Origin of the sequence: Pseudomonas sp. FW300-N2A2 (genome assembly GCF_017351735.1) — a bacterium.
Classification (GTDB): Bacteria; Pseudomonadota; Gammaproteobacteria; order Pseudomonadales; family Pseudomonadaceae; genus Aquipseudomonas; species Aquipseudomonas migulae.
In genome coordinates this window covers 170,102-227,772 of record NZ_JACNDU010000006.1, presented here as the reverse complement: position 1 = coordinate 227,772, position 57,671 = coordinate 170,102, and the positions used below count along the sequence as shown (strand labels likewise).

Genomic DNA, 57,671 nt, shown 5'->3' with positions numbered 1-57,671 from the left:
TTGGCGGTAAGTTGGGGTTTGTGTGTTTCTGCGATGTTTGCATTTGGGTTGTTGGGGCGCCCTGGGATCTTGCGGGTATATGTTCCACTTGTCGGCTTGCTGTTAATTGCTCCGTTTTTTACTGTAATGGCTTCGGGGTGGCGCAAGAAGTTGAGTGTCGCTATTCCGCTTGTAGCTGCGTTGATCACGGTGGCAAATTTATATCCGGAAGTTGAAGGCTCAAAAAATAGAATAGTAGCAGCCAGTGAGTCTTTTCACGACTTCCCTGATTATCCGATAGTTGTATGGGGGGTTGGTGTGCCCTTTGAAGCTATTTATCCTGTAATGGGCGCAGCAACGACGGCGATGCAGTATCAGTTTTACGGTCTTGGCGTTTCTACGCTTGCGCCTTTTTCAGTCGCTTTTTCAGAGACTGCAGGAGGCCGGGGGATGGTTGATAAACTCCTGGATAAGGCTGGAGTGCCCGTGATATCCAGTGAAAAGATGCTTGAGTATCTTGATATTTATTGCGGTGAGCATCATGGAGGTGTCTTGAAATATTTAAGCACACAACAGTTCGGTCCTTATGTACTGAATAGGGTCCGATGCGAAATCCTGAAGTAGTCGTGGGTCATGTACTCATCAAATCGTTTGCTATGGCGCACCGCGTATGGAGGTGTGGCGTTTTAGGTGGTTGGCCGAATTGAATGGAGAGCCCCCAGGTAAAAAAGCCGTAAAAATTCAATTTTCCGAGGATTTGCGGCTTTCTTTATTTTCAGCGACAACGCGTGATCAAGGCGTTGCTATAGCCACCCCTTGTGACTGATGGCGATGTGGGGGGTAGATGTTGCAACGAATGCGCGATCCTGAAGAGACGCTGCTCCTTTCGTCAGGCTGCCTGGCGACTGATCAACGAGCGAAGCCCAACCATGCGGACACAAAAAAGGCACTTGCGATAATCGCCAAGTGCCTTTTTTGTCTAGCTTGTTTGGTGGAGCCGGGGGGATTTGAACCCCCGTCCGCCAGTACTCCGCTGTCGGTACTACATGCGTAGCCGTGTCTATTAAGTTAACCCTCAGCGACCCGACGGGCAGGGTGCTTTGGGCGAGTTGTGTAAGTTTTAGCCGCTTCGTCCACAACGTACTGCACGGCGATTCTGTTCTATATGACAATCACTTTGGGTTTACAGACATCCCCTGATGATTGCTGGACCCGAAGGTACCAGAAGGGAAGGGCTAAGGCTGCTTACGCAGCGAGAGCGTATTCCCCGTAGGTTTCGTCATTGGCAACTATAAGAAGTTGCAACAGTGGATTTACGAGTTCTGTTACCAACTCGGCATGCACCTAAAGTTTCGCGACCGGCGTCGAATCCTAAACGGCCCCGTGCCTGTTGCTCTGTGAATCAAAGTGAGCAGCAAGCCTGCGCAGTGTACGCCAACGTGGCTCAGAAGGCCACCCGATGCTTGGCGCGAGTGATCATGGGTCGGGATCTTTGCTCAGTTTGCCAGCGACAATCCTTGGGTGGCCTCGGTGACGCATTTTTTGTCGTCCCCGGCAGCTTTTGAAGCTTCGGCGCTGGCCAGCAGTCTTTTGATCTCCATTGTGGTGTTGTCAGGGCTCGCCGGCAGTGCATTCACTTTGGCTTTGAGCTGTTGCAGCTTGCTCGTACACAGGTCGTTGTCCGCTGCAAATACGGGAGAAGCCAACAGTGCAGCAGACATGAGCAAACCAGCGATCGCGGTACGTTTCATGGGTATTTCCTTGTACGGGTAGTCTTGGTGCTGCCATAGGGGCGGGGGCTCGGCCGAGGTCGAAAAACAAGCCACGATTGATCGGCCCTAACTAAAAGACTACGACGCTGCGCAAGAATTCGCTTTTCACCCAAGGGCTATGGAAAAAAGGTCCATGCATGCCCAAACCCCAGAAGCAACAAAACCCGCATTTGGCGGGTTTTGGTTTGTTTCGCATTGGGTGGAGCCATCCTGAGCGCTCCCTGGCCTGTTGCTCTGTGAATCTTGATGAGCAACAAGCCTGCGAGTTGAACGCCAGGAAAGCCCACCCGAAGGTCTGCATTGTGCCGGGTTACTTCCCGCCTTTGTTCGCGTCCTTGATTTGCTTGATCGTTTGTTCTGTCTCGGCGATGCAATCGTCAGTCCCTTCCTTGGTGCCTTTTGCCTGATCGGCTTTGGCTTGCTTGACGCTGTCCATTACCTGATCAGACATTTCTGGAGGAGTCTGTGCCCTGGCATTTTCGATGGTTTTAATGTTGACCGCACAGAGGTCTTCAGCGGCAAACGAGGGGGATGCCATCAGCGAGACAGTAACGAACAGACCTAACAGTACAGAACGTTTCATGAGTATCTCCTTGAACTGAGGGCTCAGGTGTTTACCGGCCATCAGAACGGGCTGCCGAGGTTGGGTAAGGCCCGGCAATGTCCGGGCTTAACCAGTGGACTACGACGTTTCGTCAGGGTTCTATTTTTCTTCAGATGCCCCTCGGCTGTGTGACCCGATCCACCAGATAGACCAGCCCGTGGTAGTCAATTCCACCATGTTGCGTCAGACCGATCTCGCAGGTGCGGCTGGTCGAAATCCCCTCACTGCACTGTTGCACCGCGTCCTTAAGCGTACGCAGCGAATGGGCGTTCAGCTCCGGCGTGGTGAAGCCCTTGTCGCCGGCAAATCCACAGCAGTGAATGCCTTCGGGAATGACCACGTTTTTGCTGCACTTGCGCGCCAGATCAATCAGCGCCTGGCTTTCCCCGAGGTGCTGAGTGCTGCACGTGACATGCACGGCGATGGGCGCTTCCTGCGGTGTGAAGTCGAGTCGATCCATCAAATGCGTACGGATGAAACGCACCGGGTCGTACAGGTCCAGTCGAACATCTCCCAAGTCCTGAACCAGTCGCAAGGTGCAGGGGCTGGTGTCGCAGTAGATCGGATCGAGCCCGCCACGGCTGGCGTGCAGTAGCGCGCCAATCAGTTCCTGGCGCTTGTGTTCGGCCTGTTCGGCGTAGCCCTTGGAGGCAAACGGCTGGCCGCAGCAGAGGCTGTCCTGATTGTCCGGAAAGACTACCTGGTAACCGGCTTTTTCCAGCAGGCCACGGGTTTTGTCGTACAGCGACATTTGCTCTTTATCACCAGCCGCCGGGCCCATGACCCGCGAGACACAAGCCGCCAGGTACACCACGCGAGGGCGCTCGTCCGACACGATCGGGCTGAAGCGAATGGCTTTTTCTGGCTGCGGCATGGCGTTGGTCCATTGTGGGACCTGGCCTTTGGACAACTTCGTCAGCGTTGCCGAAAGCTTCGCCAGACGTGGCGCCCCCAGCAGCATCCGCGCGCCATTGGCCACATGCAGGGTGAAACGGGCGCCTTGCAGCGCGGTGGCGAAATTGCCTTCCAGCCAATTGGCAGTTTTCGTATGCGTCGCCTTACGGCCGCGAAGCTTTTTCACCAGCTCGCCAGTATTGATTCCTACAGGGCAACGCTGTGCGCACAATCCGGTGGCGGCGCAGGTATCGATGCCCTGGTATTCGTAAGCGGCTTCGAGTTCCGTGGTGTCCACGCCGGCGCGTTTTTTTGCCTGAATGTCTCGCCAGATCACGATGCGCTGGCGCGGGCTCAGGGTCAGGCCTTTCGACGGGCAGACCGGCTCACAAAAACCGCACTCGATGCACTTATCCACAATCTCGTCGGCGGCCGGCAACGGCTTCAGGTGTTTGAGGTGAATCTGCGGATCGTCGCTGAGCACCACATCCGGATTGAGAATGCCGTTGGGGTCGAGCAGGCGTTTGAGCTGCCACATCAACTGGTAGGCATCGCTGCCCCATTCCAGCTCCACGAACGGCGCCATGTTGCGACCGGTGCCGTGCTCGGCCTTCAGCGAACCGCCGAATTCCACCGCGACCAACTGCGCCACGTCGTCCATGAACGCCTGATAGCGTGCGACTTCTTCCGGGTTGTTGAAGCCTTGGGTGAAGACGAAGTGCAGATTACCTTCCAGCGCGTGTCCGAAAAGGATCGCTTCGTCGTAGTGATACTTGTCGAACAACTCGATCAGACGATTCACGCCGATGGCCAGTTGCTCTACCGGGAAGGTCACGTCTTCGATGATCACCGTGGTGCCGGTTTTGCGCACCGCGCCGACGGCGGGGAAGGTGTCCTTGCGAATGGCCCAGAGGCGGGCGTTCTCGATTGGGTCTTCGGTGAAGTCGACCTGTTTTTCCACTGGGAACGAAGTCAGCGACGCCATGATTTGCGCCAGTTGCTCGTGCAGCAAAGTCGACGACGCGGCGCGGGATTCGATCAGCAGCGCGCAGGCATTGTTCGACAGGTGCTGTACGAAATCCGGCATGCCGGGTTTGTTCTGCACTGAACGCAGACTGCGACGGTCGAGCAGTTCCACGGCCGACACCGGTTGGCTTTTCAGCACGGTGACGGCGTTGCAGCAGGTCTCCACATCCGGGAATACGATCAGTGCCGAGGCCTTGTTCGGGTGGTCGATCACCGTGTCGTAGGTCACGGCACTGATGAACCCCAGCGTGCCTTCGGAACCCACCAGCAAGTGGCTCAAGATATCCACAGGCTCGTCGTAATCCACCAGGGCGTTAAGTGACAGGCCAGTGGTATTTTTCAGACGGTATTTGTGGCGTATTTTTGCAGCCAGTTCGGAATTGGCGCGGGTCTCGCGGCCCAGTGTCGCTAAACGTTCAAGCAACGCTGCGTGGCTCTCACGAAACGCCGCTACACTCGCCGCATCTTCGGTGTCGAGGCGGCTGCCGTCGGCGAGCACCAGGCGAATACCGGCCAGCGTGTGATAGGTATTTTGCGCCGTGCCGCAGCACATGCCGCTGGCGTTATTGGCGACGATACCGCCGATTTTGCAGGCGTTGATCGAGGCCGGGTCGGGACCGATCTTACGTCCGAACGGCGCCAGCCACGCGTTGGCCTGCGCGCCGATGACGCCCGGCTGCAGACGGATTTGCGTGCCGTGGCCGCGGATCTCGCGTCCGTTCCAGTTATCCCCAAGCACGATCAGCACCGAATCGCTGATGGCCTGGCCGGACAGGCTGGTGCCGGCGGCGCGGAAGGTCACCGGAACCTGATCCCGTTGCGCCAGTTTCAGCAGCGCCACCACTTCATCTTCAGACTCGACGCGGATCACCAATTGCGGAATCAACCGGTAGAAACTGGCATCGGTGCCGAACGCCAATGTCGACAGCGGGTCGTCGAACCGTCGTTCTTGAGGTATCAGTTGCTGCGCATCTCGCAGGAAAGTCGCCGGTAGAGTCATTGGTCCTCCAGGATCAAAACCACCAGGTCTTTCGGGCCGTGGGCACCGTAAGCCAGGACTTGTTCGATGTCGGCCGTTTTCGACGGGCCGGACACCAGCAGCGCGTTGGTCGGCATGCCGTGAGCCCAGTTGAACTCCTGCTGCACCTGATAGAAGTTGTCACGGATTTCACTGGCCTTGAGCAGGGCGAAATGTACGGGGGGCACCAGGCTCATCAAGCGCGGTTCTTCCCGCGTCGGCCAGAGAATCAGACTACCTGTGGCGGCGATTGCGCCGAGGGTGGTGGTCAGGCTGGCCGGTGTGTCGTTGAACAGCTCGGCTTTCCATTCTTCCACCGGGCGGTCGTAGGCTTGTAGCGTCGGCAAGCCAGGATTTTTCGCCCAGTGCTGAGTGACACGTTGACCGTGCGGCGTCGTCGGCGCGATCAACAGGCTCGGCAACTGACGATCCCGCAGCAACTGAGCAAGCAACGAAGGCCAGGCTTCGCCGGACGTCAGATGGATTTCCGTGTGCACCGCTTCCATCAGTTTGCGCAGCTGCGGAATGCGTTGTTCGGGTGCGTAGGTGTACGGCGCTGTCACCAGTTCGACGTCGAACTCGTCAGGCACGGGCGTGGTGCCGGTCAGACTTTTCCGTAACTTGGCGAGGATGTTTTGCTTGGCGCTCATCAGCGGTCTCCCTGTTTGGCCAGATGCTCGCGGGCCATATCGTGCAGTGAGCGGGCAGCCGGTTTTGGGGCGCTGTGGTTTTGCGTCCAGGGGCCGACGTTGCTCGGTGCGAGGGCACGCAGACGCGTGGCGACAAAGCCGAACAGTCGATACAGCGTCGGTGAGCTGTTGAGTTTCGCCCAGGCATTCCAGATAAAACGCTCCTTGCGCGAATACTTGCTGCCCTGGCCGCGCATCACTTGATGCGGGCTATCCGGGGCTTTGACGTTCTCTTCCCGCAGGCGTCGCAGTAGGGAAGGGATAGGAATTTTTACCGGACAGGCTTCGCCGCAAGCACCACACAGCGATGACGCACTCGGATGATCCGGGACATTCGCCAGGCCGACCATGTGCGGCGTGATGATTTTTCCGATAGGCCCAGGGTAAACCTCCCCATAGGCGTGGCCGCCGATTCGAGTGTAGACCGGGCAATGATTCATACAGGCGCCGCAGCGAATGCAGTTCAGGGTCTGGCGTAATTCACTGTCGGCAAAGGCCTGGCTGCGACCGTTGTCCAGCAGCACAAGGTGCACTTCCTGCGGGCCATCGAGTTCATCGGCCTTGCGTGGGCCGGAGATCATATTGACGTAGCTAGTGATCGGCTGGCCGAGGGCCGAGCGGGTCAGCAGTGACACCAGCGGCACCACGTCACGCAGGTTTTCCACGACTTTTTCGATGCCGGTAACGGCGATGTGTACCGGCGGCACCGTAGTGGTCATGCGCCCGTTGCCTTCGTTTTCCACCAGCAGCAGGGTGCCGGTTTCAGCCACGGCGAAGTTGACGCCTGAGACGCCGATGTCCGCTTCGAAGAATTTCTGCCGCAAGACTTTGCGACCGATCTGAATGAGTTGGTCAACGTCCTTGGTGTATTCCACGCCAAGTTTGTCATGGAACAAGGACGCGACCTGACCGGCATTCTTGTGGATCGCCGGCATAATAATGTGTGAAGGCTTCTCGTGGTCGAGCTGGACGATGTACTCGCCCATGTCCGATTCCAGGCATTCAATGCCCCGTTCAGCGAGGAAATGGTTCATCTCCATTTCTTCGCTGACCATCGATTTGCCCTTGATCACTTGCCGCCCCTCGTGAGCGCGGATGATCGAGAGGACGATGCCATTGGCTTCATCCACCGTTTCCGCCCAGTGCACTGTCACACCGTTGCGGGTCAGGTTCTGTTCAAGTTGCTCGAGCAGGTCGGGCAGCTTCGATAACGCACGGGCGCGGACAGCATTGCCCAGCGCTCGCAAATGTTCTCTTTCATGGGCATCGCTGAAGGACGCTGCCCGTTTTGTCATCAGTGAATCCATCGCAGTGCGAAAGTTGTTTCGCAGTTGCTTGTCACCCAACGCCTTGTGCGCACGGGTGCGGAAATCTTCTTCTACGGCAACCGTAGGAATAATCGCGGAAGCGTTCATTGAACACCTCCGGTGCGCTGCCAAAGGAAACTGGCCAGGTGTTGGCCGCGCAACGCTTCCTTCTGTTTCTCCAGCGAGCCGTTGATGTTCATCAGGCAACCGCAATCGGCACTGAGTACCTTGTGCGCGCCAGATTCCTTCAACGCCCGGGTCTTGTCAGCCACCATCGCGCCGGAAATGTCTGGCATACGGACGCTGAAAGTCCCACCGAAGCCACAGCATTCACTTTCATGGCTGTGCTCGACTCGCTCCACATTCCCCAACTGCGCCAACAACTCGCGGCCGTGCAAGTGGGTGTTCATCTCACGACGTGCCGAACACGATGTGTGCAACGCCACTTTGACCGGTTCGCCGCTGTCCTTGAGCTGCACTTTGCAGACAAACAACAGAAACTCGGCCAGCTCATACGTCCGGGCCGCCAGGGCCTGAACCTGTTTCAACGTTTGCGGCTCGTCCTTGAACAAGTCGGCATAGTGCTCGCGCAGCATGCCGGCGCACGATCCCGACGGCACCACCACCGGATAATCTCCAGCGAACAGCGCCAGTTGCGCGCGCGCCACGGTCCGGGCCTGGTCGGTGTAACCGGAGGTGTAGGCCGGTTGCCCGCAGCAGCTTTGCCCTTGCGGGTACTCGACACGAATGCCTTCGCGTTCCAGCAGGTGAATCGCATCCATCCCGGCTTCCGGGTAGAACAGATCAACCACGCAGGTCCCGAACAGGTAGACCCGTGCCGGTTTTTCGCTGGGATATTGCCGAGGCTTGGGCAGTAGCGGGGCGACGCGGGTCGCGTTCGGCACGGCGTTGTAAAAAAGCTCGCTCATCAGGCGTGTCTCCGGGTGGTCCCGGTTATCCGTCCGCTGAGGCTGCTGAATATAGAGAGAGATTCTTTCAGCAGCCTTACAGACCGGGTTGTGAATAGCTGACGCCGGAATCGTGGTCCGGCGTCGGTTTTTGCGTTTTTTCGTGTAGTACTTAGTGCACCAGCATGCCGGTGAACCAGTAGGCCTGAGCCAAGGTGATCAGGCCGACGATGGTTGCGAAGAACAGGCTGTGCTTGAGGGTGAAACGGAACAGGTCCGATTCCTTGCCGACCAGACCGGTCGCGGCGCAGGCCACGGCGATCGATTGTGGCGAGATCATCTTGCCGGTCACACCGCCGCTGGTGTTTGCCGCCACCAACAAGGTGTCGTTGACGCCGATCTGGTGCGCGGTGGTCGCTTGCAACGAGCTGAACAGTGCGTTGGACGAGGTGTCGGAACCGGTCAGGAACACACCCAGCCAGCCGAGGAACGGCGAGAAGAACGGGAATGCCGCGCCGGTGCCTGCCAATACCAGTGCCATGGTCGACGACATGCCCGAGTAGTTGGTGACGAAGGCGAACGCCAACACCATGCCGATGGACAGAATCGGCCAACGCAGCTCGTAGAACGTCTCTCTAAAAGTGGTCAGACCAGTTTTGATGTTGATCTTCAACACCAGCATCGAGATCAGTGCGGAGAAGAAAATCGCCGTGCCGGTCGCGGAAATCGGATCGAGTTTGAACACAGCCGGGATGGCGGTCGGAGCGGTCACGATCGGAGCGACCTTGATCACCATTTGGTCCAGGTGCGGAATGGCGAAGTTGAACACCCAGCCGTACATCGAGCCGCCGGCGGCGAACATCGCCTTGAACGGCTTCAGGGTCCAGATGGTGACCAGCACGGTGAGGATCAGGAACGGCGACCAGGCTTTGAAAATTTCACCGAGGCTGTAAGGCGAGGCCACGGTTGTGCGCGGCTGGCCGAAACCGCCGGCGCTGGCAGTCACAACAGAGGCCGAAACGGCGCCGACGATGTGTTGGCCTGCGGCGCGTTTCGGCTGCCAGACTTTCAGGAACAGCGTCAGGGAAATCAGGCTGGCCAGGGCCGAGGTGATGTCCGGCAGTTCCGGGCCGATGAAGTTCGACGTGAAGTATTGGGTGATGGCGAAGCTCAAACCGGCCACCAGTGCTGCTGGCCAGGTTTCCCGCACGCCGCGCAGGCCGTCCATCATGAACACCAGCCAGAACGGCACGAACAGCGACAGCAGCGGCAGTTGGCGACCGGTCATGGCGCCGATCTTGAACGCGTCGATACCGGTCACTTGCCCGGCCACGATGATCGGGATCCCCAAAGCGCCGAAGGCCACTGGCGCGGTGTTGGCGATCAGGCACAGGCCTGCGGCGTACAGCGGGTTGAAGCCGAGTCCTACAAGGAGGGCGGCGGTAATCGCTACCGGTGCGCCGAAACCGGCTGCACCTTCAAGGAATGCACCGAAGCAGAAACCGATCAGCAGCACCTGCAAACGCTGGTCGTCGGTGATCGACAGGACGGAGCTGCGAATCACCTCGAACTGACCACTCTTGACCGTCAGTTTGTAGAGGAACACGGCTGCGACGATGATCCACGCAATCGGCCACAGGCCGTAGGCGAAGCCATACCCGGCGGCGGCGAATGCCATATCGATCGGCATCTGGAACGCGAAGATGGCCACCGCAATGGACAAGGCCAGCGTGATGCTGCCGGCCACGTGCCCTTTGAGTCGGAACACGGCCAACGCCAGGAAGAAAAACACGATGGGGAGAACGGCTGCGAGCGCGGAAAAGCCGAGGCTGCCGAGCGGGGTATAGAGCTGTTGCCAGGTTTGCATATGGGGTGGCCCCTAATTGTTGTTGGTCAGGCACTGATCAGCGTTCTTGGATAATTGGTAATACCAATTTACAATCGCTGTTCGCTAGGGTAAAAGCCTTGTAGGCGGCGTGTCAATTTGCCGCCCTAAAACTTTTGTCGAACAAACGCTGTGGCGCCTGTTTGAGCCGGTCGTATAAATGCCGTCTGGTAGGTGCTGGCAAAGCGCCGATAGGCCAGAATAGAGAGCCCGGCGAGCCGTCGGGATCGTGGAGAATTGAGTTATGGGGTTTGATCAAATTCGTCAGCGCCGTTTGTCTGACGATATTGTCGAGCAGCTCGAGGGGATGATCCTCGAGGGCACGCTGAAGGCTGGTGAGCGCTTGCCGGCCGAGCGCGCATTGGCCGAGCAGTTCGGCGTGTCACGCCCTTCGTTGCGCGAAGCGATTCAGAAGCTGGCGGCCAAGGGCTTGCTGGTCAGTCGCCAGGGTGGCGGCAACTATGTGGTGGAGTCACTGGGCACGACCTTCAGTGATCCGCTGCTTCATCTGCTTGAAAGCAACCCCGAGGCCCAGCGCGATCTGCTTGAATTTCGCCATACCCTGGAAGCGTCCTGCGCCTATTACGCAGCAATGCGGGCGACAGATGTCGATCGCGAGCGGCTGACCGCGGCCTTCAATGAATTGCAGGACTGCTACACCCGTCACGATGAAGTGAGTCGGGCGGAAGAGGGGGCGGCGGACGCGAAGTTTCACCTGGCAATCGCCGAAGCCAGTCACAACGCGGTGTTGCTGCACACCATTCGCGGGCTGTTCGATCTGCTCAAACGCAACGTGGTGACCAACATTGGCGGCATGTACAAACAGCGCACGGAAACCCGCGACATGCTGATCACGCAGCATCGGGAGTTGTACATGGCGATTATTGAGGGACGGGCGGAGCAGGCGCGGGAAGTTTCCAGTCGACACATTCTGTATGTACAGGAAGTGCTGGAAGAGGTGCGTCAGGAAGTGCAGCGCATGGCCCGGGCGGAGCGGCGCAAGGGGATGTAGTTAGTAAGGTTTTTGGTGTTTGTTTGATCGCAATCGCCGGCAAGCCGGCTCCTACAGCGCAAATCCTGTAGGAGCCGGCTTGCCGGCGATTACGGTCTCAAGGAAAGGAATTACTCTTCCTTGCCCTTGTTGCGCACCGCTCGCTGCAACTCGCGACCGGCGTCGCGTTCGCGTTCGGTATCACGCTTGTCGTATTCCTTCTTGCCCTTGCCCAGAGCGATCTCGCACTTGACCATGTGCTTGCTCCAGTACCAGGACAGGCACACGCAGGCGTAACCCTTTTGCTGCACGGCGGCGGCCAGCTTTTCCAGCTCGCGGCGGTTGAGCAGCAATTTGCGGGTGCGCGTCGGATCGGCGATGACGTGCGTGCTGGCGGTCGTCAGGGGCGTAATGTGGCTGCCGAGCAGCCAGGCTTCGCCATCCTTGAGCAGCACGTAACTGTCGACCAGTTGCAGCTTGCTTGCCCGCAGACTTTTTACTTCCCAGCCGGCCAGGACCAGACCAGCCTCGAACCGATGTTCGATGAAGTAATCGTGTCGCGCCTTTTTATTCTGCGCGATGGTCCCTGTTGGGTGTTTCTTCTGTTTAGCCATAGGGGCGGCATTATAGGGAGTTGCACGCGAGTCGGCTACGGTGATGCTGCGTGCTTGAGCAGGTTGATTGAATCCCGGACAATGCGCCCTCTTTTTTCAATGCTTGGACGTGGTAACGATGTCGACAGACAAGGTTTCTGTCCACGGCAGTTGGGCTAGCCGCTGGGTCTTCATACTCGCCGCGACCGGTTCGGCCGTGGGCCTGGGTAGCATCTGGAAGTTCCCGTACATGGTCGGGGTCTACGGCGGCGGTGCCTTTGTATTGATGTTCCTGGCCTGTATCGCACTGATCGGCGTACCGGTCATGCTGGCTGAAACCCTGATCGGTCGCCGCGCCCGGCAAAGTCCGGCCAATGCCTTGAAGGTGCTGGCGCTGGAGGCCGGGCATTCGGGCAAGTGGTCCTGGGGCGCATTCGCCGGGATGATCACGGCGTTGCTGATCCTGTCTTTCTATAGTGTCGTCGGTGGTTGGTCGCTGGATTACATCATCGACATGGGGCGCGGCGACTTTCAGGGGGTAACGCCGGATCAGGTCGGTGCGTACTTTGGCAAGGTGATCGCCGATCCATGGCGCCTGACACTTTGGCATACGATTTTTATGCTGTTGTCCGCCGTCGTCATCGCCAGGGGCGTAGTCGCCGGCCTTGAGCGCAGCCTGCGCATCATGATGCCGCTGCTCTTCGTGATGGTTCTGGTGCTGCTGGGTTACAGCATGACCACCGGCCATTTCATGGAGGGCGTGCATTTCATGTTCGACTTCCATCCGGAAAAAGTCCTCGACGGCTTGTTGCCGGCCATGGGGCACGCGTTCTTTTCCCTGAGCGTGGGCGTTGGTTCGATCATGATTTATGGCGCCTACATGCCGAAACACTCGTCGATCTCCGGCACCGTGGTCGGTGTCGCGCTGCTCGATACCTTTGTTTCGCTGGTCGCGGGTCTGGCATTGTTTCCGATTGTGTTCGCCGCCGGCCTGAACCCGAGCGAAGGCCCTGGCCTGATGTTCGTCAGCCTGCCATTTGCCTTTGGCAACGTAGCGTTTGGCCAGTTGATGGGGGTAGTGTTCTTCGTCCTGGTCGCGATTGCAGCCTGGAGTTCGGCGATTTCATTGCTCGAACCGATGGTGGCTTACCTGGTTGAACGCACTAAAGTCAGCCGCGCGTGGGTGACTTTCTGGCTGGCGTTCACCTGCTGGTTCGTCGGTCTGGGCACGGTGTTTTCCTTCAATATCTGGAAGGAAGCCAAATTTTTCGTGAACGAAGGCGGGATGTTCCATCTCTATCAATGGGGTGCGGCCGGCGGTCTGGATTTCTTTGGCGTGATCGATTTCTTTACCTCGCGGATCATGTTGCCACTCGGTGGTTTGTGTTTCGTGGTGTTTGCAGGATGGGTGATGGGGCGTGAAGCGGTGCGCGACGAGTTGTCGATCCGCAACCCCATGCTGTTCAATCTGTCCCTGTTTTTGATGCGCTATGTGGCGCCCATCGGCATTCTTGTAGTGTTTGCCGCCCAGCTGTGGAAGTGACGCTGACATGACGACACACATTCAACGTTCGGCTCTGCTGCCGTACCCGGCACAAGCGCTGTATGACCTGGTCAATGACGTGGCACGTTACCCGGAGTTTTTGCCGTGGTGCTCGTCGGCCGAAGTCCTGGAAAACTCTCCCGAGTACATGCGCGCGAGCGTTGGCGTGGCCAAGGGTGGCCTCAGTCAGCATTTCGTGACGCGTAACACTCTGGTCCCCGGGCAATCGATCGAGATGAATCTCGAGGAAGGCCCATTCACCCAGTTGCATGGCATTTGGGTGTTCAAGGCGTTGACCGACAAGGCCTGCAAGATCAGCCTGGACCTGTCGTTCGATTACGCCGGGCCGATTGTTCGCGCGACCCTGGGGCCATTGTTCAATCAGGCGGCCAATACGCTGGTCGATGCGTTCTGCCAGCGCGCCAAACAGATACATGGTTAAGCCCGTGATCGAAATCGAGGTGGTGTATGCCGCCGTTGATCGTCAGGTGCTCCGCTGTGTGACGGTGCCCGCAGGCACAACAGTGCGCGCAGCGCTGCTTGATTCGGGAATAGGCGAAGCGTTTCCAGAGCTGGATCTGGGCGAATGCCCTGTCGGGATTTTCGGCAAGGTGATCGCCGATCCGGACACACACCAGGTTCGGGCGGGGGATCGTCTCGAGATCTATCGGCCTTTGCTGGCCGATCCGAAAGAGGTTCGCCGGTTGCGCGCGGCCAAGGCCGCCGAGGCAAAAGCCCGAAATCAGTGACCTGATTAAATGCCAGACAATAAAAAACCCGGACATTCCGGGTTTTTTATTGCGTCGCAAATTATTGCGGCGAAGTTTCCAGCGGTTCTGGCGTCGGGACTGGAACGGTTTCTACGCCGTCCACGTCCTTCTGGATCTGATCCAGCAACGAACCTGGCTTGACTGGTTTTTCCGGTTTCGGCTTCTCGGCGTTTTCAACAGGCGCGGTCACGTTAGTGCCACTGTCCTTGCCGAGAATGGCTTCGTCCCGGCTCACGCCTGGCATGAAATCACCAGAGAGGCTGACAAGTTGGTCATTTGGGTTGAAGATAACGCTAATGCGTTCCTGTTGGCGTTCACCGCCACCGGGTTGCAGGCTGTACAGATAATCCCAGCGATCGGCATGGAACGTGTCGGTCAACAGGGGGTTGCCCATGATAAACCGTACTTGCTTACGGGTCATTCCCGGGCGTAACTGGTTTATCATGTCCTGCGTGACGACATTGCCCTGCTGGATGTCGATTTTGTAAACCCCGGGGAATGAACAACCGGCGAGTGCGAGCAGTCCCACAAAGGTGAAACTGGTTAGCAAGAGCTTGGTGTTTTGCATCGGTGGGCGACTTCCACTATCTTGGCTGGGACAACGTAAACGCCGATCATACCCGCATTAAGAGAAGCTGCGAAGCAGCATCGCGAGAAAGCTGACCATGGTTGAAAATAGCGAACTACGCAAAGCCGGTCTCAAAGTGACCCTTCCACGGGTCAAAATTCTGCAAATGCTCGATTCCGCCGAGCAACGCCACATGAGTGCCGAGGATGTTTACAAGGCGCTGATGGAGGCTGGTGAGGACGTCGGTCTGGCCACGGTTTACCGTGTACTGACTCAGTTCGAGGCAGCTGGCCTTGTGGTGCGGCACAACTTCGACGGAGGCCATGCGGTCTTCGAGCTGGATGACGGCAAGCATCACGACCATATGGTCAACGTCGAAACCAGCGAAGTGATCGAATTCTTCGACGAAGAAATCGAGCGCCTGCAGAAAGCCATCGTCGACAAGTATGGTTTCGAGATGGTCGATCACAATCTGGTGCTGTACGTGCGCAAGAAAAAGTAAGCATGTCGCGCGAATTTCACATTCGCGAAACGAACGAAGGCGACCCCAGGGTCGCCTTCGTGCTGTCTGCCGTTCTTAAATCTTTGCGGTAACGACCATTTTTTTCGCGTGCGCCAGGGATTCCTTGGTGAGGTCGATGCCGCCCAGCATCCGCGCGACTTCTTCAACGCGATCATTCTTGCTCAGTTTGGAGACGGCCGTGTGGGTCGCCTCTTCGCCACGCACCTTGTGCACAAATAGATGCTGATGCCCTTGCGCCGCCACTTGCGGCAAGTGAGTCACTGTCAGCACCTGTCCGCGCTCGCCGAGGCGACGCAGTAGCTGGCCGACAATCTCGGCCGTCGGGCCGCCGATGCCTACGTCCACTTCGTCGAATACCAGGGTGGGTACGCGTGAAGTCTGTGCGGTAATCACCTGAATCGCCAGGCTGATCCGCGACAGCTCACCACCCGAGGCTACTTTGGCCAAAGCTTTCAAGGGCTGGCCGGGGTTGGCGCTGACCAGCAGTTCTACCTGTTCGAGCCCGTTAGGCAGCAGCTCATCGCTGCTGTTGGGGCGCAACTCGATGGTGAAGCGGCCGCCGGGCATGCCCAGTCGCTGGATTTCCTGCTCCACGGCGCTGGCCAGGCTGCTGGAGGCCTGGTGGCGCAGATCGCTCAGTTCGCGAGCCTTCTCCTGATAATGGCGGGCATAAGAGGCCAGTTCATCGCTCAGGCGCTCGATGGATTCATCATTGGCATTCAGGGTTTCAATTTCATCCAGCAAGCGCTGCTGCATCTCGGCGACCTCGGTCGGCTGGATGCGGTGCTTGCGCGCCATGGTGTAGATCGCATCGAGGCGTTCTTCCAGGTACTGCAGGCGCGCCGGGTCGGCATCGAAGTTATCGAGGAAGCGATTCAGTTCGCCCACGGCCTCTTCAACCTGGATCTGCGCACTGGTCAGCAAGCTGCTGGCTTCGCCCAGCGCGCCGATCGAGTTGTTCACGCTCGACAGGCGGTTGAGGCTGGCGGTCAGGGCGTTCAGGACATTGCCGGAATCACTTTCGCTGCATTGTTCGACCACTTGCCGGCAGATGCCCAGCAGGGTTTCGGCGTTGGTCAGGTTCTTGTGTTCCTGCTCCAATTGCTCCAGTTCGTTGTCACCGAGGCCGAGGTTTTCCAGCTCTTCGAGTTGATAGCTGAGCAGTTGATGGCGGGCGCGTTGTTCATCGCCGGAGTTGGAGAGGCGCTCCAGTTCCTGGCGAGTCTGGCGCCAGCGTTGGGCGGCCAATTGCACCTGGCGGGCAAGGTCGGTGGCGCCGGCGTATTCGTCGAGCAGGCGGCGGTGGGTGTCGGTCTTGAGCAGGGATTGGTGCTCGTGCTGGCTGTGGATATCGATCAGCAACTCGCCCAGGGCCTTGAGATCACCAAGCGGGCAGGGCGTGCCATTGATATAGCCGCGGGAGCGCCCCTCAGCGGTGATCACCCGGCGCAAGATGCACGGGCCATCGCTTTCAAGGTCGCGCTCGGCCAGCCAGGCACTGGCTTCGGGAATATCGACCAGGTCGAAGGTGGCCAGGATGTCGGCCTTGTCGGCGCCTGGGCGGACCACGCCACTGTCAGCGCGATCGCCCAGGGTCAGGCCGAGGGCGTCGAGCATGATCGACTTGCCGGCGCCGGTTTCCCCTGTGATCACACTCATCCCGCGATCGAGTTCGAGATCGAGATGTTCAACGATGGCGTAATTGTGTACGGACAGGTGCACCAGCATAAAGGCCGCTCCCAGGCTTTAGGTCTGGTTATTTATACAGTGTTTTATTTGCGGCTGACAATGCCCTCTCTTAGCTCGATTTGATTGATCCGACGAAATCGTTAGCGCATCGGGAAATGACAATGCAGCTGTTTTTTGTAGGGTTAATCACAACAAACCCCTTGAAGCTGATTTTTGCGGCCCCATATAGCTGGGCAGAAGCGCGAGTTGAGCTCGCGGACGATATTGAAAGGAGAAATCTATGGCTGACGAACAGACAGTGGATACGCAAAATCAAGAAGCCAACCAGGGCTCCGCGGCTTCGGGTGAAGACCTCGCGGCTCGTGTACAAGTGCTCGAAGAGCAACTGGCAGGCGCGCAGGATCAGGCTTTGCGTGTTGCCGCCGATCTGCAGAACGTCCGCCGTCGCGCTGAGCAGGATGTCGAAAAGGCTCACAAATTCGCTCTGGAAAAATTTGCCGGTGATCTGCTGCCGATCATCGACAGCCTTGAGCGTGGTCTGGAGTTGTCCAACCCGGACGATGAAAGCATCCGCCCAATGCGCGAAGGCATCGAGCTGACCCTGAAAATGTTCCAGGACACCCTGAAGCGTTATCAGCTGGAAGCGATCGACCCGCATGGCGAACCGTTCAACGCCGTTCTTCATCAGGCAATGGCCATGCAGGAAAGCGCTGACGTCGAGCCGAACAGCGTGCTCAAGGTGTTCCAGAAGGGCTATCAGCTCAATGGTCGTCTGCTGCGCCCGGCCATGGTCGTGGTCAGCAAGGCACCGGCACCGGTTTCGCCTTCGATTGACGAGCAGGCTTGAAATTAGCCGCAAGGCCCCCATTTAGAAGTCAAGCGTTTAAGTGCTACCGCAGTTAGCCACCACTGCTGCGGCAACCAAATCCAAAGTTTCGGGAGAGTGAACATGGGCAAAATTATCGGTATCGACCTGGGGACTACCAACTCCTGCGTCTCCGTGCTTGAAAACGGCGTAGCCAAAGTTATTGAAAACGCTGAAGGCGCGCGTACCACGCCGTCGATCATCGCTTACGCCAACGACGGCGAAATCCTCGTTGGTCAATCGGCCAAGCGTCAGGCTGTGACCAATCCGCACAACACCCTGTATGCGGTGAAGCGTCTGATCGGTCGTAAGTTCGACGAAGAAGTCGTACAGAAAGACATCAAGATGGTCCCTTACAAAATCGCCAAGGCTGACAACGGCGACGCTTGGGTTGAAGTGAACGGCCAGAAAATGTCGCCGCCACAGATCTCGGCTGAAATTCTGAAGAAAATGAAGAAGACCGCCGAAGACTACCTCGGCGAGCCAGTGACCGAAGCGGTGATCACCGTTCCGGCCTACTTCAACGACAGCCAGCGCCAGGCGACCAAAGACGCCGGCCGCATCGCGGGCCTGGACGTTAAACGTATCATCAACGAACCAACCGCAGCCGCTCTGGCTTACGGTATGGACAAGGCGAAAGGCGATCACACCGTGATCGTTTACGACCTGGGCGGCGGTACTTTCGACGTTTCCGTGATCGAAATCGCTGAAGTCGATGGCGAGCACCAGTTCGAAGTATTGGCCACCAACGGTGACACGTTCCTGGGCGGTGAAGACTTTGACATTCGTCTGATCGACTACCTCGTCGACGAATTCAAGAAAGAAAGCGGCATGAACCTCAAAGGTGATCCGCTGGCCATGCAGCGCCTGAAAGAAGCCGCTGAGAAAGCCAAGATCGAACTGTCTTCGAGCATGTCGACCGACGTGAACCTGCCGTACATCACTGCAGACGCCACCGGTCCTAAGCACTTGAACGTGAAAATTTCCCGCGCCAAGCTGGAAGCGCTGGTTGAAGACCTGGTTCAACGCACCATCGAACCTTGCCGCATCGCTCTGAAAGACTCCGGCATCGAAGTTGGCTCGATCAACGACGTGATCCTGGTAGGCGGTCAGACCCGTATGCCACTGGTTCAGAAGCTGGTGACCGAGTTCTTCGGCAAAGAAGCACGTAAAGACGTGAACCCGGACGAAGCTGTTGCCATGGGTGCTGCTATCCAGGGTGCCGTATTGGCCGGTGACGTGAAAGACGTTCTGCTGCTGGACGTCAGCCCGCTGACCCTGGGTATCGAAACCATGGGTGGCGTGATGACCGCGCTGATCGAGAAAAACACCACGATTCCTACCAAGAAATCGCAAGTGTTCTCGACTGCCGACGACAACCAGGGCGCCGTGACCATCCACGTGCTGCAAGGCGAGCGTAAGCAAGCCGCCCAGAACAAGTCCCTGGGCAAGTTCGACCTGGCCGAGATTCCACCAGCACCACGTGGCGTGCCACAAATCGAAGTGACCTTCGACATCGACGCCAACGGCATCCTGCACGTAGGCGCCAAAGACAAGGCCACCGGCAAGGCTCAATCGATCGTGATCAAGGCAAACTCCGGTTTGTCCGATGAAGAGATCGAGAAAATGATTCGCGATGCTGAAGCGAACTCCGAGGAAGACCGCAAGTTCGAAGAGCTGGCCACTGCCCGCAACCAGGGCGATGCACTGGTTCACTCGACTCGCAAAATGGTCACTGAAGCAGGCGACAAAGTGACTGCTGAAGAGAAGACTGCAATCGAAGCTGCTGTTGTTGCTCTGGAAGCCGCTGTTAAAGGCGACGACAAAGCTGCAATCGAAGCCAAGGTTGAAGAGCTGTCGAAAGTCTCCGCTCCAGTGGCGCAGAAGATGTACGCCGAACAGGCTCAGCCTGCTGAAGGCGCAGCACCGCACGACGAAAAAGCTGAAAAAGCCGACGACGTTGTCGATGCCGAGTTCGAAGAAGTCAAAGACCACAAGTAAGTTGTTGGTCGCCCGGTTGACTGCCTTTAGGCGGTGACTGGTAGGATGTCGCCGCGCGGGAGCCTGCTCCCGCGTTGGCGTGTCTGGAGTACACGAATTTTTACAGCATGCGACAAGTTCGTGTGCTGGTGGTATGGCCGGGAATGCTCCTGCTTTTCGAGCCGAAAGTGCCGCAATGAATCAAAGACCAGGATCGTTGAATTGACGTGAGTTGGGTCCGGGCCTGTATTGGGGCTCAACGAGTTCGGCAGGGCTCAGGAGAGGTTTGCCGAACGTCCTTAAGAGTGCAAAGACTTATGGCAAAGCGTGACTATTACGAAGTATTGGGTGTTGAGCGTGGCACAAGCGAAGCGGACCTGAAAAAGGCCTACCGTCGCCTGGCGATGAAGCACCACCCGGACCGTAATCCCGATGACAAAGCGTCGGAAGAGATGTTCAAGGAGGCCAACGAGGCCTACGAAGTGCTGTCCGATTCCAGCAAGCGCGCGGCGTACGACCAATACGGTCATGCCGGTGTCGACCCAAGCATGGGCGGCGGCGGTGCCGGGTTTGGCGGTCAGAACTTCTCCGACATCTTTGGCGATGTCTTCAGTGACTTCTTCGGTGGCGGTCGCGGCGGTGCTCGTGGCGGCGCTCAGCGCGGCAGCGACCTGCGTTACACCCTGGAACTGAATCTGGAAGAAGCGGTACGCGGTACCACTGTGAATATCCGCGTTCCGACACTGGTCAACTGCAAGCCGTGCGATGGCTCGGGTGCCAAGAAAGGCTCTTCGCCAGTCACTTGCCCGACGTGCGGCGGTATCGGTCAGGTCCGCATGCAGCAAGGTTTCTTCTCGGTGCAGCAGACCTGCCCGCGCTGCCATGGCCAGGGCAAGATCATTTCCGACCCGTGCAACTCCTGCAACGGCGACGGTCGCGTTGAAGAGTACAAAACCCTTTCCGTGAAAGTGCCGGCCGGTGTCGACACCGGTGACCGCATTCGTCTGTCCGGCGAAGGCGAGGCGGGCGCTCAGGGTGGTCCGACGGGCGATCTGTACGTGGTGATCAATGTGCGCGAGCACGCGATCTTCCAGCGTGACGGCAAGCACTTGTTCTGCGAAGTGCCGATCAGTTTCGTCGATGCAGCGCTGGGTGGCGAGCTGGAGATTCCGACCCTTGATGGTCGGGTCAAACTGAAAATCCCTGAGGGGACTCAGACCGGCAAGCAGTTCCGCGTTCGCGGCAAAGGCGTTGCGCCTGTGCGTGGCGGCGGTGCCGGTGACCTGATGTGTCGTGTGGCGGTGGAAACCCCGGTCAATCTGGGTCGTCGTCAGCGCGAATTGCTGGAAGAGTTCCGCAGCTCCCTGGCAGACGACAACAGCCATTCGCCGAAAACCACCGGTTGGTTCGAAGGCGTGAAGCGCTTCTTCGGCGATCTGTAAGGAGTGAGCATGCGACGTATAGCTGTGATGGGCGCCGCTGGCCGCATGGGCAAGATCCTGGTTGAAGCGGTGCAGCAACGTGCGCCGCTGACCGGTCTGACAGCCGCCATCGTGCGCCCCGGCAGCACGCTGATTGGCGTGGATGCTGGCGAGCTGGCTTCGCTGGGGCGTATCGGCGTGCCGTTGTCCGGTAATCTGGATGCGGTCGCGGATGAATTCGATGTGTTGATCGATTTCACGCTGCCGGAAGTCATGCTGAAAAACCTGGCGTTCTGCCGCAAGGCGGGCAAAGCCATGGTCATCGGTACGACGGGGCTCGATGCTGCGCAGAAGCAGTTGCTGGCCGAGGCGGGCAAGGACATTCCTATCGTGTTCGCGGCCAACTTCAGTGTTGGCGTGAACCTGTCGCTGAAGCTGCTCGACATGGCTGCGCGCGTGCTGGGTGATGATGCGGACATCGAAATCATCGAAGCTCATCATCGGCACAAGATCGATGCGCCTTCCGGCACCGCCCTGCGTATGGGTGAGGTAATTGCCAGTGCGCTGGATCGTGACCTGCAGAAGGTCGCGGTCTACGGGCGTGAAGGTCACACCGGTGTGCGCGAGCGTGAAACGATCGGTTTTGCCACTGTGCGCGGCGGTGATGTGGTCGGTGATCACACCGTGCTGTTCGCCTGTGAGGGCGAGCGCCTGGAAATCACGCATAAGGCGTCCAGCCGCATGACCTTCGCCAAAGGCGCTGTGCGTGCGGCGTTGTGGCTGGACAGTCGTGAGCCTGGCCTCTACGACATGCAAGACGTGCTCGACCTGCGTTAAGATGCAGCCGAAACCGGGTTCCAACATTGCGTTTGGGCCCGGTTTTATTACGCCAAGCGACGTCCTGTCGCATTCTCCGGCCTTTAGGGCTCATTGGCGGTAGACCAAAAAAGCCTTTTTCTGTAAGCTACAGCTTTAGTGTGTCCACTAAAAGCGCGCAGAATAATTCAGTGAAGAAGCGGGGTGACGTGTCCATACGTCACTCCGCTTTTTTACAACCTGCGATCGCCCTTTCAGGCTTTATTTACGGGAGGTCTTCTTGACTAAGCCAGCCATACTCGCCCTTGCTGATGGCAGCATTTTTCGCGGCGAAGCCATTGGAGCCGACGGTCAAACCGTTGGTGAGGTGGTGTTTAACACCGCAATGACCGGCTATCAGGAAATCCTTACCGATCCTTCCTACGCCCAACAGATCGTTACCCTGACTTACCCGCACATCGGCAACACCGGCACCACGCCGGAAGACGCCGAGTCCGACCGCGTCTGGTCCGCTGGCCTGGTCATCCGTGACCTGCCGCTGGTTGCGAGCAACTGGCGTAACACGATGTCCCTGTCCGACTACCTGAAAGCCAACAACGTTGTGGCAATCGCCGGTATCGACACCCGCCGCCTGACGCGCATCCTGCGTGAGAAAGGCGCGCAGAACGGCTGCATCATGGCCGGTGACAACATTTCCGAAGAAGCGGCCATCGCCGCGGCTCAAGGCTTCCCGGGCCTCAAAGGCATGGACCTGGCGAAAGTCGTCAGCACCAAGGAAACCTACGAGTGGCGCTCGACTGTCTGGGAGTTGAAAACCGACAGCCACGCGACCATCGACGCTTCCGAGCTGCCGTACCACGTGGTTGCCTACGACTACGGCGTCAAGCTCAACATCCTGCGCATGCTGGTCGAGCGCGGTTGCCGTGTGACCGTGGTGCCGGCGCAAACGCCTGCCGCTGACGTGCTGGCGATGAAGCCGGACGGCGTGTTCCTGTCCAACGGCCCTGGCGACCCGGAGCCTTGCGACTACGCGATCCAGGCGATCAAGGACGTGCTGGAAACCGAGATTCCGGTATTCGGCATCTGCCTCGGTCACCAACTGCTGGCCCTGGCTTCCGGCGCCAAGACCCTGAAAATGGGTCACGGTCACCACGGTGCCAACCACCCGGTCCAGGATCTGGACAGCGGTGTGGTGATGATCACCAGCCAGAACCACGGTTTTGCCGTAGACGAAGCGACCCTGCCAGCCAACGTTCGTGCGATTCACAAATCGCTGTTCGACGGCACCCTGCAAGGCATCGAGCGTACCGACAAGAGCGCCTTCAGCTTCCAGGGTCACCCGGAAGCCAGCCCTGGCCCGAACGACGTAGCGCCATTGTTCGATCGCTTCATCAACGAAATGGCCAAGCGACGCTGATCGCTCGCCTTGATGCAGCAAAGCTTGAGGGCGGTCCCGACATCGGCGGCCCCCTCAAGGCTTCAAAGATTGAACAAGACGGCTTGCCGACTGACCTGCGGATTTGAGTGACAAACCCATGCCAAAACGTACAGACATTAAAAGCATCCTGATTCTCGGCGCTGGCCCGATCGTTATCGGCCAGGCCTGCGAATTCGACTACTCCGGCGCCCAGGCCTGCAAAGCCCTGCGCGAAGAGGGTTACCGCGTCATCCTGGTGAACTCCAACCCAGCGACCATCATGACCGACCCGGACATGGCCGACGCCACCTACATCGAACCGATCAAATGGCAGACCGTTGCCAAGATCATCGAGAAAGAGCGTCCGGACGCGCTGCTGCCAACCATGGGCGGCCAGACCGCTCTGAACTGCGCACTGGACCTGGAGCGCGAAGGCGTTCTGGAGAAGTTCGGCGTAGAGATGATCGGCGCCAACGCTGACACCATCGACAAGGCTGAAGACCGTTCGCGTTTCGACAAGGCGATGAAATCCATCGGCCTGGACTGCCCGCGTTCGGGTATCGCTCACAGCATGGAAGAGGCCAACGCCGTTCTTGAGCGCCTGGGCTTCCCGTGCATCATCCGTCCGTCCTTCACCATGGGCGGCACCGGCGGCGGTATCGCTTACAACCGTGAAGAGTTCGAAGAAATCTGCGCCCGTGGTCTGGACCTGTCGCCGACCAAAGAGCTGCTGATCGACGAATCCCTGATCGGCTGGAAAGAATACGAGATGGAGGTTGTCCGCGATAAGAAGGACAACTGCATCATCGTCTGCTCCATTGAAAACTTTGACCCAATGGGCGTGCACACCGGTGACTCGATCACTGTTGCGCCGGCACAGACCCTGACGGACAAGGAATACCAGATCATGCGTAACGCCTCCCTGGCGGTACTGCGCGAGATCGGCGTGGAAACCGGTGGTTCCAACGTCCAGTTCGGCATTTGCCCGGACACTGGCCGCATGGTCGTCATCGAGATGAACCCGCGGGTATCCCGTTCCTCGGCCCTGGCCTCGAAAGCCACCGGTTTCCCGATTGCGCGTATCGCTGCAAAGCTGGCGATCGGCTATACCCTGGACGAGCTGCAGAACGAAATCACCGGGGGCGCTACTCCGGCGTCGTTCGAGCCGTCGATCGACTACGTCGTCACCAAGCTGCCACGTTTCGCTTTCGAGAAATTCCCGAAAGCCGACGCACGCCTGACCACTCAAATGAAGTCGGTCGGTGAAGTCATGGCCATCGGCCGGACCTTCCAGGAATCCCTGCAGAAAGCCCTGCGCGGCCTGGAAGTGGGTGTTTGCGGCCTGGACGAGAAGCTCGACCTGGGCAACCCGGAAAGCATGAGCATCCTCAAGCGCGAACTGACCGTGCCGGGCGCCGAGCGCATCTGGTACGTGGCTGACGCCTTCCGCGCCGGCCTGTCGGTCGAAGACATCTTCGGCATGAACATGATCGACCCGTGGTTCCTGGTACAGATCGAAGATCTGATCAAGGAAGAAGAGAAGGTCAAGACCCTGGGTCTGGCCAGCATCGACCGCGACCTGATGTTCAAGCTCAAGCGCAAAGGCTTCTCGGACATGCGTCTGGCCAAGCTGCTGGGCGTGACCGAAAAAGCTTTGCGTCGCCACCGTCACAAGCTGGAGATCTTCCCGGTCTACAAGCGCGTTGATACCTGCGCTGCCGAGTTCGCCACCGACACCGCCTACATGTACTCGACTTACGAGGAAGAGTGCGAAGCCGCGCCGTCGGGTCGCGACAAGATCATGATCCTCGGCGGCGGTCCAAACCGTATCGGCCAGGGCATCGAGTTCGACTACTGCTGCGTACACGCGGCACTGGCCCTGCGCGAAGACGGTTACGAGACCATCATGGTCAACTGCAACCCGGAAACCGTTTCCACCGACTACGACACCTCCGATCGCCTGTACTTCGAACCAGTAACCCTGGAAGACGTGCTGGAAATCTGCCGGGTCGAGAAGCCGAAAGGCGTAATCGTCCAGTACGGCGGCCAGACTCCACTGAAACTGGCTCGCGCCCTGGAAGAAGCCGGCGTGCCGATCATCGGCACCAGCCCTGACGCCATCGACCGTGCCGAAGACCGTGAGCGCTTCCAGCAAATGGTTGAGCGCCTGAACCTGCGTCAGCCGCCAAACGCCACCGTGCGCAGCGAAGACGAAGCGATTCGTGCCGCGGCCAAGATCGGTTACCCGCTGGTGGTTCGTCCGTCCTACGTACTGGGCGGCCGTGCGATGGAAATCGTCTACGAAGAAGAAGAACTCAAGCGCTACCTGCGTGACGCAGTGAAAGTGTCCAACGACAGCCCGGTGCTGCTTGACCACTTCCTGAACTGCGCCATCGAGATGGACGTTGATGCAGTTTGCGACGGCACCGACGTGGTGATCGGCGCGATCATGCAGCACATCGAGCAGGCCGGTGTTCACTCCGGTGACTCCGCATGCTCCCTGCCGCCGTACTCGCTGCCTGCGCACATCCAGGACGAGATGCGCGAACAGGTCAAGAAAATGGCCCTGGAACTGGGCGTTGTCGGCCTGATGAACGTTCAGTTGGCGCTGCAAGGCGAAGACATCTACGTCATCGAAGTCAACCCGCGCGCTTCCCGTACCGTACCGTTCGTGTCCAAGTGCATCGGTGTTTCCCTGGCGATGATCGCGGCACGCGTCATGGCCGGTAAAACCCTGAAAGAAATCGGCTTCACCAAAGAAATCATCCCGAACTTCTACAGTGTGAAAGAGGCGGTCTTCCCGTTCGCCAAATTCCCTGGCGTGGACCCGATCCTGGGCCCAGAGATGAAGTCCACCGGTGAAGTGATGGGCGTGGGCGACACCTTCGGCGAAGCGTTCGCCAAGGCTCAGATGGGCGCCAGCGAAGTGCTGCCGACCGGCGGTACCGCGTTCATCAGCGTGCGTGACGACGACAAGCCACTGGTTGCAGGCGTGGCCCGTGATCTGATCAACTTGGGCTTCGAAGTGGTTGCCACTGCCGGTACTGCCAAGCTGATCGAAGCTGCAGGCCTGAAAGTGCGCCGTGTGAACAAGGTGACTGAAGGTCGTCCGCACGTGGTCGACATGATCAAGAATGACGAAGTCACCCTGATCATCAACACCACCGAAGGTCGCCAGTCGATTGCTGACTCGTACTCCATTCGTCGTAATGCCTTGCAGCACAAAATCTACTGCACCACCACCATTGCTGCTGGCGAAGCCATCTGCGAAGCGCTGAAGTTCGGTCCCGAGAAGACCGTACGCCGCTTGCAGGATCTACACGCAGGATTGAAGGCATGATCAAGTACCCAATGACCGTCCAGGGCGCGAAAGCCCTGGAAGAAGAACACGCTCACCTGACCAAGGTCGTCCGCCCGAAGCTCAGCCAGGACATCGGTACGGCCCGGGAATTGGGTGACTTGAAGGAAAACGCCGAATACCACGCTGCTCGCGAGCAGCAAGGTATGGTCGAGGCGCGGATTCGTGACATCGAAGGCCGGATTCAGAATCAGGTCATCATCGACGTCACGAGCATTCCTCACACCGGTAAAGTGATTTTCGGCACCACCGTTGAAATCGCCAACGTCGAGACCGATGAGCGCGTCACTTACCACATCGTGGGTGAGGACGAGGCTGACTTCAAACTCGGCAAGATTTCGGTAGGTTCGCCATTGGCCCGCGCCTTGATTGCCAAGGAAGAGGGTGATGTGGTTGCCGTGAAAACGCCGGGTGGCGTTATCGAGTACGAGATTGTCGAAGTCCGTCACATCTAAAAGAAGGCGCCCGCTGCGTGCGGGCGCCATGCTTTGGCAGCTGACTCAGATGTTGTGGGTCGGCGGCTTGTGGCTGTTACACATCGGCCTGCTGCCGGTGCTGGGCCAAATTGGCCTGGCGCCGCTGCTGATCGAAGAAATTGCAGGCATGCTGAATGCGCTGATGGTGGGTTTCGCCTCGGCGTGTGTAATTTTTCAGGCTTTGGTGCTGGTTCAGGCCGAGGGCCTTGCCAGTCTATGGCGCGATATTCGCGGGCAACTGCTGATGATGGCGCTGTATGCGTGTGCGATGTTTTTCGCGGTGCGTATCGGCTGGCCGGATGCAGTGCGTTGGCAAGTGTTCAGCTATCTTGTTCTGGGCTTTTCCGGGCTGGTGCTGGTCTTGCAGCCGGTACCGGGATGGAGCGGCAGGGTGCGCGAAGCACACCCTTGACCCTTGCCATCACTTGAAGCGATGGACGTTCGACAGCTGCTTGTTGACGCTGAAGTTCTTGCGGTAAATCAGTGCCATCTTGCCGATGACTTGAACCAGATCCGCTTTGCCGACCTTGCAGAGTTCTGCAATGGACGCCAGGCGCGATTCGCGATCGAGGATGTTGAGCTTGATTTTGATCAGCTCGTGATCCGCCAAAGCGCGTTCAAGTTCGGCTAGCACACCTTCAGTCAGACCGTTGTCAGCCACAATCAAAACTGGTTTCAGGTGGTGGCCAATGGATTTGTACTGTTTCTTCTGCTCTTGAGTGAGCGGCATAATCTGACCCTTTCGTCTGGATTCTGTAAAATGGCGGCCATTTTACCCGAGGGTTCGTGGATCCGCCCAACTAATCACGACCCTTATCATCGAGGTGCCCAATGGCGCGTTCCAAGACAAGCCTTGGTTGGCTGAAAAGACATGTCAACGATCCCTATGTGAAGCAGGCGCAGAAGGATGGTTACCGCTCGCGTGCGAGTTACAAGCTTCTGGAGGTCCAGGAGAAATACAAGCTGATCCGTCCGGGTATGAGCGTTGTCGACCTGGGGGCGGCGCCCGGCGGCTGGTCGCAGGTCACCAGTCGGCTGATCGGTGGTCAGGGGCGCCTGATCGCCTCGGACATCCTGGAAATGGACGGCATTCCGGACGTGACTTTCATCCAGGGTGACTTCACCGAGGACAAAGTGCTCGCTCAGATCCTTGAAGCCGTCGGTAATTCGCAGGTGGACCTTGTGATTTCCGATATGGCCCCCAATATGAGTGGTACGCCTGAAGTGGACATGCCAAAAGCCATGTTTCTATGTGAGCTGGCTCTTGATCTGGCTGCCCGGATACTCAAGCCGGGTGGTAATTTCGTGATCAAGGTGTTTCAGGGCGAAGGGTTTGATGCTTACGTGAAGGACGCTCGTCAGAAATTCGACAAGGTCCAGATGATCAAGCCGGACTCTTCCCGTGGCAGTTCCCGCGAGCAATACATGCTGGCTTGGGGCTACCGCGGCCGTAGTGAGTAAATCGAGGTTTTTTTGCGGGGCGATAGGTTTTTCGTATTTCGCCTTGTGGGAATTAGCGAATATTGTGTAGGAAGTGTTTCACAAAGGGTTACAGACGGCGCCTGCCAGTGTTGTAGGTAATGTAGTAAGTTAGGCCGGTGAATATCATGCGAAGCGCGCGCCATTAGCGGCGCTTGCTTCAGAGGGTAGTTAATTGAACGATATGGCAAAGAATCTGATCCTGTGGTTGATCATCGCGGCTGTCCTGGTGACAGTGATGAACAACTTCTCCAGCCCTAACGAGCCGCAGACCCTCAACTATTCCGACTTCATCCAGCAGGTCAAGGATGGCAAGGTCGAGCGCGTAGCCGTTGATGGCTATGTGATTACCGGTAAGCGCAACGATGGCGACAGCTTCAAGACCATTCGTCCTGCGATCCAGGACAACGGTCTGATCGGCGATCTCGTGGACAACCACGTGGTAGTCGAAGGCAAGCAGCCTGAGCAGCAAAGCATCTGGACTCAACTGCTGGTCGCGAGCTTCCCGATCCTGGTGATCATCGCCGTGTTCATGTTCTTCATGCGGCAGATGCAGGGCGGTGCCGGAGGCAAGGGCGGGCCGATGAGCTTCGGCAAGAGCAAGGCGCGCCTGCTCTCCGAAGACCAGGTGAAAACTACCCTGGCTGACGTTGCCGGTTGCGACGAAGCCAAGGAAGAAGTCGGCGAGCTGGTCGAATTCCTCCGCGATCCGGGCAAGTTCCAGCGTCTGGGCGGCCGCATTCCTCGCGGCGTGCTGATGGTCGGTCCTCCGGGTACTGGTAAAACCTTGCTGGCCAAGGCAATTGCCGGTGAAGCCAAGGTGCCGTTCTTCACCATTTCCGGTTCCGACTTTGTCGAAATGTTCGTCGGTGTCGGTGCCAGCCGTGTTCGCGACATGTTCGAACAAGCCAAAAAACACGCGCCATGCATCATCTTCATCGATGAAATCGACGCCGTCGGTCGCCATCGTGGCGCGGGCATGGGCGGTGGTCACGATGAGCGTGAGCAGACTCTCAACCAGTTGCTGGTAGAGATGGACGGCTTCGAAATGAATGACGGCATCATCGTCATCGCTGCAACCAACCGTCCGGACGTACTGGACCCTGCGTTGCTGCGTCCGGGCCGTTTCGACCGTCAGGTTGTGGTCGGGCTGCCGGATATCCGCGGTCGCGAGCAAATTCTCAAGGTCCACATGCGCAAAGTGCCAATGGGTGACGACGTCGCTCCGGCCGTGATCGCTCGTGGTACGCCTGGTTTCTCCGGTGCCGACCTTGCCAACCTGGTAAACGAGGCGTCGCTGTTCGCTGCCCGTACCGGCAAGCGCATTGTCGAGATGAAAGAATTCGAACTGGCGAAAGACAAGATCATGATGGGCGCCGAGCGCAAATCCATGGTCATGTCCGAGAAAGAGAAGCAGAACACCGCTTATCACGAAGCAGGCCATGCCATTGTTGGTCGCGTCGTGCCTGAGCATGATCCGGTCTACAAAGTGTCGATCATCCCGCGCGGTCGTGCGCTGGGTGTGACCATGTTCCTGCCTGAAGAAGATCGCTACAGCCTGTCCAAGCGTGCGTTGATCAGCCAGATCTGCTCGCTGTACGGCGGCCGTATCGCTGAAGAGATGACTTTGGGCTTTGACGGTGTCACCACCGGTGCATCCAACGACATCATGCGTGCCAGTCAGATTGCACGGAACATGGTGACCAAGTGGGGGCTGTCGGAGAAACTCGGTCCGTTGATGTACGCCGAAGAAGAGGGCGAAGTGTTCCTCGGTCGCGGCGGCGGTGGTCAGAGTGCAAGCTTCTCCGGTGAGACAGCCAAGCTGATCGACTCCGAAGTGCGCAGCATCATTGACCAGTGCTATGGCACGGCCAAACAGATCCTCACGGATAACCGTGACAAGCTCGACGCCATGGCTGATGCCCTGATGAAGTACGAAACGATCGATGCCGATCAGATCGACGACATCATGGCGGGTCGTACGCCTCGCGAACCTCGCGACTGGTCGGGCGGCACCGGTACCTCCGGAACGCCTCCGGTGGTACAGGATGAGCGCCCGGAAACACCGATCGGCGGTCCGGCTGCTGACGTTTAAGGTTTGAAATGACTTCTGTTCAGTCCTCGACCCGGTTGCCTTGCGGCAACCGGGTTCTTGATTTGGCCCAGACGCATGTCATGGGCATTCTCAATGTCACCCCTGATTCCTTTTCCGATGGCGGCCAATACAGCCAGCTCGATGCGGCCTTGCGCCACGCCGAAGCCATGGTGCAGGCCGGCGCGACGCTGATTGATGTCGGTGGTGAGTCGACCCGGCCCGGTGCCAGGGCGGTTTCGCCGCTCGAAGAACTGGAGCGCGTGGCGCCGATCGTCGAGCGCATCAACCGCGAGCTGGATGTGATTATCTCGGTCGATACCTCCACGCCAGCTGTCATGCGTGAGGCGGCGCGGCTGGGTGCGGGTTTGATCAATGACGTCCGCTCGTTGCGACGAGAGGGTGCTCTGGATGCGGCGGCCGCCACTGGTCTGCCGGTCTGTCTGATGCATATGCTCGGTGAGCCGGGCGACATGCAGGACAATCCGCATTATCAGGATGTCACCCGAGAGGTTGGCGAGTTTCTTGTCGAGCGCATGGCGCAGTGTGCGTCAGTCGGAATTCCGGCTGAGCGGATCATCCTGGATCCGGGTTTCGGCTTCGCCAAAACCTTGCAGCACAACCTGAGCTTGTTCAAACATATGGAAGTCCTGCATGCCTTGGGGCGGCCCCTGTTGGTCGGGGTTTCGCGAAAGAGCATGATAGGTCAGGCCTTGAATCGCCCGGTCGGTGAGCGACTGCATGGCAGTTTGGCACTCGCGGCGCTGGCTTCATTCAAGGGGGCGCGTATATTGCGCGTCCATGATGTGGCCGAAACCGTCGATGTGGTGCGGATGATCGCCGCAGTGGAATCAGCCGAATAAGAATGATGGAGCACTTATGACTAAGAAATATTTTGGCACCGACGGTATTCGTGGTCGGGTCGGCGTGTACCCGATTACCCCTGAATTCATGCTCAAGCTCGGCTGGGCTGCGGGCATGGCGTTCCGCAAAATGGGCGCCTGCAAAGTGTTGGTAGGCAAGGACACCCGGATCTCGGGATACATGTTTGAATCGGCGCTCGAGGCCGGGCTGACTTCGGCGGGTGCCGACGTGATGCTCCTGGGCCCGATGCCGACGCCGGCCATCGCCTACCTGACGCGTACGTTCCATGCCGAAGCAGGCATCGTGATCAGTGCCTCGCACAATCCTCACGATGACAACGGCATCAAGTTTTTCTCCGGCAAGGGCACCAAGCTGCCGGATGAAGTCGAGCATATGATCGAAGAGTTGCTCGACACCCCGATGACCGTGGTTGAGTCGAGCAAGATCGGCAAAGTGTCGCGAATCAACGATGCTTCGGGCCGTTATATTGAATTCTGCAAGAGCAGCGTGCCGACCGGCACCAGCTTTACGGGCCTGAAGATCGTGATCGATTGCGCTCACGGTGCGACCTACAAAGTGGCACCGAGTGTGTTCCGCGAGTTGGGCGCCGAGGTTGTTGTGCTTTCAGCGCAGCCAAATGGCCTGAACATCAATGACAACTGCGGTTCGACCCATATGGGGCAGTTGCAGGCTGCCGTTCTTGCCGAACATGCTGATCTCGGTATTGCGTTCGATGGTGATGGCGACCGGGTCCTGATGGTCGATCACACGGGTGCTGTTGTCGATGGTGACGAGCTGCTGTTCATCATCGCCCGCGACTTGCATGAGCGTGATCTGCTGAAAGGCGGTGTGGTCGGAACATTGATGAGTAACCTGGGGCTGGAGCTGGCCCTGGCAGATCTGTCGATTCCGTTTGTGCGTGCCAACGTCGGCGACCGTTATGTGATCGCGGATCTGCTGGAGCGCAACTGGCTGGTCGGTGGTGAGAACTCGGGTCATATCGTCTGCTTCAATCACACCACCACCGGTGATGCGATCATTGCAGCGTTGCAGGTGTTGATGGCATTGCAGACTCGCTCCGAAGGGCTGGCTCAAGCCCGTCAGTCGCTGCGCAAGTGTCCTCAGGTGCTGATCAACGTGCGTTTCAGTGGCGGTGCGAGCCCTCTGGATCATCCGTCGGTCAAAGAGGCCAGCGAGCGCGTTACCAAGGCCATGGCCGGGCGTGGGCGCGTGCTGTTGCGCAAGTCCGGCACCGAGCCGTTGGTGCGTGTCATGGTCGAAGGCGAGGACGAAACACAAGTTCGCGGCTATGCCGAAGAGCTGGCAAAACTGGTTACTGAAGTTTCTGCCTGAATTCGGCTTGCCAGCCATGATTGTGTTGGGTAACATCTGCGCCCACTTTGACCGACGAGGTACAGCATGCGTCGCCCTATGGTAGCTGGTAACTGGAAGATGCACGGTACCCGCGCCAGCGTCGCTGAGCTGATCAACGGCCTGAGTCATTTGGCCTTGCCGAGCGGTGTTGATGTCGCGGTATTCCCGCCTTTCCTGCATATCAATCAAGTGATTGATGGTTTGAAAGGCAAGTCGATTTCGGTCGGCGCGCAGAACTCTGCAGTGGAATCCATGCAAGGTGCTTTGACCGGCGAAGTTGCACCGAGTCAGTTGGTGGATGCAGGTTGTACCTTTGTACTTGTCGGGCATTCCGAGCGCCGCCAAATGGGCGAGCAGGACGGAATGCTGATTCGCAAGTTCGCAGCGGCACAGGCATGTGGCTTGATTCCAGTGTTGTGTATAGGGGAGACCCTGGAGCAACGCGAAGCTGGAAAAACTCTTGAGGTTGTCGGGCGTCAGCTTGGCAGTATCATTGAGGAGCTGGGTGTTGGTGCTTTTGCAAATGCAGTCATTGCTTACGAGCCGGTCTGGGCCATTGGCACCGGGCTGACTGCTTCGCCGCAACAGGCGCAGGATGTGCACGCAGCCATTCGCGCTCAGTTGGCGGCAGAGAATTCTGAGGTCGCACAAGGTGTGCGGCTTCTATACGGCGGCAGCGTGAAGGCGGCCAATGCGGTCGAACTGTTCGGCATGCCGGATATCGATGGGGGGCTCATTGGTGGAGCTTCCCTGAATGCAGATGAGTTCGGTGCGATTTGTCGCGCCGCGGGAAACTGAAAAAATGCTGGAAACAGTCGTAGTCGTTTTTCATCTGCTGGGTGCATTGGGCGTAGTTGCTCTGGTATTGCTGCAGCAGGGTAAGGGTGCGGATGCTGGCGCGTCTTTCGGAGCAGGTGCTTCAAATACTGTGTTCGGAAGCCAAGGTTCCTCTACCTTTCTTAGTAAGTTTACTGCTATACTTGCCGCCGGTTTCTTCATAACCAGCTTAGGGTTAGGTTACTTTGCTAAAGAGAAGGCTCACCAGCTGACTCAAGTAGGTTTGCCAAATCCAGCAGTGTTGGAAGTTCCAAAGCAACAACCGGCTTCTGATGATGTACCGGTGCTTCAAGAGCAAAAGTCGGCTACTCCAGCGACTGACGTACCTCCAGCTCAAGAGCAGAAGTAAGAAGGGTTTCAAACGTAGTATTGCCGAGGTGGTGGAATTGGTAGACACGCAACCTTGAGGTGGTTGTGCCCATAGGGTGTAGGGGTTCGAGTCCCCTTCTCGGTACCAATTATCAGGAGAGCCCGCTGTTGCGGGCTTTCTTGTAGGTGGAAGGTTACATTGACCCTGTCAGGGATCGGTCGTATACTTCCGCCCCAGCTTTGTCGCGGGGTGGAGCAGTCTGGTAGCTCGTCGGGCTCATAACCCGAAGGTCGTCGGTTCAAATCCGGCCCCCGCAACCAGTTTAAGGAGCCCCTTTTAAGGGGCTTTTTGTTAGCTGGACACTTTCTACGCCGCTGTTCGACGGCGTTTCAAGGATGGGCGTTTCGCCCATTTTTTTATTTTGCATAGCATGCACATACATGCACGAGGGGGTTCAGGTGTCGAGCAAGCTAGAAGAGTTGCAGGCCTTGTTGGCCCCGGTGGTCGTGGCCCTAGGCTATGAATGCTGGGGTATTGAGTTTTCGGCTCAAGGTCGCCACTCAATGTTGCGCGTTTATATTGATAAAGAAGGCGGCGTGCTGGTGGACGATTGCGCCATCGTCAGCCGTCAGATCAGCGGTGTCCTGGATGTTGAAGATCCAATCGCCGTTGAGTACACCCTTGAAGTTTCCTCGCCTGGCATGGAACGCCCGCTGTTCACTATTGAGCAGTTTGCAAAATTTGCCGGTGAACAAGTGAAGATCAGGCTGCGCTCGCCTTTTGAAGGGCGACGCAACTTTCAGGGCCTTCTGCGCGGTGTAGAAGAGCAGGATGTCGTGGTGCAGGTAGAAGACCACGAGTTCCTGTTGCCGATCGATATGATCGACAAGGCCAACATTATTCCCAGTTTTGACTGAGACGCGGATCCCGCGGATCCAATGGCTTGCGAAAGGCGAGGCGTACGATGAGCAAAGAAGTACTGCTGGTTGTTGAGTCGGTATCCAATGAAAAGGGCGTACCGGCAAACGTAATTTTTGAAGCGCTGGAGCTGGCTCTGGCCACTGCTACCAAAAAGCGTTTCGAGGACGAAGTCGATCTGCGTGTGGAAATCAATCGCCACACCGGTGCTTACGAGACCTTCCGTCGCTGGACGGTTGTCGAAGAAGCAGACCTGGACGATCCGGCCATCGAAACCTGGCCGAGCAAGGTTGCCGAAACGCATCCTGGTGCCCAGGTTGGTGATGTAGTCGAAGAAAAAATCGAATCCATCGAGTTCGGCCGCATTGCTGCACAGACTGCCAAGCAAGTCATCGTGCAGAAAGTTCGCGAAGCCGAGCGCGCTCAAGTCGTTGACGCCTATCGCGAGCGCCTGGGGGAAATCATCTCCGGCACCGTGAAGAAAGTGACCCGCGACAATGTGATCGTCGACCTGGGCAACAACGCTGAAGCGTTGCTGGCTCGTGAAGACATCATCTCTCGCGAAACCTTCCGGGTTGGCGTGCGTCTGCGTGCGCTGCTCAAGGAAATCCGCACCGAGAACCGCGGCCCGCAGCTGATCCTGTCGCGTACCGCGCCGGAAATGCTGATCGAGTTGTTCCGCATCGAAGTGCCGGAAATCGCTGAAGGCCTGATCGAAGTAATGGCTGCCTCCCGTGACCCGGGTTCGCGCGCCAAGATCGCGGTCCGCTCCAAGGACAAACGCATCGACCCGCAGGGCGCTTGCATCGGTATGCGCGGTTCGCGCGTCCAGGCAGTGTCGGGTGAGTTGGGCGGTGAGCGTGTTGATATCGTCCTGTGGGACGACAACCCGGCTCAGTTCGTAATCAACGCCATGTCCCCGGCTGAGGTTGCGGCAATTATCGTTGACGAAGATGCCCATGCAATGGACATCGCCGTTGGCGCAGACAATCTGGCTCAGGCCATCGGTCGCGGTGGTCAGAACGTGCGTCTGGCTAGCCAGTTGACTGGCTGGACCCTGAACGTGATGACCGAATCGGACATCCAGGCTAAGCAGCAAGCAGAAACCGGCGACATCCTGCGCAACTTCATCGACGAGCTGGAAGTCGACGAAGACCTGGCACAGGTGCTGGTAGATGAAGGCTTCACCAGCCTGGAAGAGATTGCCTACGTACCGTTGGAAGAAATGCTCAACATCGACGGCTTTGACGAAGAAACCGTCAACGAGCTTCGCGCTCGTGCCAAGGATCGTTTGTTGACCAAAGCCATCGCTACTGAGGAAAAGCTGGCAGACGCCCATCCGGCCGAAGACCTGCTCTCGCTTGAGGGTATGGACAAGGATTTGGCGATGGAACTGGCGGTGCGCGGCGTAATTACCCGCGAAGACCTGGCCGAGCAGTCTATTGACGACCTGCTCGACATCGACGGCATTGACGATGATCGTGCCGGCAAGTTGATCATGGCCGCCCGAGCCCACTGGTTCGAGTAATTAGGCGCGGCCTGAGGAGAGAAGTGCATGACGCAAGTCACGGTGAAACAACTGGCCGATGAGGTCAAAACACCGGTAGAGCGCCTGTTGCAGCAGATGCGTGAGGCAGGTCTGCCGCACACCGCCGCCGAAGAACATGTGACTGACAGTGAGAAGCAATCTTTGCTGACTCACTTGAAAAGCAGCCACAAGGCGAAAGTGGAAGAACCACGCAAGATCACACTGCAGCGTAAAACCACCAGCACCCTGCGTGTTGCTGGCAGCAAAAGCATCAGTGTTGAAGTCCGTAAAAAGAAAGTTTTCGTACAGCGCAGCCCGGAAGAAATCGAAGCCGAGCGCAAACGCGAACTGGATGAACGTCGCGCAGTAGAAAATGCTGCTCGTCAGAAGGCTGAAGAAGAAGCCAAGCGTCGCGCCGAAGAAGAAGCGCGTCGCCAGCCTGCTGCTGCGCAAACCGCTACCAACGACGCTGTTGCAGCGCCGGTTGCCGTTGCCGAGCCAGTGCGTGAAAGCGCTCCGGTGGTTGCAGCTGCTCCAGCTCCGTCTGCTGATGTTCGCAACAAGCAGAACGAACAGCGCCGTCCGGACAAACCACGTGCCGACGATAACAATCGTCGTGGCAGTGGCGATGGCGAGCGTAAAAACGCTCCGCATCGTGCTTCGGTTAAAGAGAAAGCGCCTGCTCCACGTGTTGCGCCACGTACTACCGACGAAGAAAGCGATGGCTTCCGTCGTGGTGGTCGCGGCAAGGCCAAGCTGAAGAAACGCAACGCTCACGGTTTCCAGAGCCCAACCGGCCCTGTAGTGCGCGAAGTGAAGATCGGCGAGACCATCACTGTTGGCGATCTCGCCCAGCAGATGTCGGTCAAGGCTGCTGAAATCATCAAGTTCATGTTCAAACTGGGTACCCCAGCGACCATCAACCAGGTACTGGATCAGGAAACTGCCCAACTGGTTGCCGAAGAGCTGGGCCACAAAGTGACCCTGGTCAGCGACACCGCCCTGGAAGATTCCCTGGCCGAGTCCCTGAAGTTTGAAGGTGAAGCGTTCTCCCGTGCTCCGGTCGTGACCGTAATGGGCCACGTTGACCACGGTAAGACCTCGCTGCTCGACTACATCCGTCGTGCCAAGGTTGCTGCTGGCGAAGCCGGCGGTATCACCCAGCACATCGGCGCGTACCACGTTGAAACCGAACGCGGCATGGTCACCTTCCTCGACACCCCTGGTCACGCCGCGTTTACCGCCATGCGTGCTCGTGGTGCCAAGGCGACCGATATCGTGATCCTGGTGGTTGCAGCGGACGACGGCGTGATGCCGCAGACCGTTGAAGCCGTTCAGCACGCCAAGGCTGCCGGTGTTCCGCTGGTTGTAGCTGTGAACAAAATCGACAAGCCGGGCGCCGATCTCGATCGCATCCGTAGCGAACTGTCGGTTCACGGCGTGACTTCGGAAGAGTGGGGCGGCGACACCCCGTTCGTATCGGTTTCGGCGAAAGTCGGTACTGGCGTGGACGAGTTGCTCGAAGCTGTTCTGCTGCAAGCTGAAGTTCTCGAACTGAAAGCAACTCCGTCGGCTCCGGGTCGTGGCGTTGTGGTTGAATCGCGTCTCGACAAAGGTCGTGGCCCGGTTGCTACCGTTCTGGTTCAAGACGGTACCCTGCGCCAAGGCGACATGGTCCTGGTCGGTTCGAACTATGGCCGTGTACGTGCCATGCTCGACGAGAACGGCAAGCCAATCAAAGAAGCCGGTCCTTCCATCCCTGTCGAGATCCTCGGCCTGGACGGTACGCCGGATGCTGGCGACGAGATGAGCGTGGTTGCCGACGAGAAGAAAGCCCGTGAAGTGGCTCTGTTCCGTCAAGGCAAGTTCCGCGAAGTCAAGCTGGCCCGTGCTCACGCCGGCAAGCTTGAAAACATCTTCGAGAACATGGGTCAGGAAGAGAAGAAGACGCTCAACATCGTCCTCAAATCCGACGTCCGTGGTTCGCTGGAAGCGTTGAACGGTGCCTTGAATGGTCTGGGTAACGACGAAGTGCAAGTGCGTGTTGTCGGTGGCGGTGTCGGTGGTATCACCGAGTCCGACGCTAACCTGGCACTGGCCTCCAACGCTGTACTGTTCGGCTTCAACGTGCGTGCCGATGCCGGCGCTCGCAAGATCGTCGAGCAGGAAGGTCTGGATATGCGTTACTACAACGTGATCTACGACATCATCGAAGACGTCAAGAAAGCCCTGACCGGTATGCTCGGCAGTGATGTTCGCGAGAATATCCTGGGTGTGGCCGAAGTGCGTGACGTGTTCCGTTCGCCGAAGTTTGGCGCGATCGCCGGTTGCATGGTTATCGAAGGTGTTGTTCACCGTAACCGTCCAATCCGTGTACTGCGTGAAGACATCGTTATCTTCGAAGGCGAGCTGGAATCCCTGCGCCGCTTCAAGGATGACGCTTCCGAAGTACGTGCCGGCATGGAATGCGGTATCGGCGTGAAGAGCTACAACGACGTCAAAGTCGGTGACAAGATCGAAGTCTTCGAGAAGGTTCAGGTTGCTCGCAGCCTCTAACTCGCGCACTTCAAGGGCCACGATGGGCCGCTGCATGCAAATGCGCGGCACAGCGTCAGGACTCTAAACGCAACGCCCGGTCTGGCTTTTGTCAGGCCGGGCGTTTGCCGCTTTCAGACCCCACGGGTTTCACCGTGAGGCAGTTACAGGTAACAAGACATGGCAAAAGAATATAGCCGTACCCAGCGTATCGGCGATCAGATGCAGCGTGAGCTGGCACAACTGATCCGTCGTGAAGTCAAAGATCCGCGCGTAGGCCTGGTCACCATTACCGCTGTTGAAGTCAGTCGTGACGTCGGTCACGCCAAGATTTTCATCACCGTGATGGGCCAGGACAGCGCCGAAGATATCGCGCAAAGCATCAAGGTGCTCAACTCCGCCGCCGGTTTCCTGCGTATGCAGTTGGCCCGCGAAATGAAGTTGCGCAGCGTTCCGCAGTTGCACTTCCACTACGACGAAAGCGTCGTGCGTGGTGCGCACCTGTCGGCCCTGATCGAGCGTGCGGTGGCTGAAGACAATCAGCACCCGGTTGCGGCAGAAGTCGAAGACACCAAGGAGTAATCGGTGGCTCAGGTCAAACGTATCCGTCGTAACGTCAGCGGCATTATCCTGCTCGACAAACCGCTGGGGTTCACCTCCAACGCGGCGTTGCAGAAGGTTCGCTGGTTGCTGAACGCCGAGAAGGCCGGGCACACCGGCAGTCTTGATCCGCTGGCCACCGGCGTGTTGCCGTTGTGCTTCGGTGAGGCGACCAAGTTCTCGCAATACCTGCTCGATTCCGACAAGGGTTATGAAACCCTGGCGCAACTGGGCAAAACCACCACCACGGCGGATGCCGAAGGTGAAGTTTTGCAGGAGCGCCCGGTGACCGTTGGTCGATCCGATGTCGAAGCGGTACTGCCGAAATTTCGTGGGCAAATCAGTCAGATACCGCCGATGTACTCAGCGCTCAAGCGTGATGGCCAGCCGCTGTACAAGCTGGCACGTGCAGGCGAAGTAGTGGAGCGCGAACCGCGTTCTGTTACTATTGCGCGCTTGGAATTGCTGGCCTTTGAAGGTGATACTGCGCGGCTTGCGGTGGATTGCAGCAAAGGCACCTATATCCGCACCCTGGTGGAGGATATCGGTGAGCAACTCGGTTGTGGCGCTTACGTTGCTGAATTGCGACGTACCCAGGCCGGGCCTTTCACGCTGGCGCAGACTGTCACGCTTGAAGAGCTGGAAGCGGTACATGCCGAAGGCGGCAACGAAGCGGTCGACCGCTTCCTGATGCCATCGGACAGCGGCCTGCTGGATTGGCCACTGCTGCAGTTCTCGGAAGCGAGCGCGTTCTACTGGCTCAACGGCCAGCCGGTTCGCGCCCCGGATGCTCCGAAGTTCGGCATGGTACGGGTACAGGATCACAATGGTCGCTTCATCGGTATCGGTGAAGTGAGCGAAGACGGGCGCATCGCGCCGCGTCGACTGATTCGGTCAGAATGACCGGACGAGGGTGGCTGTTAACAGGCACGGTCACTACTCATTTTTAGATACAGGGATTTGTCCCTGGCCTGTTGAAACTGTTTCTTTGAAACAGTTTCCTGATAAAAGGATTGCCTCATGGCTCTCGACGTTCAAGAAAAAGCTCAAATCGTAGCTGACTACCAGCAAGCTGTTGGTGACACTGGTTCGCCAGAAGTGCAAGTTGCACTGCTGACCCACAACATCAACAAGCTGCAAGGTCACTTCAAGGCCAACGGTAAAGATCACCACTCCCGTCGTGGTCTGATCCGCATGGTAAACCAGCGTCGTAAGCTGCTGGACTACCTGAAAGGCAAGGATCTGGGTCGTTATCAGACTCTGATCGGTCGCCTGGGTCTGCGTCGCTAATAAGCGATTGCGCTAGAGGTTGGTTGTCTGCCGTGCATCAGTGGGTTTCCCGCTGGTGCATGGCAGGCTCCCAGCCTCAAGTTTTATCTGGATACACCGTTTTACCCTGGACAGGCGTTGGGCCGATTCCCGACATTGCCCAAGAATTTCGCAAGAAGACAAGTTCCCCAAGAGCCACAAAAGAAGGTAGGACACCGTGAACCCGGTAATCAAAAAATTCCAGTTCGGTCAGTCGACCGTTACCCTCGAGACTGGCCGTATCGCCCGTCAGGCCTCCGGCGCAGTATTGGTCACCGTTGACGACGACGTCAGCGTATTGGTGACCGTAGTCGGTGCCAAGCAAGCCGATCCAGGCAAGGGCTTCTTCCCTCTGTCCGTTCACTACCAGGAAAAGACTTACGCTGCCGGTAAGATCCCTGGCGGTTTCTTCAAGCGCGAAGGCCGTCCTTCCGAGAAAGAAACCCTGACTTCCCGACTGATCGACCGTCCGATCCGTCCGCTGTTCCCGGAAGGCTTCATGAACGAAGTGCAGGTTGTCTGCACCGTCGTTTCCACCAGCAAGAAGACCGATCCGGACATCGCTGCGATGATCGGTACCTCGGCTGCGCTGGCCATCTCCGGCATTCCTTTCGATGGCCCGATCGGCGCTGCCCGCGTTGCGTTCCACGAAAGCACCGGTTACCTGCTGAACCCGACTTACGAACAACTGAAAGCATCGAGCCTGGACATGGTCGTTGCCGGTACTTCGGAAGCCGTTCTGATGGTTGAATCGGAAGCCAAAGAGCTGACCGAAGACCAGATGCTGGGCGCGGTACTGTTTGCTCACGACGAGTTCCAGGTGGTGATCAACGCCGTCAAGGAACTGGCCGCCGAAGCTGCCAAGCCGACCTGGACCTGGGCTCCACAACCAGAAGCCACTGCTCTGCTGGGCGCTATCCGTGCCGAGTTCGGCGACGCGATCTCCCAGGCTTACACCATCACCATCAAGGCCGACCGTTACGCTCGCCTGGGTGAACTGAAGGACCAGGTAGTTGCCAAGCTGTCCGGTGAAGAAGGCCAGCCTTCTTCCAGCGAAGTCAAAGCTGCTTTCGGCGAAATCGAATACCGCACCGTTCGCGAAAACATCGTTAACGGCAAGCCACGTATCGACGGCCGCGACACCAAGACCGTACGTCCTTTGAACATCGAAGTCGGTGTTCTGCCAAAGACCCACGGTTCGGCTCTGTTCACCCGTGGCGAAACCCAGGCTCTGGTCGTTGCAACACTGGGCACCGCCCGTGACGCACAACTGCTGGACACCCTGGAAGGCGAGAAAAAAGACCCGTTCATGCTGCACTACAACTTCCCTCCGTTCTCGGTAGGTGAGTGTGGTCGCATGGGTGGCGCTGGTCGTCGCGAAATCGGTCACGGCCGTCTGGCCCGCCGTTCGGTTCAGGCCATGCTGCCTGCTGCCGACGTGTTCCCGTACACCATCCGTGTTGTATCGGAAATCACCGAATCCAACGGTTCGAGCTCCATGGCTTCGGTCTGCGGCGCTTCCCTGGCCCTGATGGACGCTGGCGTTCCGATGAAGGCACCCGTTGCCGGTATCGCGATGGGTCTGGTTAAGGAAGGCGAGAAATTCGCTGTCCTGACCGACATCCTGGGTGACGAAGACCACCTCGGCGACATGGACTTCAAAGTAGCTGGTACCGCCAAAGGTGTTACCGCGCTGCAGATGGACATCAAGATCAAAGGCATCACCGAAGAAATCATGGAGATCGCTCTGGGCCAAGCCCTGGAAGCGCGCCTGAACATCCTCGGTCAGATGAACCAGATCATTGGCCAGTCGCGTACCGAACTGTCGGAAAACGCTCCGACCATGATCGCGATGAAAATCGACACCGACAAAATCCGTGATGTCATCGGTAAAGGCGGCGCGACCATTCGTGCGATCTGTGAAGAGACCAAGGCTTCGATCGACATCGAAGACGACGGCTCGATCAAGATCTTCGGCGAAACCAAGGAAGCGGCTGAAGCAGCACGTCAGCGCGTTCTGGGCATCACCGCAGAAGCTGAAATCGGCAAGATCTACGTCGGTAAAGTTGAGCGCATCGTCGACTTCGGCGCATTCGTCAACATCCTGCCGGGCAAGGACGGTCTGGTTCACATCTCGATGCTGAGCGATGCTCGCGTTGAGAAAGTGACCGACATCCTGAAAGAAGGCCAGGAAGTGGAAGTGCTGGTACTGGACGTGGACAACCGCGGCCGTATCAAGCTCTCCATCAAAGACGTAGCAGCAGCCAAGGCTTCGGGCGTTTAATCACTCCCCACGCCTGACCGCTTCAACGTTATAAAAAATGCCCCGCAGTGAAAACTGCGGGGCATTTTTTTGTCTGCGAAAACTGGAAACGGTTTGTGGATTTGCCCGCTTCCAATCTCGATGCTAGGTTTAGCTCACCGCCCGTGTAGCTCAGCCGGTAGAGCAGCGCACTCGTAACGCGAAGGTCGCAGGTTCGATTCCTGTCTCGGGCACCATCCCCTGTTATTTCACCTTGCTTCTCAGATCATCCACGGCGCGTTTCAGCTGATCCAGTTGGCTGTCCTGATTGCTGACGTCCCGCTTGAGGCTGGACAGGTCGCTGGAACTCGCGCTGGAGCTCGACCCGGCGCTACGTTTCAAGTCTTCCACCTGACTGGCGAGCCTTTTCAAGTCGTTGTCCTGTGCGCTGACGGTGCGCTTGAGGTCGCTCACTTCGCTGGAGCTGGAGCTTGAACTGGAGTTCGAGCCGCTGCTGCGCTTGAGATCGTCCATTTGGCTGGCGAGCTTTTTCAGGCTGTTGTCCTGTTCACTGACCGTGCGCTTGAGGTCGCTCACTTCGCTGGAACTGGCGCTTGAGCCGGAATTCGAGCTGCTGCTGCTGCGCTTGAGATCGTCCACCGCTTTAGCGAGGTTTTTCAGGCCGTTGTCCTGTTCACTGACCGTGCGCTTGAGGTCGCTCACTTCGCTGGAACTGGCGCTTGAACCGGAGTTCGAGCTGCTGTTGCGCTTGAGTTCGTCCACTGCTTTGGCGAGGTTTCTCAGGCCGGTTTCCTGTTCAGTGAGCGTGCGCTTGAGGTTGGCCACTTCGCTGGAACTGGAGCTGGAACTCGAACCACTGTTGCGTTTGAACTCTTCCAATTGCTTGGTGAGTTCTTTCAGGTCCTTGTCCTGTTCGGTGGCAGTGCGTTTGAGGTTGGTTATCTCACTGGCACTCGAACTGGAGCTTGTTCCGTTGTTGCGCTTGAGTTCCTCGATGAGACGAGCCTGCGCTTCGAGGAGATTCTTGAGTTCCTTGATGTCATCCGTGTTGGTTTTAGCGGTGCGTTGCAGTGTTTCTACACCCTCGACACTGAGATTGCTCCTGACCATGACGTCTTTACCATACAGTCTGTGAAAGACGAGGAAGCTGTCGGTGGAGGAAGGGTTGTCTGAGGCGAACTCCAGACCGGCTTGGGCCGTATTGGCCATTGCCATGTTGCCAAGAAAAAGGGCGGCCATGCCTGTTGCCAACAGGGTAGACGGAAGCTTCTTGAAAATGCGCATCACCTGAGTTCCTTGTGAAGTGCCTAGATGGCACATCGCTATGACTTTGCTTTTTGAAGGTTGTTCCTGTGTGGCGAGGGAATATTTTCAGAAAAACCGCTCGGCATTTTTTTTGTAGATTTGATGTAAAAGTCCATATAAATCGTCTTCCAAACGTCCTATATTCGGACATTGCACGAGCATCACCCTGCAGTTTTCAAATGATCCACGAATGGTTCTGAAGGCCAGACAAACCGGGCTTCACACGGTTTTTTGCGTCAGAGAGATCCTTGATGATCCAGATCCATCTTCCATTCCCCCGATCAGCGAGAACGAAATGACCGTTAAAGAATTGACCCAGGAAGCCAGGCACGAAGAAGCGCTGAAGAAGTACGTGCTGGACGCGCCCCAACTGCTGGAAGAGATCAAGGACTTGCCCGCCGACGATCAGAAAGACCAGATTCAATGGGCGTTCGAGGATGAAGCAGAAGCCCAGGGCCTGCAGCCGTGGGAGCTGACGCTCAAGTACACCTCGAGCCCGGAAGAGTTTGAAGCGGCGCGACTGGTGCTGCACAAAGAGGCGGCCGAGGTATTGGGCGTCGAGTGGGAAGAGTACTGCGAGATGAATAATCTGGTGGTCTGACCCATGTAGGAGCCGGCTTGCTGGCGAAGGCGGCGTAACGGGTAAACCGCGTCGCCTGGATCGCCAGCAAGCCGGCTCCTACAGTTTCATGTCGTTCAGGAAATTTCAGAGGCTGAGCCGCATCGACAGATCGACAGCCTTCACGTCCTTGGTCATCGCACCAATCGAAATGTAATCCACCCCGGTTTCGGCGATCGGCAGCAGCGTGCTTTCGTTGATGCCGCCGCTGGCTTCCAGTTTTGCCTTGCCGCCATTCAGGCGCACGGCCTCGCGCATGTCATCAAGGCTCAACTCGTCGAGCATGATGATGTCGGCACCCGCCGCAAGCGCTTCTTTCAACTCATCTAGGCTTTCCACTTCGATCTCCACCGGTTTGCCCGGGGCGATCTTGTGCGCGGCGTTGATCGCTTCAGGGATGCCGCCGCTGGCAGCAATGTGGTTTTCCTTGATCAGGAAGGCGTCGTACAGGCCGATGCGGTGGTTGTGGCAGCCGCCGCAGGTCACGGCGTACTTTTGCGCCAGGCGCAGCCCCGGCAGGGTTTTGCGGGTGTCGAGCAGCTTCACCTGCGTCTCGGCGACGAAATCCGCCAGGTATTGCGCACGAGTGGCCACACCGGAAAGCAATTGCAGGAAATTCAGCGCACTGCGCTCGCCTGTGAGCAGGGAGCGGGCAGGGCCTTCGAGGTGGAACAGCACTTGATTGGACTTCACCCGTTCGCCATCGGCCACCTGCCAATGCACGGCAACCCGCGGGTCCAGTTGCCGGAAAACCGCGTCAACCCAGGCGGTGCCGGCGATGACCGCGGCGTCGCGCGTGATGATGGTGGCTTTGGCCAGGCGTTCGGCCGGGATCAGCTGCGCGGTGATGTCGCCGCTGCCGATGTCTTCGCGCAACGCACGGCGTACGTTGGCTTCGATTTCGGCGGTCAGATCGGCGAGACGTAGATTCGGCATAACGGACTCCACAAACAAAGTGGCTCGATTATAGGGCCATGGCGCGGGGCAACCCAAGGCGCGCGCGACCTTCCAGTCGTTCCGGAACCTGCATTTGGTCGAATCTCTTGAGCCAGCGAGGTTCAGCAGCGGTCCTTTGCAGGCGTCTATTTCAAAGAGAAACACAGAGTCTGCTGGCATACGGGACATCTTTTGCAAGATAATGCGCCTTGCATTTGACGTCATGACTTTGACGTATCTTTGGTTCGCCGATTATTGAATGACAGCGGGCGGGCATTGTCTTCTGTTGCGCACGGCTGTGAGGCTGGCGTACTCGATCTTTCCAACCGAACCGAAGCATCACCGTTTCAGGAGGCCAGGATGCACAACGACGGGAATGTAGTGCCTTTGCACAAGGCAACTACCGATCAGGCGAGTCACTCGCCGCTCGCCCGCCTGCCTGTGATTCTGCTTCAGGTTCGCGACAAGGCCGCTCAACAGCTCCGGCATGCTCTGCAGGAGTTGTTCGATAACGCCGACGACACGCTGTTCGAAATGGCTGACCGGGCCCGCAATGACGTCGAGCAGAACATCTTTTTTGAAGCCATGCGCGATTTGCGCCTCAAGCGCAAAAATATCGAGCGGGCGTTTCTCGAACAGTTCTTCGAAGCGTTTGTCGGTCTCGCAGGCAGTATTCAGACGGTCTTGCCGCAGACATTGACCCTCGATATTCAGGCGCAACAGTCCGGTGATGAGCTGGAACGTCGCGTGGCGGTGGAGGCCATGGTCAATAAAGTGCTGAGCCGCGACGGTTTTGCGCTTGATCAATTGACCGCCCGGCTCAGCACGTTGCTGGGCAAGCAGCTGGTGACTACGCGCAATCCCCTGGGCCCGGCGATGCTCTGTGAGTATTTCATGCAGGCCGGGCGTAACCTGGGGGTCGAGATCAAGGTCAAGTTGATCATCCTCAAGCTTTTCGAGCGTTATGTGCTCAGTGATGCCGATCAGCTCTACACCGAAGCCAATCAGATATTGATCGCCACCGGCATATTGCCCGACCTGAAGCCGGCCCCGAATCGGCGTGCCATTGATCGTGCGCAGGCCAGTGTTCGTGCCGAGCCCGACGAGGCTGGCAACCGTTGGGACAGCACGCCAATCGACGACAGCGTGCAGGAAGTGTTCGCGGCATTGCAGGAATTGCTGCTCCACGTGCGTGGCAGTGTCGCGCCAACGCTGGAAACCAGTGCTCAGACGCAACCGATATCCACCCGCGACCTGCTGCGGCTGCTCTCGCACTTGCAGCAGTACGTGCCGGCTCCGGCGGTCCAGGACGAATTCGACCTGCGAAACCAGCTTGAGCAACTGCTGACCCGGGTCAGCGTCAAAAGTGGCAAGTCGCGTGTAGTCGGCGTCGCTGACGAAGATGTGATCAACCTGATCGCCATGCTCTTCGAATGCATCCTCGATGACCGCAATCTGCCGGATTCTCTCAAGGCGCTGATCGGGCGCTTGCAGATCCCGATGCTGAAAGTGGCCGTGATCGACAAGAGTTTCTTCAGCCGCAGCAGTCACCCGGCCCGCCGTCTGCTCAACGAAATCGCCGCCGCGGCCTTGGGCTGGGGCGAGTGCGATGACCATGAGCGCGACAGCCTGTACCTGCGCATCGAGCAAGTGGTGCAGCGTTTGTTGAACGACTTTGTCGACGATCCGGCGATCTTCTCCGAATTGCTGGCGGATTTTCTGGCGTTCACCAGCGACGAGCGTCGTCGCAGCGATTTGTTGGAGCAGCGTACCCGCGACGCCGAAGAGGGCCGCGCCAAAACCGAACTGGCCCGGCAACGCGTCGAGCTGGCGTTGAATCAGGCGTTGTTGGGCAAAGTGCTGCCGCAACGGGTGGTGGCGTTTGTTCAGGACGCCTGGAGCCAGGTGCTGCTGCTGACCTGCCTCAAGCACGGCGATCAGTCCGCCGAGTGGCATGCGGATGTGCAAACCATGGAGCAATTGATCTGGAGCGTGCAGCGCCATGACGACGCTGACGCAAGCCTGCGCCTGTTGGCGCTGGTGCCGGGGTTGCTCAAGTCCTTGCGCGACGGGTTGAGCAGTTCGGCGTTCGATCCGTTCGCCACCGGAGAGTTTTTCAGCGAGCTGGAAGGCTTGCACGTTCAACTGTTCGAACGAGCGGACCAGGCACCGGCTGCCACCCGTCCTGCCGATGCGCCGCTGATGGTTGAAGTGCGCGAAGAAATCGTGCTGCTCACCGCCGACGAAGGGCCGGTGGAATCGGTCTCGGTGCGCTTGCCGGCGGATGATCCGGGCCTGCTTCAGGTCGATCAGTTGCACGCGGGCTGCTGGGTCGAATTTCAGGAAGATGAGGAAAACACCCTGCGCTGCAAGCTCGCCGCGATCATCGAAGCCACGGGCAAGTACATTTTCGTCAACCGCACCGGCATGAAAGTGCTGGAGCGCAGCCGTACCGGGCTGGCACTGGATTTCCGTCGTGGCGCGGTGCGCACCCTCGACGACACCTTGCTGTTCGATCGGGCCCTGGAGTCGGTGGTCGGCAACCTGCGGCGGCTCAATCGCGGCAAGTGATCGCGCGCCGAGGGTCTATCGCGGCATACTGGGCACCAACACAGTCGTCGTTGAAGGAACCTGTATGCAGTTGGACCCCGCGAGCGGTTGGTGTCAGGGCGTGAACGTTTGCCCTTCACCCAACTTCAATGCGCGCCCCACGGGCGAAATTTCCCTGCTGGTGATCCACAACATCAGTCTGCCGCCGGCGCAGTTTGCCACCGGCAAGGTGCAGGAATTTTTCCAGAACCGGCTGGATGTCACAGAGCATCCCTACTTTGAAGGGATCGCTGACCTACGGGTGTCTGCGCATTTTCTGATTGAGCGTGACGGCACCGTCACTCAGTTTGTCTCTTGTCTTGAACGCGCCTGGCATGCCGGTGTGTCGTGTTTCGACGGCCGGGAAACCTGTAACGATTTTTCCGTGGGCATCGAGCTTGAAGGCACGGATGATCTGCCGTTCACCGATGCTCAATATGACGCGTTGACGGCCCTGACCTTGCAACTGCAAAGCGCTTTTACGGGCATTACCGCGCAGCGCATCTGCGGGCATAGCGACATCGCGCCGGGGCGCAAGACGGATCCCGGACCTGCGTTCGACTGGGCGCGTTATCGCGCGGCCCTGGCTAAAGAGGAACCACAATGAGTTTTCTGGTGTTGCTGTTGGCGGTCTGGATCGAGAAGTTCTCGGCCCTGCGCCATCGGGTTCAACGTGATGGCGGTTGGGTGGCCGAGTTGCACAAGCTTGAAGCCAACCCGCGTATGGTCAATCGCCCGTGGTTGATTTTGCTGATTCTGGTGCTGCTGCCGGTGGCGCTGTTGGGGTTGTTGCTGGTGGTGCTGGAGCCGGTCGCTTACGGTCTGTTGGCGCTGCCGGTGCATTTGCTGGTGGTGATTTATAGCCTGGGGCGCGGTGATCTGCTGGCCGATCTCGGACCGTTTCGCGATGCCTGGCGCCGGGAAGACCTGCAAGCTGCCGCTCATGTAGCGAAACGTGACCTGGACATTTGTGCCGAAAACGGCGAGCAACTACTGGAACGGGTTGAGGGGCATCTGCTCTGGGAGGCGTACCAGAGTTTTTTTGCGGTGATTTTCTGGTATTTCCTGCTGGGCCCGGTGGCGGCGCTGAGCTACCGACTGCTGGCCCTCGCCGAAGAACACGGGCAGAACCCGGCCGTCGTCGAGCGCGCCGCACAACTGCGTCACGCGTTCGATTGGGTGCCGGTGCGTCTGCTGGCGGCGAGTTTTGCGCTGGTCGGCAACTTTGTCGCCGTCAGTCGGGTGATGCTGAGCGAACTGCTGAACTGGAACATCAGTGCCGCCCAACTGATCGAGAAGGTCGGGCTGGTAGCCGGTGAAATTCCTGCGCCGGTGGTCGGGCCCGATGGCATCAACAGCCTCGACCGGATCTGGGAGCTGCTGCTGCGTGCGGCAGTGCTCTGGTACGCCGGTTTCGCGCTGTGGACAGTCTTCCCCTAAACACCACACCCCTGTAGGAGCCGGCTTGCCGGCGATGGCTGCGCCTCGGTGTTTCAGGTACACCGCATTGATGCCATCGCCGGCAAGCCGGCTCCTACAAGGTCTGTAATGGCAAGACGGAGCGTCTCGTCGGATAAGCTGCCGTTAACCTTAAGTTACAAAACCTCCCGTCGATTTAAGCTATACAGAGATAGCACTCAATAGTGGCTATCTGCTGCTTGTCTGTGCCTGCCAATAAAAATAAGAAACCCAAGGGAGACTTCCAGTGAAGAGCTTGCTCTATCCCGCCGTCGCGCTAATGAATCGCCTGAGCTTCGGCATGAAGTTCAGCCTGATCAGCGTTCTGTTCCTGGTGCCCATGCTGGTGACCAACTTTTATCTGGTGCGTGATTCCTATCGCGAATTCCAGGGCACCCGGGTGGAACTGCAGAGCCTCGACCTGCTGGGCAGCAGCCTGTCGCTTCGACGCGACCTGGAAACCCTGAACAACCTGGTGCAGATCAACGTCATCCTTGGCCAGTCCGGCAAGGCCGGTAATCTCGAATCCCAGATCACATCCCTGGAACAAAACGTTCTGGCCCGCCTGCAAGGGCTGACAGCGATGACCACCGATCCGGAACTGGTCACCGTTTTCGATGGCAAACGCGACGAAATGATCACCGCGTTCAAGGCCCAGCAAACGGAAAACTCCCTGCAAAGTAAAAGTGCGCTGATCGGCAAGTTGCTCGGCAATGCACAGATTTTCAGCCAGATCATCGCCAGCCAGGCGGGTTTGAGCCGTGACAATCAGAGCGACATGCGTCAGCTCACCGAACTCATCACCAATGTCACGCCGCCCGTCACCCAGACGTTGGGCGATGGTCGCGCCATGGGTTCCTACTCGCTGGGTCAAGGGTTTCTCAATTCCTCTTCGAGCACCCGCTTCGATGAATTGCTGGTGCAGATTGAAAAGCTGCAAGCCGAGTACGGTCTGAAGTTGCAGGATGCGCTGGGGTCGAGCAAGGCGGCACGTGAAACCCTGGCGGCGCAGGCCGAGAGCAGCAAGGCGTCGCTGAAAAAGGCCAGTGAACTGTTCGAAGAGCAGGTGGTGATGGCCGACACCCTCGATGCGCCGTGGCTGGCCTTCTACGATCAGGTCAGCGGCCTGATGGACCAGACTTACCAACTCAACGAAGCCACCCTGAAATTCCTCGACACCCAATTGCAACAACGACTGAGCCAGAACCGCACGCACATGGTCTTGCAGGCCGTGGCGCTGTCGGTGGTGTTTGTGCTGATTTTTTATCTCTACGGCGGCTTCTACGCCTCGACCCGCACCACCCTCAAGCGCCTTGGCGCGATGATGGACAAGGTCGCGGCCGGCGACATGACCGTGACTTTCAACGCCAACAGCCGTGATGAGCTGGGCGAGTTGGGCGAGGTGTTCAACGGCACGGTGAAGAAAATCCATGACTTGATCGAGCGTGTCGGTCAAACGGTCGGGGAAGTCGAGCGTCAGGCCGGTCAGGTCGAGAACGTGTCCGCCCAGAGCAACCAGGCTGTCGCGGGGCAACGCACGCAGATCGAGCAAGTCGCCACGGCGATGAACCAAATGTCGGCCACCTCACTGGAGGTGGCCCGCAGCGCCGCCGCGGCGGTCAGCAGCGCCCACAGCGTCAATGACGAAACCATCAGCGGTCGCGGGTTGGTGGAGTCTCAGCAGGGCAGCATCGCTGCGCTGGCCAGCGAGATCGATCAGTCGGTGCTGGTGATCAATCAACTGGCCAGCGACAGCCAGTCCATCAGCCGTGTGCTGGAAGTGATCAAAAGCATCGCCGAACAGACCAACCTGCTGGCGCTCAACGCCGCTATCGAAGCCGCGAGGGCCGGCGAGCAGGGGCGTGGTTTTGCGGTGGTGGCGGACGAGGTCCGGACCCTGGCCAAACGCACCCAGCAATCGACCGAAGAAATCGAACAGATGATCGCCAAACTGCACAGCGGTGTCGGCGCCGCGGTGAAGGCCATGGGCACCAGTCATCAAATGGCCAACGGCACGGTAGGGCAGTCGGAAAAGGTCCAGCAGGCGCTGGAAAACATCCTTGGCGCTGTCGGCATGATCGTCGATCAGAACCAGCAGATTGCCGCCGCCGTAGAGCAGCAGACCGCCGTGGCTCACGACATTGACCAGAACATCGTCGAGATCAACCGGGCTGGCGAACGCACCGCCGAAGGTGCGCACCAGACCGAGGACGCCAGCCGGGCGTTGTCGGCGCAGGTGGTGGAGCTCAAGCAGTTGATCAGCGCGTTCCGGGTTTGAAGAACCGCATAACCCCTGTAGGAGTGAGCCTGCTCGCGATGGCGTAGGTACATTCACCCTACAGGGTGTTTACCAGACCGCTATCGCGAGCAAGCTTGCTCCTACAGTTTTGTGCGTTGTCTGTAGTACTTGTTTCTTCCACAAGTAGGCGGTATCCGATTTCCCTCCAGAGTCTGGTTTTTGGTCTTCAATGAGGGATGATCCACAACCCTGACCTACTCTGAGGAGGCTCGGTTATGTCCTTCGCTACAACTGGAATCCAGGGCCATTGTGCTCATTGCGGATGCACACTCCTGCTCGAACCCTGGCAACTCAACGCCATTGCCATCCATGAAGCCTTCGCCTGTTCCCACTGTCACAAAGCCTTGCAACTGAGCGACCCGAAACAGATCAGGCGCATCAAATCCCTCGACTCGCTTGCGATGCTACGTGCGAGTACGTTGGTGATGGTCTGCACCGCGTTGCTGGTGGCATTGGTGATGGAATGGGTGGGGATGCTCAGCGTGGTCGAGCAGCTGAATTTTTCGTTGATCGCGATTCTGGTCTACTTCGCGGTTATCCGGTTCGCCCGGCACCGGCAACACATGACGCTGATTCTGGAAGCGGCCAAGGCTCACGCCGACTGATTACCAGTTGAACAACTCACACGCATTGGCTGTGCTGACAGCCGCCAGCCGTTCAGGGCTGATTGCCATGATCGCGGCCAGCGCCGAGCAGATCGCCGGCAAATGCGCCGGGCTGTTGCGTTGACCGGGAAACATGGCGGGGGCCATGTCCGGTGAGTCGGTTTCCAGCACCACAGACTCCAACGGCAACTCTGCAAGCACCCTGTGCATGCGCAACGCCTGCGGCCAGGTCGCCGCGCCACCCAGGCCCAGTTTGAAGCCGAGCCTGATGTACTCGCGGGCTTCTTCCTTGCTGCCGGCGAAGGCGTGAATAATCCCCGCGCGTTTCAACTTGAAGCGCTTGAGCGTGGCAATCACCGCTGCATGACTGCGTCGCACGTGAATCAGCGCTGGCAGATTGAAGTCCGCCGCCAGTTGCAGTTGCGCGTCGAACAATGTCTGCTGGCGTTCGCGGTCGAGGGTTTCGATGAAGTAATCCAGGCCAATCTCGCCCACCGCGCACAGCTGTCGGTGACCGGCCAGGCGGGTCAGCCACTCGGCGAGTTCGCGTAGGTCCTCAGGCCGATGCTCGTCCAGATACACCGGGTGCAAACCGAACGCCGCGTGCAGATCGGGATCGCTTTGCACCAGATCCCAGACCCGCTGCCAATTGGCCTGATAAACCCCCAGCACCACCATCCGCCGCACGCCGAGGGCGCGGCTCTCGGCGAGCAGCGCCTGACGATCCTCGTCAAAGTCCGGAAAATCCAGATGAGTGTGGCTGTCGATCAGCTCCACGGTTCAGTCCTGGCGAATACGCTGCTTGAAGGTCCGCGCAATGGCTTGCACACCGGGCTGGTAATCGGACTGCTCGATGGCGGCGAGGGCCAGTTCCAGTGCTTTGTCGGCGATCAACTGGTGTTGCTGGGCCATGGCGTTGACCGGCAGCGGCAGAAAGTCCAGCAACTGCGTGTCGCCGAATGTGCCGAGGCGCAGCGGACGGTTTTTCAACGGGAAGTCGTGCAAGGCGTCGAACACACCCTGGAGCAGCACGTAGGAAGTGGTCACCAGCGCGTCCGGCAAATGCCCCAGGCGCTGAAGCATTTCTTCCATCAGTTGCTTGCCGTACTCACGACTGAACGATTCGCCGTGTTCGATGAGGATCTCGCCTTTGAACCCGGCCAGCGCTTCCTTGAAACCGGCGGCCCGTTCCTGACTGATGCTCAGTTCGGGGCGCGCGCCGATCAGGGCGATCTGCTTGGGCAACGGATCGAGCAGGCTGCGCGTCAGTTGCAGGCTGGCTTCACGATCATCACTGATCACCGAGCAGAAATGCTCGGGCTCCATGACCCGGTCGATGGCGATGATCGGAATACCTTTGGCTTGCAACTGGCGGTAACTGTCGTCGCCGGACGGCAGGCAACTGGCGACGATCAACGCGTCGCAGCGCCGGGCGCGGAACAGTTGCAGCAGTTGCCGTTCGCTGTCCGGCGCATCGTCGGAACTGGCGATCAGCAACTGATAACCGCGGGCCCGGGCACCTTGCTCCAGCAGCTTGGCGATACGTGCGTAACTGGGGTTTTCCAGGTCCGGCAGAATGAAACCCAGCGTGCGGGTGTGCCGACTGCGCAGCCCGGCCGCTTGCGGATTGGGCGTGAAGCCATGTTCTTCAACAACCGCGCGCACGCGCTCGACGGTGGCACTGCTGATGCGTTGCTGTTCCGCCTTGCCGTTGATGACATAACTGGCGGTGGTCACGGACACACCGGCCAGTTGGGCGATATCACTGAGTTTCAACTCGGGATTTCCTTGTTTTTCGGCCGATACTTTCGCCAATCCTACCCGATTCAGGCAGGGGACTATTGTCGCAACATATCCGACAAGTTGGACTTCAAGGATGGGACATTATCGAGTAACGTGCCAATCATTCTAGATTAAACGTTTCAGCAAGCGTATTTTCTACGCATCAGGTGCATTTGGCCGGTTCTGCCGCGAAACCGCCAAAAGTGATGATTAAGCGCCTAAGCTGACTCATTCAAAACAATACCTGGCACCTCAAGGTGCCAAAAAGGAGAAAGCATGCTCGAGCTCACTCTAGAGCAGATTTCCATGGGCCAGTCGGCCGTGGACAAGTCCGCAGCACTGCATTTGTTGGCGCAGCATCTGGTCAACGACGGCCTGGTCGCCGAAGGTTATCTCGCCGGTTTGCAGGCGCGCGAAGCCCAGGGCTCGACCTTTCTCGGTCAAGGTATTGCCATCCCCCACGGTACGCCGCAAACCCGCGATCAGGTGTTTTCCACTGGCGTGCGGCTGATGCAGTTTCCCGAAGGCGTGGATTGGGGCGATGGTCAGATCGTCTACCTGGCGATCGGCATTGCGGCCAAATCCGATGAACATTTGCGCCTGTTGCAATTGCTGACCCGCGCCCTTGGCGAAACCGATCTGGGCCAGGCCCTGCGTCGCGCCAGTTCTGCCGAAGCGTTGCTGAAACTGCTGCAAGGCGCGCCGCAGGAACTGGCGCTGGATGCGCAGATGATCGGTCTCGGGGTGTCGGCCGATGACTTCGAAGAACTGGTCTGGCGCGGTGCCCGTTTGCTACGTCAGGCGGATTGTGTGAGCAATGGTTTTTCTGCGGTTTTGCAGCAAGTCGACGCGTTGCCGCTAGGCGACGGTTTGTGGTGGTTGCACAGCGAGCAAACGGTGAAGCGTCCGGGCCTGGCGTTTGTCACGCCGGACAAACCGATGCGCTACCTCGGCCAGCCGCTCAGCGGTCTGTTCTGTCTGGCCAGCTTGGGCGAGGCGCACCAGGCGTTGCTCGAACGCCTTTGTGCGTTGCTGATCGAAGGCCGTGGCCATGAACTGGGACGCGCCACCAGCAGCCGAAAAGTCCTCGAAGTGCTCGGCGGTGAACTGCCGGCGGACTGGCCGAGCGCACGTATTGCGCTGGCCAATGCCCACGGTTTGCATGCGCGCCCGGCGAAGATCCTCGCGCAACTGGCGAAGAGTTTTGAAGGCGAAATTCGTGTGCGCATCGTCGATGGCCAAGACAGCGCGGTGTCGGTGAAAAGCTTGAGCAAACTGCTCAGCCTCGGCGCCCGTCGCGGTCAGGTGCTGGAATTCATCGCCGAGCCGAGCATCGCCGCAGATGCCTTGCCAGCGTTGTTGGCGGCAATCGAAGAGGGGCTGGGTGAAGAAGTCGAGCCTTTGCCTGCCGTGAGCCCGCAGCGCGAAGTGATCACCGAGGTGGCCGAAGTGCTGTTCGCCCCGGCGTCCGGCAGCCTGGTTCAGGCCATCCCCGCCGCACCGGGCATCGCCATCGGTCCGGCGCATATTCAAGTGCTGCAAACCATCGAATACCCGCTGCGCGGTGAGTCCGCCGCCATTGAACGCGAGCGTCTCAAACAAGCGCTGGCGCACGTGCGTCGCGACATCGAAGGCTTGATCGAGCGCAGCAAATCCAAAGCCATTCGCGAAATCTTCATCACCCACCAGGAAATGCTCGACGACCCGGAACTGACCGATGAAGTCGAGACGCGCCTCAAGCAGGGCGAAAGCGCCGAAGCGGCGTGGATGGCGGTGATCGAAGCGGCGGCGAAACAACAGGAATCGCTGCAGGACGCATTGCTTGCCGAGCGTGCGGCGGACTTGCGCGATATCGGCCGTCGCGTGTTGGCGCAACTGAGTGGCGTCGAAACCCCGAGCGAACCTGATCAACCGTACATTCTGGTGATGGACGAAGTCGGTCCTTCCGACGTCGCACGTCTCGATCCGACCCGAGTCGCCGGCATTCTCACCGCCCGTGGCGGCGCCACCGCGCACAGTGCCATCGTCGCCCGTGCGCTGGGCATTCCGGCATTGGTCGGCGCAGGAGCAGCGGTGTTGCTGCTGGCGCCGGGCACGCCGTTGCTGCTCGATGGCCAACGCGGTCGCCTGCACGTGGACGCCGACGCGGCGACCTTGCAGCGCGCCACCGAGGAGCGCGATACCCGCGAGCAACGCTTGAAAGCGGCGGCCGAACAACGTCATCAACCGGCGCTGACCACAGACGGCCATGCGGTCGAAGTGTTCGCCAACATCGGTGAAAGCGCGGGCGTCACCAGCGCAGTGGAGCAGGGCGCCGAAGGCATTGGCCTGCTGCGCACCGAACTGATTTTCATGGCCCACTCGCAGGCGCCGGACGAAGCGACTCAGGAAGTCGAATACCGCCGCGTGCTCGATGGCCTCGCCGGTCGGCCACTGGTGGTGCGCACCCTCGACGTTGGCGGCGACAAGCCGCTGCCGTATTGGCCGATTGCGAAAGAAGAAAACCCGTTCCTCGGCGTGCGTGGCATTCGCCTGACCTTGCAGCGTCCGCACATCATGGAAGCGCAATTGCGCGCGTTGCTGCGGGCCGCTGACAACCGCCCGCTGCGCATCATGTTCCCGATGGTCGGCAGCGTTGACGAGTGGCGTCAGGCGCGGGACATGACCGAGCGCCTGCGCCTGGAAATCCCTGTGGCGGACCTGCAACTGGGGATCATGATCGAAGTGCCATCGGCCGCACTGCTGGCGCCGGTGCTGGCCAAAGAGGTCGATTTCTTCAGCGTCGGCACCAACGACCTCACCCAATACACCCTCGCCATCGACCGTGGCCATCCGACTTTGTCGGCCCAGGCTGACGGCTTGCACCCGGCGGTGCTGC

General features: G+C 58.5%; 49 protein-coding genes, 3 tRNA genes and 1 other RNA gene (2 of these 53 running past the window's edge). 37 read left to right on the top strand and 16 right to left on the bottom strand.

Features of this window, described 5'->3' with window-relative positions; translation table 11 throughout:
* A protein-coding gene (locus tag J4E42_RS11810) for a hypothetical protein (protein ID WP_207285305.1) crosses the window boundary here: on the top strand, positions 1-603 show its 3' portion. Its footprint begins 1,008 nt before the window's first position; the window shows 603 of its 1,611 coding nt (coding positions 1,009-1,611); the start codon falls outside the window, past its left edge; it ends in the stop codon at positions 601-603.
* Between the two features lie 365 nt (positions 604-968).
* Here J4E42_RS11810 and ssrA read toward each other — a convergent pair.
* From ssrA to J4E42_RS11770, 8 genes are all read right to left on the bottom strand, one after another.
* Positions 969-1,362: a transfer-messenger RNA gene (gene ssrA / locus J4E42_RS11805) on the bottom strand.
* Positions 1,363-1,475: 113 nt separating this feature from the next.
* The gene (locus J4E42_RS11800) at positions 1,476-1,730 is read right to left on the bottom strand and encodes a hypothetical protein (protein WP_192227683.1); all 255 of its coding nucleotides are present in this window, start codon (positions 1,728-1,730) and stop codon (positions 1,476-1,478) included.
* Positions 1,731-2,061: 331 nt separating this feature from the next.
* Positions 2,062-2,334: a hypothetical protein gene (locus tag J4E42_RS11795; RefSeq protein WP_008036547.1), complete on the bottom strand. Its 273-nt coding sequence runs from the start codon at positions 2,332-2,334 to the stop codon at positions 2,062-2,064.
* 130 nt (positions 2,335-2,464) lie between these two features.
* Positions 2,465-5,275, bottom strand: coding sequence for an FAD-binding and (Fe-S)-binding domain-containing protein (locus J4E42_RS11790; RefSeq protein ID WP_207285304.1), 2,811 nt, complete (start codon positions 5,273-5,275; stop codon positions 2,465-2,467).
* Positions 5,272-5,943: a lactate utilization protein gene (locus J4E42_RS11785; RefSeq protein ID WP_207285303.1), complete on the bottom strand. Its 672-nt coding sequence runs from the start codon at positions 5,941-5,943 to the stop codon at positions 5,272-5,274. The genes J4E42_RS11790 and J4E42_RS11785 overlap by 4 nt, the downstream gene beginning before the upstream one ends.
* The gene (locus J4E42_RS11780; protein ID WP_207285302.1) at positions 5,943-7,397 is read right to left on the bottom strand and encodes a LutB/LldF family L-lactate oxidation iron-sulfur protein; all 1,455 of its coding nucleotides are present in this window, start codon (positions 7,395-7,397) and stop codon (positions 5,943-5,945) included. Before J4E42_RS11780 ends, J4E42_RS11785 begins: the two co-directional genes overlap by 1 nt.
* Entirely contained in the window at positions 7,394-8,218 is an 825-nt protein-coding gene (locus J4E42_RS11775; RefSeq protein ID WP_207285301.1) for a (Fe-S)-binding protein, read from the bottom strand. Before J4E42_RS11775 ends, J4E42_RS11780 begins: the two co-directional genes overlap by 4 nt.
* A 151-nt stretch (positions 8,219-8,369) precedes the next feature.
* Positions 8,370-10,064, bottom strand: coding sequence for a lactate permease LctP family transporter (locus tag J4E42_RS11770; RefSeq protein WP_207285300.1), 1,695 nt, complete (start codon positions 10,062-10,064; stop codon positions 8,370-8,372).
* A 262-nt stretch (positions 10,065-10,326) separates the two neighbouring features.
* Between J4E42_RS11770 and J4E42_RS11765 the strand changes: the two genes are divergently transcribed.
* Positions 10,327-11,094, top strand: coding sequence for a GntR family transcriptional regulator (locus J4E42_RS11765; RefSeq protein ID WP_008029801.1), 768 nt, complete (start codon positions 10,327-10,329; stop codon positions 11,092-11,094).
* A 110-nt stretch (positions 11,095-11,204) separates the two neighbouring features.
* Here the strand turns inward: J4E42_RS11765 and smpB are convergent, their stop codons facing one another.
* Complete coding sequence (smpB, locus tag J4E42_RS11760; protein WP_008029800.1) at positions 11,205-11,687, bottom strand: SsrA-binding protein SmpB; 483 nt, start codon at positions 11,685-11,687, stop codon at positions 11,205-11,207.
* A 118-nt stretch (positions 11,688-11,805) separates the two neighbouring features.
* Between smpB and J4E42_RS11755 the strand changes: the two genes are divergently transcribed.
* From J4E42_RS11755 to J4E42_RS11745, 3 genes are read left to right on the top strand one after another with little or no spacing between them, the layout of a single operon-like run.
* A complete protein-coding gene (locus J4E42_RS11755; RefSeq protein ID WP_008029797.1) occupies positions 11,806-13,209 on the top strand; it encodes a sodium-dependent transporter in 1,404 nt (467 codons plus the stop codon).
* 7 nt (positions 13,210-13,216) lie between these two features.
* A complete protein-coding gene (locus J4E42_RS11750) occupies positions 13,217-13,651 on the top strand; it encodes a type II toxin-antitoxin system RatA family toxin (RefSeq protein ID WP_008029796.1) in 435 nt (144 codons plus the stop codon).
* On the top strand, positions 13,644-13,958 hold the full coding sequence (locus tag J4E42_RS11745) for an RnfH family protein (RefSeq protein WP_008036537.1): 315 nt from the start codon (positions 13,644-13,646) through the stop codon (positions 13,956-13,958). The genes J4E42_RS11750 and J4E42_RS11745 overlap by 8 nt, the downstream gene beginning before the upstream one ends.
* Positions 13,959-14,019: 61 nt before the next feature.
* On the opposite strand, the gene J4E42_RS11740 is transcribed toward J4E42_RS11745, so the two are convergent.
* Positions 14,020-14,547: an outer membrane protein assembly factor BamE gene (locus tag J4E42_RS11740; protein ID WP_008029791.1), complete on the bottom strand. Its 528-nt coding sequence runs from the start codon at positions 14,545-14,547 to the stop codon at positions 14,020-14,022.
* 97 nt (positions 14,548-14,644) lie between these two features.
* Between J4E42_RS11740 and fur the strand changes: the two genes are divergently transcribed.
* Positions 14,645-15,049 (top strand): ferric iron uptake transcriptional regulator, encoded by a 405-nt coding sequence (gene fur / locus J4E42_RS11735; protein WP_003197684.1) that lies wholly within the window; start codon positions 14,645-14,647, stop codon positions 15,047-15,049.
* Between the two features lie 75 nt (positions 15,050-15,124).
* Here the strand turns inward: fur and recN are convergent, their stop codons facing one another.
* On the bottom strand, positions 15,125-16,798 hold the full coding sequence (gene recN / locus J4E42_RS11730; RefSeq protein WP_007942901.1) for a DNA repair protein RecN: 1,674 nt from the start codon (positions 16,796-16,798) through the stop codon (positions 15,125-15,127).
* 241 nt (positions 16,799-17,039) lie between these two features.
* Here recN and grpE point away from each other — a divergent pair, with 241 nt between their 5' ends.
* The 8 genes from grpE (at position 17,040) to J4E42_RS11690 (ending at position 27,504) form a co-directional block, all read left to right on the top strand.
* Positions 17,040-17,606 (top strand): nucleotide exchange factor GrpE, encoded by a 567-nt coding sequence (gene grpE, locus J4E42_RS11725; protein WP_008029789.1) that lies wholly within the window; start codon positions 17,040-17,042, stop codon positions 17,604-17,606.
* A 102-nt stretch (positions 17,607-17,708) separates the two neighbouring features.
* On the top strand, positions 17,709-19,625 hold the full coding sequence (gene dnaK / locus J4E42_RS11720) for a molecular chaperone DnaK (RefSeq protein ID WP_008029786.1): 1,917 nt from the start codon (positions 17,709-17,711) through the stop codon (positions 19,623-19,625).
* Between the two features lie 296 nt (positions 19,626-19,921).
* Positions 19,922-21,046 carry a molecular chaperone DnaJ gene (gene dnaJ / locus J4E42_RS11715; RefSeq protein ID WP_008029785.1) on the top strand — a complete coding sequence of 375 codons (1,125 nt, stop codon included), beginning with the start codon at positions 19,922-19,924 and terminating at the stop codon, positions 21,044-21,046.
* Between the two features lie 9 nt (positions 21,047-21,055).
* On the top strand, positions 21,056-21,862 hold the full coding sequence (gene dapB / locus J4E42_RS11710) for a 4-hydroxy-tetrahydrodipicolinate reductase (protein ID WP_008036522.1): 807 nt from the start codon (positions 21,056-21,058) through the stop codon (positions 21,860-21,862).
* A 259-nt stretch (positions 21,863-22,121) separates the two neighbouring features.
* On the top strand, positions 22,122-23,258 hold the full coding sequence (gene carA, locus J4E42_RS11705) for a glutamine-hydrolyzing carbamoyl-phosphate synthase small subunit (protein WP_008029779.1): 1,137 nt from the start codon (positions 22,122-22,124) through the stop codon (positions 23,256-23,258).
* 118 nt (positions 23,259-23,376) lie between these two features.
* Positions 23,377-26,598 (top strand): carbamoyl-phosphate synthase large subunit, encoded by a 3,222-nt coding sequence (gene carB, locus J4E42_RS11700; protein WP_008029777.1) that lies wholly within the window; start codon positions 23,377-23,379, stop codon positions 26,596-26,598.
* Positions 26,595-27,071, top strand: coding sequence for a transcription elongation factor GreA (gene greA / locus J4E42_RS11695; RefSeq protein ID WP_008029775.1), 477 nt, complete (start codon positions 26,595-26,597; stop codon positions 27,069-27,071). The genes carB and greA overlap by 4 nt, the downstream gene beginning before the upstream one ends.
* Positions 27,072-27,099: 28 nt before the next feature.
* The gene (locus tag J4E42_RS11690) at positions 27,100-27,504 is read left to right on the top strand and encodes a hypothetical protein (protein ID WP_008036520.1); all 405 of its coding nucleotides are present in this window, start codon (positions 27,100-27,102) and stop codon (positions 27,502-27,504) included.
* Between the two features lie 9 nt (positions 27,505-27,513).
* Here J4E42_RS11690 and J4E42_RS11685 read toward each other — a convergent pair whose 3' ends face one another.
* Positions 27,514-27,822: a YhbY family RNA-binding protein gene (locus J4E42_RS11685; RefSeq protein WP_007942889.1), complete on the bottom strand. Its 309-nt coding sequence runs from the start codon at positions 27,820-27,822 to the stop codon at positions 27,514-27,516.
* Positions 27,823-27,923: 101 nt separating this feature from the next.
* Between J4E42_RS11685 and rlmE the strand changes: the two genes are divergently transcribed.
* The 16 genes from rlmE (at position 27,924) to J4E42_RS11605 (ending at position 43,436) form a co-directional block, all read left to right on the top strand.
* Entirely contained in the window at positions 27,924-28,553 is a 630-nt protein-coding gene (gene rlmE, locus J4E42_RS11680; RefSeq protein WP_008029769.1) for a 23S rRNA (uridine(2552)-2'-O)-methyltransferase RlmE, read from the top strand.
* A 202-nt stretch (positions 28,554-28,755) separates the two neighbouring features.
* The gene (ftsH, locus tag J4E42_RS11675; RefSeq protein ID WP_032828773.1) at positions 28,756-30,666 is read left to right on the top strand and encodes an ATP-dependent zinc metalloprotease FtsH; all 1,911 of its coding nucleotides are present in this window, start codon (positions 28,756-28,758) and stop codon (positions 30,664-30,666) included.
* A gap of 8 nt (positions 30,667-30,674) precedes the next feature.
* A complete protein-coding gene (gene folP / locus J4E42_RS11670) occupies positions 30,675-31,526 on the top strand; it encodes a dihydropteroate synthase (RefSeq protein ID WP_207285299.1) in 852 nt (283 codons plus the stop codon).
* Between the two features lie 16 nt (positions 31,527-31,542).
* Complete coding sequence (glmM, locus tag J4E42_RS11665; RefSeq protein ID WP_192227693.1) at positions 31,543-32,880, top strand: phosphoglucosamine mutase; 1,338 nt, start codon at positions 31,543-31,545, stop codon at positions 32,878-32,880.
* Positions 32,881-32,946: 66 nt separating this feature from the next.
* A complete protein-coding gene (gene tpiA / locus J4E42_RS11660) occupies positions 32,947-33,699 on the top strand; it encodes a triose-phosphate isomerase (RefSeq protein ID WP_207285298.1) in 753 nt (250 codons plus the stop codon).
* Between the two features lie 4 nt (positions 33,700-33,703).
* Entirely contained in the window at positions 33,704-34,087 is a 384-nt protein-coding gene (secG, locus tag J4E42_RS11655) for a preprotein translocase subunit SecG (protein WP_017336473.1), read from the top strand.
* Positions 34,088-34,109: 22 nt separating this feature from the next.
* Positions 34,110-34,195: transfer RNA gene (locus tag J4E42_RS11650), tRNA-Leu, on the top strand.
* Between the two features lie 96 nt (positions 34,196-34,291).
* Positions 34,292-34,368, top strand: a tRNA-Met gene (locus tag J4E42_RS11645).
* A 138-nt stretch (positions 34,369-34,506) separates the two neighbouring features.
* Complete coding sequence (gene rimP / locus J4E42_RS11640; protein ID WP_032828556.1) at positions 34,507-34,965, top strand: ribosome maturation factor RimP; 459 nt, start codon at positions 34,507-34,509, stop codon at positions 34,963-34,965.
* Between the two features lie 47 nt (positions 34,966-35,012).
* Positions 35,013-36,494 (top strand): transcription termination factor NusA, encoded by a 1,482-nt coding sequence (nusA, locus tag J4E42_RS11635; protein WP_008024459.1) that lies wholly within the window; start codon positions 35,013-35,015, stop codon positions 36,492-36,494.
* 27 nt (positions 36,495-36,521) lie between these two features.
* A complete protein-coding gene (gene infB, locus J4E42_RS11630; protein ID WP_008024457.1) occupies positions 36,522-39,050 on the top strand; it encodes a translation initiation factor IF-2 in 2,529 nt (842 codons plus the stop codon).
* A 159-nt stretch (positions 39,051-39,209) separates the two neighbouring features.
* Positions 39,210-39,611 carry a 30S ribosome-binding factor RbfA gene (gene rbfA / locus J4E42_RS11625; RefSeq protein ID WP_008024456.1) on the top strand — a complete coding sequence of 134 codons (402 nt, stop codon included), beginning with the start codon at positions 39,210-39,212 and terminating at the stop codon, positions 39,609-39,611.
* 3 nt (positions 39,612-39,614) lie between these two features.
* Complete coding sequence (truB, locus tag J4E42_RS11620; RefSeq protein ID WP_008024455.1) at positions 39,615-40,532, top strand: tRNA pseudouridine(55) synthase TruB; 918 nt, start codon at positions 39,615-39,617, stop codon at positions 40,530-40,532.
* A gap of 117 nt (positions 40,533-40,649) precedes the next feature.
* Complete coding sequence (gene rpsO, locus J4E42_RS11615) at positions 40,650-40,919, top strand: 30S ribosomal protein S15 (protein ID WP_003177875.1); 270 nt, start codon at positions 40,650-40,652, stop codon at positions 40,917-40,919.
* A 196-nt stretch (positions 40,920-41,115) separates the two neighbouring features.
* Positions 41,116-43,221 carry a polyribonucleotide nucleotidyltransferase gene (gene pnp / locus J4E42_RS11610; protein WP_008024453.1) on the top strand — a complete coding sequence of 702 codons (2,106 nt, stop codon included), beginning with the start codon at positions 41,116-41,118 and terminating at the stop codon, positions 43,219-43,221.
* 139 nt (positions 43,222-43,360) lie between these two features.
* A tRNA-Thr gene (locus tag J4E42_RS11605) sits at positions 43,361-43,436 on the top strand.
* A 7-nt stretch (positions 43,437-43,443) separates the two neighbouring features.
* On the opposite strand, the gene J4E42_RS11600 is transcribed toward J4E42_RS11605, so the two are convergent.
* Positions 43,444-44,484, bottom strand: a complete 1,041-nt coding sequence (locus J4E42_RS11600) for a hypothetical protein (RefSeq protein ID WP_207285297.1) — start codon at positions 44,482-44,484, stop codon at positions 43,444-43,446.
* Positions 44,485-44,800: 316 nt separating this feature from the next.
* Between J4E42_RS11600 and J4E42_RS11595 the strand changes: the two genes are divergently transcribed.
* Entirely contained in the window at positions 44,801-45,106 is a 306-nt protein-coding gene (locus J4E42_RS11595) for a DUF6388 family protein (RefSeq protein ID WP_008024451.1), read from the top strand.
* A gap of 105 nt (positions 45,107-45,211) precedes the next feature.
* Here the strand turns inward: J4E42_RS11595 and nadC are convergent, their stop codons facing one another.
* The gene (gene nadC, locus J4E42_RS11590; protein WP_207285296.1) at positions 45,212-46,060 is read right to left on the bottom strand and encodes a carboxylating nicotinate-nucleotide diphosphorylase; all 849 of its coding nucleotides are present in this window, start codon (positions 46,058-46,060) and stop codon (positions 45,212-45,214) included.
* A 360-nt stretch (positions 46,061-46,420) separates the two neighbouring features.
* Between nadC and J4E42_RS11585 the strand changes: the two genes are divergently transcribed.
* From J4E42_RS11585 to J4E42_RS11565, 5 genes are all read left to right on the top strand, one after another.
* Positions 46,421-48,631: a DUF1631 domain-containing protein gene (locus J4E42_RS11585; RefSeq protein ID WP_008036226.1), complete on the top strand. Its 2,211-nt coding sequence runs from the start codon at positions 46,421-46,423 to the stop codon at positions 48,629-48,631.
* A gap of 64 nt (positions 48,632-48,695) precedes the next feature.
* Positions 48,696-49,256, top strand: a complete 561-nt coding sequence (ampD, locus tag J4E42_RS11580; RefSeq protein ID WP_008024447.1) for a 1,6-anhydro-N-acetylmuramyl-L-alanine amidase AmpD — start codon at positions 48,696-48,698, stop codon at positions 49,254-49,256.
* Entirely contained in the window at positions 49,253-50,089 is an 837-nt protein-coding gene (ampE, locus tag J4E42_RS11575; protein WP_008036227.1) for a regulatory signaling modulator protein AmpE, read from the top strand. Before ampD ends, ampE begins: the two co-directional genes overlap by 4 nt.
* Before the next feature lie 265 nt (positions 50,090-50,354).
* The gene (locus J4E42_RS11570) at positions 50,355-52,385 is read left to right on the top strand and encodes a methyl-accepting chemotaxis protein (protein WP_207285295.1); all 2,031 of its coding nucleotides are present in this window, start codon (positions 50,355-50,357) and stop codon (positions 52,383-52,385) included.
* A gap of 236 nt (positions 52,386-52,621) precedes the next feature.
* Positions 52,622-53,011, top strand: a complete 390-nt coding sequence (locus J4E42_RS11565) for a hypothetical protein (protein WP_192227700.1) — start codon at positions 52,622-52,624, stop codon at positions 53,009-53,011.
* On the opposite strand, the gene J4E42_RS11560 is transcribed toward J4E42_RS11565, so the two are convergent.
* Both J4E42_RS11560 and cra read right to left on the bottom strand, forming a co-directional pair.
* Entirely contained in the window at positions 53,012-53,788 is a 777-nt protein-coding gene (locus J4E42_RS11560; protein WP_207285294.1) for a TatD family hydrolase, read from the bottom strand.
* Between the two features lie 3 nt (positions 53,789-53,791).
* The gene (gene cra, locus J4E42_RS11555; protein WP_008036238.1) at positions 53,792-54,787 is read right to left on the bottom strand and encodes a catabolite repressor/activator; all 996 of its coding nucleotides are present in this window, start codon (positions 54,785-54,787) and stop codon (positions 53,792-53,794) included.
* Positions 54,788-55,069: 282 nt separating this feature from the next.
* Here cra and ptsP point away from each other — a divergent pair, with 282 nt between their 5' ends.
* A protein-coding gene (ptsP, locus tag J4E42_RS11550) for a phosphoenolpyruvate--protein phosphotransferase (protein ID WP_207285293.1) crosses the window boundary here: on the top strand, positions 55,070-57,671 show its 5' portion. 260 nt of this gene lie beyond the right edge of the window; the window shows 2,602 of its 2,862 coding nt (coding positions 1-2,602); its start codon is at positions 55,070-55,072; the stop codon falls past the right edge of the window.

What these genes read in the sequence shown, in the direction of transcription:
- dapB (WP_008036522.1), top strand. Translation starts at nt 21,056, where the DNA reads ATGCGACGTATAGCTGTGATGGGCGCCGCTGGCCGCATGGGCAAGATC.
- fur (WP_003197684.1), top strand. Translation starts at nt 14,645, where the DNA reads ATGGTTGAAAATAGCGAACTACGCAAAGCCGGTCTCAAAGTGACCCTT.
- dnaJ (WP_008029785.1), top strand. Translation starts at nt 19,922, where the DNA reads ATGGCAAAGCGTGACTATTACGAAGTATTGGGTGTTGAGCGTGGCACA.
- J4E42_RS11585 (WP_008036226.1), top strand. Translation starts at nt 46,421, where the DNA reads ATGCACAACGACGGGAATGTAGTGCCTTTGCACAAGGCAACTACCGAT.
- rlmE (WP_008029769.1), top strand. Translation starts at nt 27,924, where the DNA reads ATGGCGCGTTCCAAGACAAGCCTTGGTTGGCTGAAAAGACATGTCAAC.
- J4E42_RS11765 (WP_008029801.1), top strand. Translation starts at nt 10,327, where the DNA reads ATGGGGTTTGATCAAATTCGTCAGCGCCGTTTGTCTGACGATATTGTC.
- recN (WP_007942901.1), bottom strand. Translation starts at nt 16,798, where the DNA reads ATGCTGGTGCACCTGTCCGTACACAATTACGCCATCGTTGAACATCTC.
- dnaK (WP_008029786.1), top strand. Translation starts at nt 17,709, where the DNA reads ATGGGCAAAATTATCGGTATCGACCTGGGGACTACCAACTCCTGCGTC.
- ampE (WP_008036227.1), top strand. Translation starts at nt 49,253, where the DNA reads ATGAGTTTTCTGGTGTTGCTGTTGGCGGTCTGGATCGAGAAGTTCTCG.
- folP (WP_207285299.1), top strand. Translation starts at nt 30,675, where the DNA reads ATGACTTCTGTTCAGTCCTCGACCCGGTTGCCTTGCGGCAACCGGGTT.
- J4E42_RS11785 (WP_207285303.1), bottom strand. Translation starts at nt 5,943, where the DNA reads ATGAGCGCCAAGCAAAACATCCTCGCCAAGTTACGGAAAAGTCTGACC.
- J4E42_RS11780 (WP_207285302.1), bottom strand. Translation starts at nt 7,397, where the DNA reads ATGAACGCTTCCGCGATTATTCCTACGGTTGCCGTAGAAGAAGATTTC.
- rpsO (WP_003177875.1), top strand. Translation starts at nt 40,650, where the DNA reads ATGGCTCTCGACGTTCAAGAAAAAGCTCAAATCGTAGCTGACTACCAG.
- greA (WP_008029775.1), top strand. Translation starts at nt 26,595, where the DNA reads ATGATCAAGTACCCAATGACCGTCCAGGGCGCGAAAGCCCTGGAAGAA.
- J4E42_RS11795 (WP_008036547.1), bottom strand. Translation starts at nt 2,334, where the DNA reads ATGAAACGTTCTGTACTGTTAGGTCTGTTCGTTACTGTCTCGCTGATG.
- smpB (WP_008029800.1), bottom strand. Translation starts at nt 11,687, where the DNA reads ATGGCTAAACAGAAGAAACACCCAACAGGGACCATCGCGCAGAATAAA.
- secG (WP_017336473.1), top strand. Translation starts at nt 33,704, where the DNA reads ATGCTGGAAACAGTCGTAGTCGTTTTTCATCTGCTGGGTGCATTGGGC.
- nusA (WP_008024459.1), top strand. Translation starts at nt 35,013, where the DNA reads ATGAGCAAAGAAGTACTGCTGGTTGTTGAGTCGGTATCCAATGAAAAG.
- nadC (WP_207285296.1), bottom strand. Translation starts at nt 46,060, where the DNA reads ATGCCGAATCTACGTCTCGCCGATCTGACCGCCGAAATCGAAGCCAAC.
- carB (WP_008029777.1), top strand. Translation starts at nt 23,377, where the DNA reads ATGCCAAAACGTACAGACATTAAAAGCATCCTGATTCTCGGCGCTGGC.
- J4E42_RS11740 (WP_008029791.1), bottom strand. Translation starts at nt 14,547, where the DNA reads ATGCAAAACACCAAGCTCTTGCTAACCAGTTTCACCTTTGTGGGACTG.
- J4E42_RS11755 (WP_008029797.1), top strand. Translation starts at nt 11,806, where the DNA reads ATGTCGACAGACAAGGTTTCTGTCCACGGCAGTTGGGCTAGCCGCTGG.
- J4E42_RS11600 (WP_207285297.1), bottom strand. Translation starts at nt 44,484, where the DNA reads ATGCGCATTTTCAAGAAGCTTCCGTCTACCCTGTTGGCAACAGGCATG.
- tpiA (WP_207285298.1), top strand. Translation starts at nt 32,947, where the DNA reads ATGCGTCGCCCTATGGTAGCTGGTAACTGGAAGATGCACGGTACCCGC.
- ampD (WP_008024447.1), top strand. Translation starts at nt 48,696, where the DNA reads ATGCAGTTGGACCCCGCGAGCGGTTGGTGTCAGGGCGTGAACGTTTGC.
- infB (WP_008024457.1), top strand. Translation starts at nt 36,522, where the DNA reads ATGACGCAAGTCACGGTGAAACAACTGGCCGATGAGGTCAAAACACCG.
- J4E42_RS11690 (WP_008036520.1), top strand. Translation starts at nt 27,100, where the DNA reads ATGCTTTGGCAGCTGACTCAGATGTTGTGGGTCGGCGGCTTGTGGCTG.
- J4E42_RS11770 (WP_207285300.1), bottom strand. Translation starts at nt 10,064, where the DNA reads ATGCAAACCTGGCAACAGCTCTATACCCCGCTCGGCAGCCTCGGCTTT.
- glmM (WP_192227693.1), top strand. Translation starts at nt 31,543, where the DNA reads ATGACTAAGAAATATTTTGGCACCGACGGTATTCGTGGTCGGGTCGGC.
- J4E42_RS11565 (WP_192227700.1), top strand. Translation starts at nt 52,622, where the DNA reads ATGTCCTTCGCTACAACTGGAATCCAGGGCCATTGTGCTCATTGCGGA.
- J4E42_RS11685 (WP_007942889.1), bottom strand. Translation starts at nt 27,822, where the DNA reads ATGCCGCTCACTCAAGAGCAGAAGAAACAGTACAAATCCATTGGCCAC.
- J4E42_RS11595 (WP_008024451.1), top strand. Translation starts at nt 44,801, where the DNA reads ATGACCGTTAAAGAATTGACCCAGGAAGCCAGGCACGAAGAAGCGCTG.
- J4E42_RS11800 (WP_192227683.1), bottom strand. Translation starts at nt 1,730, where the DNA reads ATGAAACGTACCGCGATCGCTGGTTTGCTCATGTCTGCTGCACTGTTG.
- J4E42_RS11750 (WP_008029796.1), top strand. Translation starts at nt 13,217, where the DNA reads ATGACGACACACATTCAACGTTCGGCTCTGCTGCCGTACCCGGCACAA.
- J4E42_RS11790 (WP_207285304.1), bottom strand. Translation starts at nt 5,275, where the DNA reads ATGACTCTACCGGCGACTTTCCTGCGAGATGCGCAGCAACTGATACCT.
- J4E42_RS11775 (WP_207285301.1), bottom strand. Translation starts at nt 8,218, where the DNA reads ATGAGCGAGCTTTTTTACAACGCCGTGCCGAACGCGACCCGCGTCGCC.
- ftsH (WP_032828773.1), top strand. Translation starts at nt 28,756, where the DNA reads ATGGCAAAGAATCTGATCCTGTGGTTGATCATCGCGGCTGTCCTGGTG.
- J4E42_RS11745 (WP_008036537.1), top strand. Translation starts at nt 13,644, where the DNA reads ATGGTTAAGCCCGTGATCGAAATCGAGGTGGTGTATGCCGCCGTTGAT.
- grpE (WP_008029789.1), top strand. Translation starts at nt 17,040, where the DNA reads ATGGCTGACGAACAGACAGTGGATACGCAAAATCAAGAAGCCAACCAG.
- rbfA (WP_008024456.1), top strand. Translation starts at nt 39,210, where the DNA reads ATGGCAAAAGAATATAGCCGTACCCAGCGTATCGGCGATCAGATGCAG.